A 55,655-nucleotide genomic window follows, 5' to 3' on the forward strand; every position below is an offset into this window, starting at 1 on the left:
GGCCTGCTCTGGCTGGCCCGCGAGTTGGACGGCCGGCCGATGTGCGGGGTGCTGGACGCGATCGGCGCCAGCCGCGACGGCCTGGTCGTGGGCTACCGCGAGGCGACCGCGCGCACCGCCAGCGTGGTCGCCGAGGCCGGGGCGGCCGTGGTCGGCTACAAGCAGCACAGCGCGGTGCTCACGCCCCGGGCCGGTGAGCGCCCGGCGTGGAGCTGGGAGGGCGGCGCTCCCGAGGGCTTCGTCTGGCGGGGCGTGCACGCCTCGCAGTTGGGCCTGCACTGGGCGGCCGACCCGGCCATCGCGACCCGACTGGTGTCGGCGGCCGGGATTGCCGAGGGCGTCGGAGCACCGGCGTGATCGGGCAGGTGGCCGTCCGCCGCTTCCCGGCGCTGACCGTCTCCACCCCGCGTACGGAGGTGCGCCAGCTGCGGGCGGCGGACGCCGGCGCGGTGGACGAGGTCTTCGCCGACCGGCAGACCCAGCGCTGGCTGCCGCTGGCCGACGCCAACGGGCAGATCGACGGGCCGGCCTGGTGCACGGATCTGGCCCGGCAGCGGCGCGACTGCGGCGACGGCGACCACTACGCGGTGGTGCGCCGGGAGGACGCCCGGGTGGTCGGCTGCCTGTGGACCCGGCGCACCGACTGGGGCGCCCGGCTCACCGAGGTGTCGTACGCCCTCGCCCCGCACGCCCGTGGGTTCGGGCTGGCCGCCGAGGCGGTGGACGCGCTGGCCATCGCGCTGATCCTGGAGCACGGCTTCCAGCGGGTCGAGCTGCGGGTGGCCCCGGGCAACGTGGCGTCGCGCCGGGTCGCGGAGAAGGCCGGCTTCAGCTACGAGGGCCTGCTGCGCAACGCCGGCTTCGTCCGGGGCGCCCGGGTCGACCTGGAACTCTGGTCCCTGGTCGACGCCGACCTGCACTGAACGCCCCGCGGACAGAAGCGCTGCGCCAGGAACCGCACCGTTCCTGACGCAGCGCTCCCGGTCATCCGGGCGGGCGGGCCGGTCTCACCCCACGATGCGGTCCGACGGTGGGGTGAACTGGCGGGGGGCCGTGCCCTTGAGGCCGTCGCGCAGCGTCTCGGCGACCGCGGCGACGGGGACCTGGGACTGGCCGTCACCCACCGCGTTGAACGGGTTGTCCGGGTCGGCGATGAAGCTCGCCGCCGCCAGTTCGGGCGTGTAGCCGACGAACCAGGCCGACCGGGTGCTGTCCGTGGTACCGGTCTTGCCGGCCACCGGGCGGCCCACCGTGCCCCGGACGCTGTCCGCCGTCGACCAGCCCCCGCAGCTGCCCTTCGCCGGGGTGTCCCCGGTCGGGCAGCGGGCGGCGTCGGTGGCGGCCCGGGCCGCGTCCGCGCTCACCACCTGGCGGCAGCGCGGCTTGGCCACCTCCCGCTGGATGCCGGACGCCGTCCGGTACGTCGCCGGCGTGCCGTCCCGGTTGGTGATCGACATGACCGGCATCGCCTCGCAGTACCGGCCGTCGGCGGCGATCGCGGCGTACGCGTTGGCCAGCTCCAGCGGGGTGGCGTCGGAGACGCCCAGGGTGAACGCGCCCCACTTCTTGGCCTTGGCCGGGGAGGCGTGGTCCCGGTCCACGTCGGTACGCCAGCGCAGCCCGAGCTGCTCGGCGAGCCGAACCCCCTTGTCCGCGCCGATCCGCTCCTCCAGCTGGACGAAGTAGGTGTTCACCGACTTGCCGAAGCCGGACCACATGGTCTGCCGGCCGGTCATCGCCCCACTGGCGTTGGACGGGGCCCAGCCGTCGTAGACCCTCGACTGGTACCGGTACGGCGAGTTGTACTCGGTGGACAGCGGCATCCCGGCGTCCAGCGCGGCGAGCATCGGGAACATCTTGAACGTCGAGCCGGCCTGGTAGCCGGGGAGGCTGCCGCCACCCAGCAGGGGCGCCACCGTGTTCGGGTAGTTCGCCTTGACGTTGGGGCCGGCCTCCGGGTTGGAGCTGGGCCCGTTCTCGCTGAGGTCCAGCGAGTACGTCCGGTTCACCGCCATCGCCTTCACCCGGCCGGTGCCGGGCTCGGCCACCACGATGCCGTTGGCGAAGGGGCTGCCGACGCCGTCCTTCGCGCCGACGTTCTTCTCCGCCGCCGACTGGATCTTCGGGTCGAGGCTGAGCACGATCCGGTAGCCGCCCCGGCGCAGCTTGTCCATCCGCTCCAGCCGGTTCTCGCCGAACGCGGACTGCGCGCTCCACCAGTTCTTGACGTAGTCGCAGGCGAAGCCCCAGGTCTGGTACTTGCTGGGCAGGGAGGTGCAGTCGTTGGCCGGGGTCGTCACCCGGGTCCGGATGGGCTCCGACCGGGCCGCGGCCGCGGCGTCGGGGGAGAGGTAGCCGAGCTGGGCCATCCGGTCGAGCACGTAGTTGCGCCGGCCGGTGGCGTCCTTCTGGTCCGAGGTGATCGGGTCGTACTCGGAGGGGGACTTGACCAGCCCGGCGAGGGTGGCCGCCTCGACCGGGGTGAGGGTGGCCGGGGTCTTGGAGAAGAAGATCTGCGCGGCGGCGTAGATGCCGTACGCCCGGTGGCCGAAGTACGCCGAGTTGAGGTAGCGCTCCAGGATCTCCTCCTTGGTCAGCTCCTTCTCGATGTCGAGGGCCATCCGCATCTCCTTGACCTTGCGCAGGCTGGTCTGCTGGGTGGCCTCCTGGACCTCCTTCGGCGTCTTGGCGCTGTCCCGCAGCGCCATCCGGACGTACTGCATGGTCAGGGTCGAGGCGCCCTGGGAGACGCCGCTGGAGCGGGCGTTGGCCACGAAGGCGCGGGCGACGCCCTTCGGGTCGACGCCGTGGTGCTGGTAGAAGCGGTTGTCCTCGGCGGCGACGATCGCCTGCTGGATGTTCGGCGACATGTCCGACAGCTTCGTGTACTGCCGGTACTCCTCGTAGAACATGGTCAGGATCGTCTTGCCGTCGGGGGCGTAGAGGTACGACGTCTCGGCCGGCAGCGCGGTGCGCAGGATGCCCGTCTTCTGCTCCACGGCGTGGGCGGTGGCCTTGGCGCCGAGGCCGGTGAACGCGGCCAGCGGGTAGGCCACGGCGGCAACGACGATGCCGGCGATGAGCCCGGCGCGGAGGAGCGGAACGGTACGACCAGCGGCAGCAAGGGGTCGGTTGCTCACAGGGTCAAGTTATGACATTTCCGATTCGGAAATGAGAAGAATTCATAAACGGGCGAGACTGCCGCCGGGCGGTGACGCGACCCACGTCGGGATCCGCTGTCCCGTAGGGCAGCTTCCCGGCAGTATCACGGACATGCATGGTCAGCTGATCGAGGTGCCGCCGGGCACCGGGCAAGAACCGGACCTGGGGCACCACGGGGACGCCGAGGCGACCCCGGGCCTGGTCGACCTGGCCGTCAACGTCCGCCGGGACACCATGCCGGACTGGCTGGCCGACCCCCTCACCGCCTCGCTGGCCGAGCTGGCCGCGTACCCGGACCCGGGGCCGGCCCGGGCGGCCGTCGCCGCCCGGCACGGGCGTCCCCCGGCGGAGGTACTGCTCACCGCCGGTGCCGCCGAGGGCTTCGTGCTGCTGGCCCGCGCGCTGGCCGGGGTGCACCGCCCGGTGGTGGTGCACCCGCAGTTCACCGAGCCGGAGGCCGCGCTGCGCGCCGCCGGGCACCAGGTGGAACGGGTGCTGCTCGACCCGGCCGACGGCTTCCGGCTCGACCCGGCGCGGGTGCCCGCCGACGCCGACCTGGTCATGATCGGCAACCCGACCAACCCCACCTCGGTGCTGCACCCCGCCGCCGACCTGGCCGCCCTGGCCCGGCCGGGCCGGGTGCTGGTCGTCGACGAGGCGTTCGCCGACACCACCGGAGCCCCCGGCGTGGCCGGCGAGCCCGAGTCGCTGGCCGGCCGTCGTGACCTGCCCGGCCTGGTCGTGGTGCGCAGCCTCACCAAGACGTGGGGGCTGGCCGGCCTGCGGATCGGCTACCTCCTCGGTGAGGCCGCGCTGCTGGACCGGCTGGCCGCCGTCCAGCCGCTCTGGGCCGTCTCCACCCCGGCGCTGGCCGCCGCCACCGCCTGCGCGTCGCCCACCGCCGTCGCGGCCGAGCACGAGATCGCCGCGCGGCTCGCCGCCGACCGCGACCACCTGGTCGCCCGCCTGTCGGCCCTGCCCGGGGTACGCGTCGCGGGCCGTCCGGCCAGCGCCTTCGTCCTGCTGCACCTGGCCGGCGCCGACCGGGTACGGGAGACCCTGCGCGAGCGCGGCTGGGCCGTGCGACGCGGGGACACCTTCCCCGGTCTGGGGCCGGACTGGCTGCGGGTGGCGGTACGCGACCCGGCGACCACCGACGCGTTCACCGAGGTACTCGCCGAGATCCTGGAGGCATGATGCTGGAGACCACCATCGCGGCGATCGGGCCGCTCGACGAGCCGGCGATGGCCGCCGCGCGCGACCTCCAGGCCCGGCTGACCAAGCCCGCCGGTTCCCTCGGCGCGCTGGAGGAACTCTCCGTACGCCTCGCCGGGCTGGCCGGCGCCTGCCCGCCGCCGCTGCCCGAGCCGGCGGCGGTGGCGATCTTCGCCGGTGACCACGGCGTGCACGCCCAGGGGGTGACCCCCTGGCCGCAGGAGGTCACCGCCCAGATGATCGCCAACTTCCTGGCCGGTGGGGCGGTGGTCAACGCCTTCGCCCGCCAGGCCGGCGCCTCGGTCACCGTGGTCGACGTCGGCGTGGCCACCCCGCTCCCGGTCGACCCGGACGCCACCGACGACCCGGCGGTCGGACCCCGCCTGGTCGCCGCGAACGTCCGGCGGGGCACCCGGGACATGACCGTCACCGCGGCGCTCACCCGCGACGAGGCACGCGCGGCGCTGGAGACCGGCATCCGGATCGCCGGCGAGCTGGTCGACGCCGGAGCGGGCATCCTGCTCACCGGCGACATGGGCATCGGCAACACCACCCCGTCCGCGGCGCTGGTCGCCGCGCTCACCGGCACCGACCCGGCCGAGGCCACCGGGCGCGGCACCGGGGTGGACGACGAGACGTACCGGCGCAAGATCGGCGTGGTGCGGACCGCGCTGGACCGGCACCGGCCCGACCCGGCCGACCCGCTCGGCGTGCTGGCCGCCGTCGGCGGCCTGGAGCACGCGGCGCTGGCCGGCCTGATCCTCGGCGCCGCCGCCCGCCGCGTCCCGGTGCTGCTGGACGGGGTGATCGCGGCGAGCGCCGCGCTGGTCGCCGCGGCCCTGGCCCCGGACGCGGTCGGCGCGATGGTCGCCGGGCACCGCTCCGCCGAGCCGGGGGCCACCGTGGCGCTGCGCCACCTCGGCCTGGACCCGCTGATCGACCTCGGCCTGCGCCTCGGCGAGGGCACCGGCGCGCTGCTGGCGCTGCCGGTGGTCACCGGCGCGGTCCGGGTGCTGCACGAGGTCGCCACCTTCGACTCGGCGGGGGTCTCCGAGAAATGATCGGGAACCCCTACCCCCTCGGCCTGCGGCTCGCCGGCCGGCGGGTGGTCGTGGTGGGCGGGGGAGCGGTGGCCACCCGGCGGGTGCCCGCGCTGCTGGACGCCGGGGCGGCCGTCTTCCTCGTCTCGCCGGAGCTGACCCCCGCGCTGCACGCCCACGTCGACGCCGGGCGGCTGCACTGGGCGCCGCGCCGGTTCCTCCCGGCCGACCTGGACGGCGCCTGGCTGGTCCAGGTCGCCGTCGACGACCCGCTCGCCGCCGCGTCGGTCAGCGCCGCCGCCGCCGAGCGCCGGATCTTCTGCGTACGCGCCGACGACCGCTCCGCCGCCACCGCGTGGACGCCGGCGGTGACCCGGCACGGCCCGGTCACCGTGGCGGTGTTCGGCGGTGGTGACCCGCGTCGCGCGATGAGCGTCCGGGACGCCGTGCGCGACCTGCTGAACGTGCGCACCGGTCTGGCCGCCGCCGGGCGGGGCACGACGCCGGGCGGGGCCGCACCCGGTCGGGTGGCGCTGGTGGGCGCCGGGCCGGGCGATCCGGAGCTGATCACGGTCAAGGGCTGGCGGCTGCTCACCGAGGCGGACGTGGTGGTCGCCGACCGGCTGGTGCCCGGGCTGCTCCTGGACGAGCTGCGCCCCGACGTCGAGCTGGTGGACGCCTCCAAGATCCCGTACGGCCCGTCCCGCGCCCAGGAGGAGATCAACCGGATCCTGGTGGACCGGGCCCTGGCCGGCAAGGTCGTCGTCCGGCTCAAGGGCGGCGACCCGTACGTCTTCGGCCGGGGCGGCGAGGAGCTGCTGGCCTGCGCCGAGGCGGGCGTACCGGTGACCGTGGTGCCGGGCGTGACCAGCGCGATCGCCGTGCCGGCGGTGGCCGGCGTCCCGGTCACCCACCGGGCGGTGGCGCACGAGTTCACCGTCGTCTCCGGGCACGTCGCGCCGGACTCGCCGGACTCGCTGGTGCGCTGGCCGGCCCTGGCCGGCCTGCGCGGCACCCTGGTCGTCCTGATGGGACTGAAGAACCTCGCCGCGATCACCGCGACGCTCACCGCGCACGGCCGAGACCCGGCCACCCCGGTCGCCGTGGTCCAGGAGGGCACCACCGGCGCCCAACGGACGCTGCGCTCGACGCTCGGCGCGGTGGCGGCGGACGTGGTGGCGGCGGGCCTGCGCCCGCCCGCCATCGTGGTGATCGGCGACGTGGTGGGCGCCCTCGACGGCTGACCGCTCCCGGGGCGGGCCCCGACGTGCGACGGCGGCCGGAGAGGTGTCTCTCCGGCCGCCGTCGTCGCTGGTCAGGTCACTGCTTGAGCATGTTGTCCAGCAGCAGGGCGCAGCGGATCAGGCCGAGGTGGCTGTAGGCCTGCGGGTGGTTGCCCAGGCCGCGCTCGGCGAGCGGGTCGTACTGCTCGGGGAGCAGCCCGGTCGGGCCCGCCGTGTCGATCATCTGCCTGAACAGCTCCTCGGCGTCGGTGCGGCGGCCGGTGCGCAGGTACGCCTCGATCAGCCACGCCGTGCAGATGTGGAAGCCGCCCTCCCGGCCGGGCAGGCCGTCGTCCCAGTGGTACCGGTAGACGACCGGCCCGCTGCGCAGGTCCGCCTCGATCCGGAGCACGGTGGAGAGGAAGCGCGGGTCGTCGCCCGGCAGCAGCCCGGACAGGCCGATCCAGAGCGAGGAGGCGTCCATCTCCTCGTCGCCGTACGCGACGCTGTACGCCTCGACCGCCTCGTGCCAGCCGTTCTCCAGCACGTTGGCGCCGATCCGGTCGCGCAGCTCCACCCACTCCGGCCGGTCCTCGCCGCCGTGCTGGCGCATGATGTGCAGCGCGCGGTCGACGGTCATCCAGCACATCACCTTGGAGAAGATGTGGTGCCGTGGGGGGAGGCGGGCCTCCCAGATGCCGTGGTCGGGCTCGTGCCAGCGGCGGCGGACCGCCTCGACCATGTTCTCCAGCACCCGCCACTCGTCCTCGCGGACCGAGCCCCGGGCGTCGGCCACGGCGGCGATCAGGTCCGCGATCGGGCCGAAGACGTCGAGCTGGAGCTGGTGGTTGGCGAGGTTGCCCACCCGGACCGGCCGGGAGCCGGCGTACCCGGGGAGGGTGTCGATGACCGCCTCGGCGCCCAGCTCGTAGCCGTCGATGGTGTAGAGCGGGTGCAGCCGCTCCGGGTGGCCGCCGGTGCGCTCGACGCAGCCGTCCACCCAGCGCAGCAGCGCCTCGGCCTCCTCGAGGGAACCCAGGTCGACCAGCGCGCGGGCGGTCAGTGCCGCGTCGCGCAGCCAGCAGTAGCGGTAGTCCCAGTTGCGGACCCCGCCCAGCTCCTCGGGCAGCGAGGTGGTCGCGGCGGCCAGGATCGAGCCGGTCGCCTCGTGGCAGAGGCCGCGCAGCGTGAGCGCGCTGCGGGCGACCAGATCGCGGGCGGTGGTGGGCAGCCGCAGCGAGGCCACCCAGTCCTTCCACGGCTGCTCAGCCTTGGCCTGCCGCTCGTGGATCGGGACGGCGTGGTGCTCCAGGCTGTGCGTGCCGAAGCGCAGCTCCAGCACGACCTGGCCGCCGGCGGCGGAGAGGTCGACCATCGCCTCCGCGCTCTCGTTCACTCCGTCGCTTCTGACTTCCCACGTCACGCCCGGGGCGTAGAGCGCGGCCGGCTCGTTGGAGCCGAGCACCAGCAGGCCGTCGTCGAGCGGTTGGAGTTGGACGGCGACCTGGCCGAACTCCGGGCGCGGGGCGAAGTCGATGCGGGCCTTGCCGGAGCCGGTCAGCACCCGGACCAGGGTGGAGTCGCCGGTGATGATCGCCGGGCCGTCCGGGGTGGTTTCCCGGGCCGGCAGGTCGAGCCAGTCCGTGACCGTCAGGCCCGACCAGCGGGTCTCCACGGTCATGGTGCCGCTGCGGTAACGCTGCCCCAGCGGGATGCCGCCGCGCTCCGGGACGATGCTGAAGTGACCGGCCGGGCTGCCGCCGACCAGGTCGGCGAAGATCGCCGCCGAGTCCGGCTTGGGGTGACAGAGCCAGCTGACCTTGGCCTCGGGCGTGAGCAGGGCGACCGTCCGGCCGTTGGAGAGCATCGAGTGCCGCTCGATCGGGACGGCCCGCTCGCCGAAGAGCCAGTGTCGGCGGGTCTCCAGCAGCAGGCCCAGGGCCCGGGCCGCCTCGATCGGCTCGGCCACCCGGTAGCCGGCCTGAGTGTCGCCGGGGCCGATCTTGATGCCGACGTCCGGGCCGTGCAGGTTGCCGAATGCGTTCTCGTCGGTGACGTCGTCACCGATGAAGAGCACGGCGCTGGCCGAGAGCTGGGTGCGCAGCTGGTCGACGGCGGTGCCCTTGTGGGTGGCGACCACCGACAGCTCGATGACCTCCTTGCCCTGGGTGACCGTGACGCCGTCCCACTTGGCGGGGCCGTTGCGGACCGCCTCGATGGTCGCCGCCGCGACCTGCGGGTCGACCCCGCGGGTGTGCACGGCGACGCTGGCCGGCTTGCGCTCCAGCCGTACGCCCGGGTGGGCCGCGGCGATCTCGCGCAGCGCGTCGCGCAGCCGGGTGCGGACGGCGATCAGCTCGGGGGAGAGCCGCTCGACGAAGCCGATGTCGAACTCGGAGCCGTGGCTGCCGACCAGGTGGACCTCGCTGGGCAGCCGGGAGAGCGCGGCCAGGTCGCGCAGCGCCCGACCGGAGACCACCGCGACGGTGGTCTGCGGCAGCGCGGCGAGCGCCCGGATCGCGGCGACCGACTCCGGCAGCGGCACGGCCTTGCTCGGGTCCTCGACGATCGGCGCGAGCGTGCCGTCGTAGTCGCAGGCGACCAGGAGCTGGGGGACCCGGGCGATCCGCCCGATGGCCGCGCGCAGCTCGGGGTCCATCGTCCCCGCGGGCGGGGTCACGATGTCGGTGGGGACGTTCACGCGGCCTCCACCCCGGACGTGCCGAGCTCGGTGAGGAACGATTTCGCCCAGTGCCCCACGTCGTGGGTGCGCAGATGACGTTGCATGATCCGCATGCGTCGACGGGCCTCCGGCTTCTCCACGTGTACGGCCCGCAGCAGGGCGTCCTTGACCGCGTCCGGGTCGTGCGGGTTGCACAGGAATGCCTGGCGCAGCTCCGTGGCCGCGCCGGCGAACTCGCTGAGCACGAGCGCGCCGCCCTGGTCGGCGCGCGATGCCACGTACTCCTTGGCCACCAGATTCATTCCGTCTCGCAGGGGGGTCACCATCATCACGTCGGCCGCGACGTACATCGCGGCCAGTTCGGAGCGACTGTACGACTGATGCAGATAATGCACCGCGGGCACACCCACCCGTCCGAATTCACCATTAATCCGACCAACCTCGCGCTCCACCTTGACGCGAAGTGCCTGGTAGTGCTCCACCCGCTCGCGGCTGGGCGTCGCGACCTGCACCATAACCGCGTCCGGCACTGTCAGCTTTCCGTCAGCGAGGAGTTCCCGGAAGGCTTTCAGTCGAAGTTCGATGCCCTTGGTGTAGTCGAGCCGGTCGACGCCCAGGATGATCGTCTTCGGGTTGCCCAGCTCCTCGCGGATCTGTTTGGCCCGGGCCTGGATCGCCGGGTCGGCGGCCATCCGCTCCATCTCGTGGGTGTCGATCGAGATGGGGAAGGCGCCGGCCTTCACCTGCCGGCCGTCCACCTGGATCATCTGGCCCTCGTAGCGCAGGCCGAGCAGGTGCCGGGCCAGCCGGACGAAGTTCTGCGCCGCCAGCCGCTGCTGGAACCCGACCAGGTCGGCGCCGAGCAGCCCGCGCAGGATCTCGGTGCGGAACGGCATCTGCATGAACAGCTCGATCGGCGGGAACGGGATGTGCAGGAAGAAGCCGATCTTCAGGTCCGGCCGCAGCTCGCGGAGCATCGCCGGGACCAGCTGGAGCTGGTAGTCCTGGATCCAGACCGTGGCGCCCTCGGCCGCCACGTCCGCCGCGGCCTCCGCGAACCGGGCGTTGACCAGGCGGTACGCCTCGCGCCACCGGCGCTTGTACGCCGGGGTCTCGACGGCGTCGTGGTAGAGCGGCCAGATGGTGGCGTTGGACTGGCCCTCGTAGTAGCGCTCCAACTCCTCGGCGCTCAGCGGCACCGGGTGCAGGCGGATGCCCTCCAGGTCGAACGGCTCCGGAGCGGCGCCGGTCCCGCCGGCCCAGCCGACCCAGGTGCCCTGGTGCTCGGCGAGGACGGGGTGCAGGGCGGTCACCAGCCCGCCCGGGCTGCGTCGCCACTGCCGTCCCTCGGGTGTGCTCACCTCGTCGACCGGCAATCGGTTCGCCACTACGACAAAGGAGCTACGGACGGTCACGATCGGCCACCTCCGGGTACTGACGGGTCCACCGCGATGAGAGTCTGAGCCTAGCTGCGGCGTCTGATGCCCCGTGCCGGAGTCACCTACCCGTCCCACGGTCGCTGAACCGTACCCGTGATCATGGTGACAGCCTCGGCCGGAGGTCGGCGATACCGCGGTCCGCCGGCTCGCCGAAGCCCGGGGGAGCGAGCCGCGGCGTGCTGCTCGGGCGGGGTGATGTGGGCGCGGCGCGCCGTACCTGTCAGGATTGACGACGGCGTGCGCGCGGCCGGCTCCCGGCCGGCGGCGGCGGGCGGCGGACGCAGCCCGTGCCGTGCCCGCCAATCGGCGACAGCAACCGACGGAGGTAGCCCGCACCGTGGCCCAGTTCATCTACGTCCTGGAAAAGGCGCGCAAGGCGCACGGCGACAAGGTCGTGCTCGACAACGTGACGCTGAACTTCCTGCCGGGGGCCAAGATCGGTGTGGTCGGCCCGAACGGCGCCGGTAAGTCCAGCCTCCTCAAGATCATGGCAGGCTGGGACCGGCCGAGCAACGGCGAGGCCCGGCTGATGCCCGGCTACACCGTCGGCATGCTCGCCCAGGAGCCCCCGCTCAACGACAGCAAGACGGTCCTCGGCAACGTCGAGGAGGCGGTGGCCGAGACCAAGGCCAAGCTGGAGCGGTTCAACTCCATCGCCGAGCAGATGGCCACGGACTACTCTGACCAGCTGATGGAGGAGATGGGCAAGCTCCAGGAGGAGCTGGACCACGCCGACGCCTGGGACATCGACTCCAAGCTCGAACTGGCCATGGACGCGCTGCGCTGCCCGCCGCCGGACGCCGACGTCACCCAGCTCTCCGGTGGTGAGCGCCGCCGGGTCGCGCTGTGCAAGCTGCTGCTGGAGGCCCCCGACCTGCTGCTGCTCGACGAGCCCACCAACCACCTGGACGCGGAGAGCGTGCAGTGGCTGGAGCAGCACCTGGCCAAGTACGCCGGCACCGTGATCGCCATCACCCACGACCGGTACTTCCTGGACAACGTGGCCAACTGGATCCTGGAGCTGGACCGCGGCCGGGCCTACCCGTACGAGGGCAACTACTCCACCTACCTGGAGAAGAAGGCCGCCCGGCTGGCCGTCGAGGGCCGCCGCGACGCCAAGATGAAGAAGCGCCTCTCCGATGAGCTGGAGTGGGTCCGCTCCAACGCCAAGGCGCGGCAGACCAAGTCCAAGGCCCGACTCGACCGGTACGACGAGATGGCCGCCGAGGCGGAGAAGACCCGGAAGCTGGACTTCGAGGAGATCCAGATCCCGCCGGGCCCGCGCCTGGGCAGCACGGTGATCGAGGCCGGCAGCCTCAGCAAGGGCTTCGGCGACCGGCTGCTGATCGACAACCTGTCGTTCTCGCTGCCGCGCAACGGCATCGTCGGCATCATCGGCCCGAACGGTGTCGGCAAAACCACCCTGTTCAAGACCATCGTCGGGCTGGAGCAGCCGACCGGTGGCGAGGTCAGGGTCGGCCCCACCGTCTCGCTGTCCTACGTCGACCAGGCCCGGCAGGGCCTCGACGGCGACAAGACCGTCTGGGAGGTCGTCTCCGACGGGCTGGACCACCTCATGGTGGGCAAGGTCGAGATGCCGTCGCGGGCGTACATCGCCGCGTTCGGCTTCAAGGGGCCGGACCAGCAGAAGCCGACCAAGGTGCTCTCCGGCGGCGAGCGCAACCGGCTCAACCTGGCGCTGACCCTGAAGATCGGCGGCAACGTCATCCTGCTCGACGAGCCGACGAACGACCTGGACGTGGAGACCCTCTCCAGCCTGGAGAACGCGCTGCTGGAGTTCCCCGGCTGCGCCGTGGTCATCTCCCACGACCGGATGTTCCTGGACCGGGTCGCCACGCACATCCTGGCCTGGGAGGGCGACGACGAGAACCCGTCCAAGTGGTTCTGGTTCGAGGGCAACTTCGATGCCTACGAGAAGAACAAGGTCGACCGGCTCGGCGCCGAGGCGGCCCGCCCGCACCGGGTGACCTACCGCAAGCTCACCCGCGACTGAGCATGGCGGACCGCTTCGTCTACGACTGCACGCTGCGCTGGTCCGACCTGGACGCGTACGGGCACGTCAACAACTCGCGCTTCCTCACCCTCTACGAGGAGGCGCGGGTGGCGTTGATGTTCGCCGGCGGCCGGGCGTGGGGGGTGGGCTCGTTCGCCGACGGAGTGGTCATCCGCCGGCACGAGGTCGACTACCTGCGCCCGGTCGACTACGCGCTGGGCCGGGCCACCGCGGAGGCCGCCCCGACCGTCCGGATCGAACTCTGGGTGGAGGAGATCCGGGCCTCCCGGTTCACCGTCGCCTACGAGCTGTACGACGGCGACGTGCTGGCCAGCACCGCCCGGTCGGTGCTGGTGCCGTTCGACCTGGTGGCCAAGCGGCCCCGCCGGATCACCGAGGACGAGCGCGCCTTCCTGCTGGCGTACGCGCCCTCGGGCGGGGCGGCGTGAGTGGCGCGCGCGTCGTGACGCCGGGGCACGGGCTGGACGGGGTCGCCGACGCGGGGGCCTTCCTGGCCCGGCTGGTCCGCTTCGACCCGGCGACCGTGGTCCGGCTCCGCCCGGTCGACGGGGCCGGGCGTACGGCGCTCTGGGCCCGGCTGCCCTGGGACGTGCTGGTGGTCCGCACGGTGGCCGGCGTCGGCCCGGGTGACGTCACGGTCGCCGCCGCCGACCTGCTGGCCGAGCTGGAGTCCGCCGGCGGGGCGCTGCCGCGCCGGCGGGACGACCAGTGGCGCTGGCCGCTGCCGCCGGCGGCGAGCCGCCGGGTGGAGGCGTTGCCCGCCGGGGAGCTGCGGCGGATTGCCGAGGCGGCGGCGGGCACCCTGCGGACCGCCGCCACCGAGGGCGTGGGCGGCCGGGCGGTGGGTCAGCGGGTGCTGCGCGACGCGCTGCTCGACCACGTGGCGGTGGTGGTGACCCCGGACGACCCGCCGGGCGAGCCGGTCGAGGTGACCCAGCGCTTGGTCCAGGGCGTGGTCCGGATGGGGTTCCTCGGGCCCGCCGACGCCCCGGGCGAGGTCCAGGTACGCGTCGCCGGCCGCTGGATCGGCCTGGTGGGACCGTACGGAGCGGCATGGTCGCGCAAGGTTTCGGAGCTGGCGATCCGGCCGGTGAAGGCTCATCCGAACGGATGACCCATGGTCATTCTTCTGGCCTGGGGCTGTCGTTGGGGGGGTGCTTCAACCCGGCTGTCCGGGTACCGTCCATCCTCGGATCCAACGCACCGTAGGCGTCCGGATCCGCTGGGGAGTGAGGTGCGCGAGCGATGCCGTGGTGGTCATGGCGCCCTGGTCCCGCTGCTGGCGGCGGCGACCCGGAAACTCGAACCGGGATCACAGTGGACAGCACCGTCCGGGTCGGACCACCGTCCCCCCGGCAGCCGGGGGACGACTGCACCGCCGCCGACCGGCCGGTGATCGCGGACATGCCGGTCAGTGTGGAGCCGGTCACCCTGCGCCGGGTCTGTGAGGCCCTCGACCTGCTCGACGTGCGGTACCTGGCCGACGGCGACGGGAACCTGCTGGCCATGTGGGAGCGGCACGCGGTGCTGGTCACCCTGGAGGGCCCCGAGGACGAGATCCTGGTGATGCGGGCCCGTCCACACGCGACGGTCCCGCCGGACTGGGCGGACCGGGCCTACCGGGTGGTCAACGAGTGGAACCACACCCGCCGGTTCTGCAAGGCGTACATCGGCGACCCCACCGAGCGGGGCCAACTGCCGATCTACGCCGAGTTGCAGGTGCCGCTGGGCGCGGGCACCCACGACGCGCTCCTGGTCGAGATGCTCGACTGCGGGGCGGCCGTGGCGACCACCTTCGTGGACTGGCTGCACGACGAGGGCGCCCTGCTCTGAGCCCGACGGCGGGGCCGGCTCCGGCCGGCCCCGGCCGGTCGCGGCCGCGGGGCCGTCAGGCGTCCCCGGCCGGCTCCTCCATCACGTTGACCATGAAGTACGCGGCGCGCTCCAGGTAGTCCCAGAGCGCCTTGGCGACCTCCGGCGGCAGGTCCAGCCGGTCGACCGCCCGCCGCATGTGGTGCAGCCAGGCGTCCCGCTCGGCCGCGCCGATCCGGAACGGCGCGTGCCGCATCCGCAGCCGCGGGTGCCCCCGCTGGGCGGAGTAGGTGTTGGGGCCACCCCAGTACTGCATGAGGAACAGCGCCATCCGGTCGGCGGCCGGCCCGAGGTCCTCCTCCGGGTACATCGGGCGCAGCAGCGGGTCGGTGGCGACGCCGACGTAGAACTCGTCGACCAGCTTGCGGAAGGTGGGCTCGCCGCCGACCGCTTCGAAGAGGGTCGTCGGCGCACCGGGCCGGTCGGACTCAGCTGCGGAATTCACCGTTCCATCCTGCCAGGTGCCCCGGCGCACCGGCCGCCGCGTACCGGCCGGGCGGGCTGCCGATCACGTCACAGCGTGGCTGCGCCGGCCCCCGGAGCGGCCGTCCGTCGCCCGGCCGGCGCGCGGCCGGCCACCGGGCCCGTGCGCGCTGTCCCGGGCCGCGGCGTCGTCCTGGTTGGCCCGGTCAGCCGCCGCGACGGCCGCGTCGATGGTCTCGCCGTCCGGCCAGCGCAGGGCCGTCACCAGCATCAGCACCACGCCGGCGGCGCTCCACAGGCCGACCACCAGCGGGATGGAGAAGCGGTCGGCCAGCAGCCCGGTGACCAGCACCGAGGCGCCCTGGATCACCTGCATGCCGGTGGCCATCACGCCGAAGGCGCGGGCCCGGTAGCCGTTGGGCAGGGCGCGGACGAAGAGCCCGTTGGCGGTCGGCAGCAGGCCGGCGGCGGCGAAGCCGCAGGCGGCCGCGAGCAGGGCCACCACCACCGGTGGCGGGTCGAGGAGCGTGGGCACCAGGACCAGCGGGGCGATCACCGCCAGCGGCCGCATCAGGGCGAGCCGGCGGGCCGGCGCGACCGCCCGCCCCACCACCAGCCCGCCCAGGATGAACCCGACCGGGTTGGCGGCCATGATGATGGCCTGCGCGACGCCGCTGTCCAACCCGTCGCCGGAGCGCTCGCCGGCCCAGGCGGCGGCCAGCCCCTCGGGGACGATCGAGAAGAGCATGGCGCTGAAGACCAGCACGGCGATGGCCCGCAGGACCGGGGTGCCGAAGACGATCTGGAAGCCCTGCCCCGTCTCGCGCAACAGGTGGCTGCGGTGCGCGGCGGTCATCGCCGGTTCCCGGTCGCGGACGCCGAAGCGGGTCAGCGCGGCGGACCCGGCGAAGGTGGCCGCGTTGATCAGCAGCGCGGCGGTCGGGTTCACCGCGGCCAACGCGGCACCGAGGAGGTAGCCGACCACCTGCGCGGCCTGGGCCGAGCTGGCGTTCAGCGACAGGCCGAGGACCAGCCGGTCCCCGGTGAGGATGGCCGGCATGAGCGCGGACCGGGCGGCCTGGCTGGGCGGGTTGGCGAGCGTGGTGGCGAAGAGCAGGGCCAGGATCACCCACACCGGCACGCCCGGCAGGGCGATCAGTGCCATCAGCGCCATCCGGATCAGGTCGCAGACGACCATGACCTGCCGGTAGCGGTAGCGCTCGGCGAGCGCGGCGAGCAGCGGCCCGCCGACCAGCCAGGGCAGGTAGCTGACCGCGAACGCCGCGGCGGAGAGGGCGATCGACTCGCTCTGCCGGTAGACCAGCACGGTGACCGCGGCCTTGGCCACGTAGTCGCCCACCCAGGAGAACACGGTGGCGATGAAGATCGCCCGGTACTCGGACTGGCCGAACACCTCCCGGAATGTGGCCGGCCCGTCCGGAGAGGGTCGCTCGTCGGACACCGTCGCCTCCATCGTGCCCCGCGAACGGCCACTCGTGACGGCCTGACGGGGACCCCGTCGTCAGATTTACGGATCAGCGAGGACATGATCACGCTCCGGCGGGAGCGCGTGCACCGGATTCTGCCCGATCGTCTGACAACTGGCTAGGGCGAACGGATTGGTCGTCGCATCTCCGACTGAACGAACGGACGATACCCGAGGGGCCGTGCGGTCCGCGACCCCCAGATTTCGGACTCCCCGATTCCGTCCTGCCCGGCAGGTCAGGTGGCCCCACCCTGACCGGTGCCCGGGGTGCCCACCGTCCCGGGCGCCCCGGCCGGGCCGATCCCGCCGGTCTGCGGCAGCCCCGGGTAGAGCCGGGCGGCCGCGATCTTCGCGGTGATGCCGGAGTTCTCCAGCGCCTCGGCCAGCCGGCGGCGCAGCTCCCGGCCCACCGCGAACTGCCCGTCCGCGGTCGTCTTGACCACCGTCCGGATCACCGCGCCGTCCACGGTCATCTGCTCGACGCCCAGCACCTCGGGCGCCTCGACGATCTCCGCGGCCAGTTCCGGGTCCATCGCCACCGAGGCCGCCGCCGTACGCAGCACGGCGCTCGCCTCCTCGGTGCCGGCGAAGCCGATCGGCAGGTCCACCACCACCAGGGCCCAGCCCTGGCTCTTGTTGCCCACCCGGACGATCTCGCCGTTGCGGATGTACCAGAGCACCCCGCGACCGTCGCGGACGGTGGTCACCCGCAACCCCACCGACTCCACCACGCCGGTCGCCTCACCCAGGTCCACCGTGTCACCCACGCCGTACTGGTCCTCGATGAGCATGAACAGACCCGCGATCAGGTCCTTGACCAGGCTCTGCGCGCCGAAGCCCAGCGCGACGCCGGCGATGCCCGCGCTGGCCAGCAGCGGAGCCAGGTCGAAGCTGAACTCCTTGAGCACCATCAGCAGCGCGATGCCGAACACGAACGCGGTGACCAGGCTGCGCAGCACCGAGCCGATCGCCTCGGCGCGCTGACGGCGCCGCTCGGGGATGAACTCGGTGGGATCGAGCGATGCCGACGGGATGCGCTCGCGCAGCGGCCGGAGCATGGTCGGCACCGCGCCGACGCTGGTGGTCCGGACCAGCCGATTGATCGTCCGGTGCAACGCCCAGCGGGCGGCGAACGCCAGCAGCAGGATCAGCGCGACCCGCAGCGGCTTGAGCAGGATCCAGTAGCTGCCCTCGGCGAACCACACCGAGTCGGTCACCTCGAACACCCCCTTGCACCAGGTGTCCTGGAGGCAGTCGGCCGAGGGTGCGGGGTCGGGGGTCGGGGCGGCGACGGGGAAGGTCAGGCTGCTGGCACTCACCCTGTCTTCGTACCGCAACACCGTCGGCGGCCCGCCGCCGACCCACCGTCGGGCGACCCCCCGCCCGCCGGACGGCGGCCCGCGAACCGGACATCTTCACACGCGCCGAGAAACCTTCACGAGGGAGCCCGGATTAGTACGTGCAATCCCCGATAGAGGGGGGTGGAGCGGCATTGACCTGCTAAAACGCCCGGATAAGATCATCCGGCACAAGCAGGGCACAACCTAGCGTGGATCTTGGTCGGGTGCGCTCCCCGGCTGGTCGGTGGCGGTGGGGCGGAGGATCTTGCCGACCAGGCCGCGCGGCCGGTCCCTCTTCGGCAGCCAGTGCACGTAGGTTTCGAGCGTGATCCGCAGGCTGGCGTGCCGCAGTGCCTTCTGGACCTCCTGGGGCTCGACGCCGTTGCTCATCAGCGTGGTGGCGAAGAAGTGACGGAGGGAGTGGAAGGTGCCCTCCTTGGGCCAGACCGGCCTCGGCGCGGCGATCGGGATCGTCGCACCAGGATTTCGGCAGGTAGAGAGCAGTGTCGAGCATCGCGTGAGCAGCCTGGGTGGCATAGACCAGGTGCACGGCGAGCTGGCAGTTCTCGATCTTCCCGGCCGTGCCCGAATACTGCCGCTGCACACCGACGGTGTGCCGGCCCTTCTTCAGATCACCCGTCTCGTCGATGACCAGCACGGCCTCGACATCACCGAGATGCTCACCGACGAACTCGCGGACATCGGCACGAACCTCGGCGTCGTCCCACATCACCCGGGTCAGCAAGTCCTGCATCCCGTCCGGGCCAGCGTCCCCGGCGTGCTCGGCGATGGTCCAGCAGTTCTTCCGCGGTAGCGGCGCCAACAGCCCACGAACGAAGTCACGCACCCGGCGACGCGGCTCGGGCCTGCGGAAACGCTGCCCCACCGTCAACATCAGGTCGTCGAACAACACCCGCCACCGCTGGGCGTCTACCCTGTATCCGGCAGCCACCGCTGCGTCATGGTCAGTCCACACAGCCGTCCATGATCGACGGTGGCTGCCCTCGTTCCCACACCACATCGAACCGCAGCTCGGCCAAGGTCAACATCCCCGGCTGGAGTACTAGTGCCTGCTCTAGATGGCCTGTAAGGGCACGCAGCGCGCCTCTGAGCCACTGTCTCCCGAGCTGTTCCGGGCTCCTCGGGCTGTCGGGCTCCTCGGGTGTTCTCGGATTGTCAGGTCTCAGGACGTTCGTGACAGAGGAGTTTCGGAACGTGGGTGACACTTCCGGCTAGCGGGGCGGTGACGGCGGTTCGGGTGGGCGTCCTCGGGCGCGGCCTGTATCGGATAGGGCGATCGCGGCCAGGACGAGAGCAGCGGCGATGGCGATCACCAGCCGCGGCGCCCGGATCATCGCCGGTGAGATGGCGGCGAGGACCAGGACACCGATCAGCCGGTTGCGGGACACGCGGGCGAAGACCGCGTACTCGAAGATGCCGCGCCCGGCCAGGAACAGCGCAGGCCCGCCGAGGATCATGGCGATCCAGATCGGCTCTGCGTGTCCGAACGGGTGGGCGAGGACGTGATCGACGCAGTTGGCGGTGATGACGATGCCGGCCACCATGATCGGGTGGGAGTAGGTTGCCGAGATGCTGAGGCGGAGCGGATCGGGGGCGGCCGCGATGGCTTCCGCCAGCAGCTGCCCAGCGCGGTAGATATAGATTCGCCACAACAGCACGGTGGTAGTGAAATACACCAAGGCTGCAAGGCTGTGCTCGGCCCCGAAGCCACTGGTGCCGAACGCCAGACCCGTGACCAGGATCAACTCGCCGAGCGCAATGATGAAGAACTGCCGGAAGCGCTCGGCCAAGTGCTCGCCCAGGATCGCAAGCTCCGATCGCGCAAGGCGACCCAACCCCGGTGTGGGCAAGCGGAGTGCGGTCGCCGTGTAGTCGACGGCCACCGCGAGCGTCCACAGCGCCAGACGCGCCGTATCGTGCGCGACGGCTCCCGCGATCCATGGCACGGCGGACACGCCGTACCAGAAGAATTGCCGCAGGAAGGCGCGCTGCGCCTGGTGGCCGCGCAGCAGGAGCACGAGGACGACGCTGGCGCCAATCCGAACGGCGACGTACGCGCCCGCGAAGAATAGGCCTCGCTTGCCGAACGCCTCCGGCGTCGCGGCGGCCATCACCATGATGCCAAACATGGACGCGATGGCCAGCAGCTGTATCGGCGGTCGTTGCGGATCGAACCTGTCGGTTGTCCCCGCAACGCGGGACCAGACCCACCACAGGGCCAGCAGCAACACCAGCGTCTGGAAGATGCCGATCCACGTCAGATTCTGGATCAGCCCCTGCGTGAGCCGGAAGAGCGCGAGGACGAACACCAGGTCGAAGAACAGTTCCAGGAACGTTGCCTGCTGCGGCTGCCCGGGTCTCCGCAGCAGCCCGCCCGTCCTACTGGTCGCCATAGGCTCGCCCGCTTCTGCCGTCATTGTCGCTTTGAAGCAGTACCACGCTGCGGGCTCTGGTGGATGCGGATGTGCTGCCATGGCCCGGGTCGAGTGGCGGCGTTCTACAGGGGGGGGGTGTCAGCCAGGTCCTGATACCGATCCATCACGTAGGTCCTGGGACCGGACACGGGTGTCCTCGGATGTATGTGAGGAATTTCTGTACGAGATCAAGGCGGCCCGCGCCGCGGGCCGCTCGCGCCGCCGAACCTGGGCCGGGCCGATGGCCCGCCGCCGCGCCTCTGGCCTACGGCCGCCAGCGCGTCGGTGTTAGCCCGCCGGCGGCGCGACATACGACGAAGCCCCGGGCCGCCATGGGTGTGGCAGATCCGGGGCTTTGGTGTTTATCGGGACAAGGGCAGTGCCTCCGGCGGGGTCCTCGGGCACTCCGGGATGGTTGGCGCCATCCCGACAGCCGTCGTCCGGGCAGAGCCGAATGGGTAGGGCCTGCCCGGTCAAGGTCGTTCAGCCGCTGGGTGCTCCACCTTGACCGGGCAGGCCCTACCCACTCCACGGTGTGCGGACGACGGCCGACGGGATGGCACAGGGCGTAGCGGGGGTTACAGCCGCAAGAGGCGAGGAGCCGAGTCCGGCCGACCAGAATTGAGGATGCGTACCAAGCCCTGTTTGACCATCTGTAGTTGGCTCTCGTCAAGATGGAGAGTGAAGTAGACCTCGGTTGGCAGACGAAGCCTCGCCGCAGCTGATTCTGTAAGAACGAGGCGCAGCTCAGTCAGGTCGTGCGGAGGCATCGCCGGCAAGGTCGGTTGCTTGTCGGTGCGGATCTCGCACTCCACGAGTCCGCCGTAGCAACTCCGCCCGCCAGCCTCAATCCAGTACGTGTCCCACCCGAGCGCTCGATCCTGCTCGTCAGGCTCGCCGCACTCCTGGAAGACCAACGACCAGGATTCGCGATCTGGGTCCTCGCGAAGTTCCAGAATGTATACGTAGTCCTGCACGGCAGCCGCGCCGCCCAACACGGTGGGCAGGTAGACGCTCGCGGGGTCGTTCATCCTCATCCTTGATCCAGGTTATGGCACGGTGTCCAGCCTTCGGACCCGCCGTAGCTTATGGCCGAGCGTGCTCGACCGGTGTCCAGGGCCGGTTCAAGATCATGCCGTTTCCAGGCCGTCGAAGGGGGGCCAGCAGTGACCATCGTCGGCCATCCACGCCAGGTGTAGCGGCATGTCGGGGCCGCAGTCGTCCGGTTTGATCAACTACGTCCGCGCCCTCGATCAATACCGCTGGAAGTGTTCCCCGTCCCCGAAGCGCTTGCCTCCGGCGGGGCACTCCGGCACTCCGGGATGGTGGCGCCATCCCGACAGCCTCCGTCCGGGCAGAGCCGAGTGGGTGGGGCCTGCCCGGTCAAGGTCGTTCAGCCGCTGGGTGCTCCACCCTGACCGGGCAGGCCCCACCCACTCCACGGTGCGGACGAAGGCCGACGGGATGGCTAGAGTGCGCAGCCGGGGAGGGGCGGGCGGAAGATCATCGGGCACAGATCCGGCACAACTGACACCGACAAGGGCCGTCAAACGTCGTCAGACGACGCAAGGTGCCACCCAGCTCCTGGCGCTGATCCGCCCCAGTGCGGGTGATCCGTCTGGCACAAGCGAGATTAGTACGTGCAATCGCGGGTCTTATCAGGGACGATGGGCGCAACGGACGTCGGTGATCCCGCCGACGTCGGTCGTGGTTCCCCGCTGCGCGGGGCGCGGCCGGCGTGGCCAGTGGTGGGCAGCTGGACCGGGAGGGTGAGCACGATGCCTGACATACGACCCACGGTGGGCTCCGGCGCGCTGGTTCTCAACGCCACCTACGAGCCGCTGTGTGTCGTGTCGGTGCGTCGCGCCGCCATCCTCGTGCTCTCCGCCAAGGCGGTCTGCGTCGCCGACGGCGACGGCGTCCTGCACAGCGCCCGCGACGCCCTCCCGGTGCCCTCCGTGGTCCGGCTGACCCGCTTCGTCCGGGTGCCGTACCGCACCCACGTCGGGCTGTCCCGGCGGGCGATCTTCGCCCGGGACGGCGGGCGCTGCGCCTACTGCCGGGGGCCCGCGGAGACCATCGACCACGTCTTCCCGCGCAGCCGGGGTGGCCGGCACGCCTGGGAGAACGTGGTCGCCGCCTGCGCCCGGTGCAACCACACCAAGGGCGACAAGACCCCGGCCGAGCTGGGCTGGCGGCTGCACTCCCTGCCCGCCGCCCCCAAGGGCACCGCCTGGCGGGTGCTGGGTCACCGGGCGCCCGACCCGCGCTGGGCGGACTGGCTCGACCTGCGCGAGCCCGAGGCCGCCTGAGCGGGGCGCCGGCGCCGCCGGGTCACCGGTCGCGCGCCTTCACCAGCGAGGCGTACACCACGACGTTGTCGGCGTAGCCGGTCTCGCCGCCCACCCACCGGCCGCCGCAGGTGATCAGTCGCAGGTTCGGGCGGCTGAAGTCGCCGAACACCTCGTCCACCGGCAGGTCCTCCTTGCCGTAGCGCTGCACCTGGTTCACCTCGAAGACCGCCACCTTCCGGTCCTCGCGGGTCACCTCGACCGTGTCGCCGTCGCGCAGGTCCCGCAGCCCGTGGAAGACCGCCGGGCCGGTGGAGGTATCGACGTGCCCGACGATCACCGCCGGGCCGTACTGGCCGGGGGTGGGGCTCTGGTCGTACCAGCCGGCCTCCTGGGCGCGGGCGGCGTCGGGCACCCCGATGCTGCCGTCCGGGGCGATCCCGACGTGGTGCACCGGGGCCTGCACGTCGATCCGGGAGATCGAGATCAGGGTCGGTGGGCTGCCCGGCAGCACCGGGAACTTCTTCGGCGCCGGGCGCAGGCCGGCGATGAACCGGTCCGGCAGGACGCTGAGGCCGGTCACCTGCTCGACGCCGAGCATCGCGACGATCAGCGCCATCAGGGTGGCGATCACCATGAACGCGGCGCCCGGTCCCCGGCTCCGGTAGCCGCCGTACCGGGCCGGCCCCGCCGCCGGCCGTACCGGACGGGCGTGGGCGACCGGGTCGGTCGTGGTCACGCTGGCGGTGAAGGCCTGGCCGGCCACCCGGCGGAAGCGGCCGGCCGCACGGGCCGCCAGCCGGGCCGCGGCGCGGACCCGGTCCCGACCCGACCGCGGGGTGCGTCTGCGTGTGCGGGTCATGGCGACGTGGGGTCAGGACTTCGTCCCGGCCCGCCGGCGACTCCCGCCGAACATCCCGAGCCCGGCCACCACGGTCACCACGGCCAGGCCGCCGACCAGGAGCAGCGAGCCAGCGCCCCGGCCGTCGGCGGTGCCGCCGGCCCCGGTCGCCGGGCCCTTGGTCGGCTGGGCCATGTTCAGCACGGTCAGGGTGGTCGACGCGGTGTTTCCGTTGGCGCACCGCAGGTCGACCGGGTAGTCGCCCGGCTGCTTGTTGCCCGGGATGGTCACCGCCCCGGTCAGGAAGCCGTTGTCCGGCCGCAGTACCACCCGGCCGAAGGCGTCCGACTGCACGGTGGCCTGCTGGTTGTTGGCGTTGTCGCAACTGGCCCGGATGCTGACCCGGGTGCCGGCCTGCGCGGTGTTCGGCGTGACCTCGACGAAGGTGTTCTCCCCGGCCCGGGCCGGTGTGGCCGTTGCCAGGACGAACGCCGCGACCAGGGCGAACATCGCCAGGACGGTGGAAAAGGCACGATGGTACGCGCTGAGCCCCCGCATGATTCTCCCCTCCCGGCCAGGTGCGCCGGAATCCTGCGACGGGTGTCCGGGCCTGCATTCCCGCTCGCCGTGGGGCAAACCCGCCCGGTCAGCGGCGGCGGGTGCCCGGCGCCCCGGCCGGCGGGTTCGGCAGCGGGGTGACCGGGTGCCAGTCCAGCGGGGTGGAGAGCACCATCGTGCTGGACGGCTGGCCGTACGGGGCGAGCCGGTCGATGACCGCCTCGAACTCGGTGATCGAGCCGGCGGCGACCTTGAGCATGCTGCACGCGTCGCCGGTGATCCGGTGGATCTCCCGGATCTCCGGCCAGCCGGCGACGTCCGGGTCGTGCAGGATGCAGCGCGAGCCGTAGCAGGACATTCGGATCAGCGCGACCACGCCGCGACCGGCCCGGGTCAGGTCCACGTGGGCGTGGTAGCCGGTGATCACGCCGGACTCCTCCAGCCGGCGGACCCGCTCGGCCACCGCCGGCGGGGACAGGTGCACCCGCCGGGACAGCTCGCTGTACGACAGTCGCGCGTCGGTCTGCAGCTCACGCAGCAGGGCCCAGTCCATCTCGTCCACGCGTGGACCTTACCTTCCGCAGGTCGAACGGCAGAAGAGCCTTCCGCACCAAAGGTGAAACTGCGGATCGCCGTCGAATCGGCATTCCGTACGCCGTTGTGACCAGGGCATCATGTCGTCACCCGGCTCACGGAGGAGACGACAAGGTGGATCAGACGGATCTGCGCGCGCCCACCCGCACCGCCGCGGTGCGCCCGGTCACGCCGCAGCAGCGCACCGCGCGGGCGGCCCGCAACGGCGGCGAACCCACGCTGGAGTTCGCCGACCGGGTGCCGTACGACGCGTACGTGCACGCCAGCACCCTGCACACCCTGCAGCAGCCGCTCAGCACGGACCCCGGCGAGATGTCCTTCCTGATGGTCAGCCAGATCATGGAGCTGTACTTCGGGTTGACCTGCCACGAGCTGCGCCAGGCCCAGCAGGACCTGCGCGCCGACCGGGTGTGGGAGGCGCTGGCGCCGCTGCGCCGGGCCGCGCTGCACCTGGAGGGGCTCAACGCCGCCTGGCACGGGCTGCGCTGGATGACCCCGGCGGACTTCAACCGGTTCCGCAACCTGCTCGGCGAGGGCTCCGGCTTCCAGTCCGCCATGTACCGGCACCTGGAGTTCCTGCTCGGCCTGCGCGACCCGGCGCTGATCCGGCCGTTCCGCCGCCAGGAGGAGGTCTACGACGAGCTGCGCGCCGCGCTCGACGTGCCGAGCCTCTGGGACGACGTGATCGCCCTGCTCGCCCGACACGGCCACGGCCTCCCCGCCGACCTGCTGGAGCGGGACGTCACCGTCGAGCACCTGCCCCACCCGTCGGTCGAGGCGGCCTGGGTCGAGATCTACGACGACGGCGGGCCGCAGAACCACCTCCGCCTGCTCGGCGAGGCGCTGACCGAGGTGGCCGAGCAGTTCGGCGACTGGCGGTGGAACCACGTCAAGGCCGTGCAGCGCACGATGGGCGCGAAGGTCGGCAGCGGCGGCTCGGCCGGACTGGCCTGGCTGCAACGCAGCATGGCCCGGGTGGTCTTCCCGGAGCTGTGGTCGGCCCGGACGGCGATGTGAGCGGGGAGCGGGACATGACCTCGGAGCAGGAGGCGCACCGCCTCGACGCCGCCGACCCCGGGCACCGGCACCTCTTCCACGTGCCGCCCGCGGACGGCGGACGCTACCCGCAGACCGCCTACCTGGCCGGCAACTCCCTCGGGCTGCAACCGCGGGCCACCCGCGCGGAACTCCTCGCCGACCTGGACGCCTGGAGCCGGCTCGGTGTCGAGGGGCACCTGGAGGCGGAGCGGCCGTGGCTGCCGTACCACGAGCTGCTGACGGCGCCCGCCGCGCGACTGGTCGGCGCCCGGCCCGCGGAGACCGTGGTGATGAACTCCCTCACCGTCAACCTGCACCTGCTGATGGTGAGCTTCTACCGGCCCGCCGGGGAGCGGACCCGGATCGTCATCGAGGACAGCGCCTTCCCCTCGGACAGCTACGCGGTGCGCAGCCAGGCCCGCTTCCACGGCCTGGACCCGGACGACACCGTGGTCCGGCTGACGCCGCGCGCCGGCGAGGACACCCTGCGCACCGAGGACGTGACCGACTATCTGGCCGCCGAGGGCGACCGGGTGGCGCTGGTGCTGCTCGGTGGGGTCAACTACCTCACCGGCGAGCTGATGGACATCCCGGCGATCACCGCCGCCGGCCGGGCGGCCGGCGCGATCGTCGGCTGGGACCTGGCCCACGCCGCCGGCAACGTGCCGCTGGCGCTGCACGACTGGGACGTCGACTTCGCCGCCTGGTGCTCCTACAAGTACCTCAACTCCGGGCCCGGCGCGCTGGGCGGGGTCTTCGTCCACGAGCGGCACCTGGGCGACTCCCGGCTGCCCCGCTTCGAGGGCTGGTGGAGCACCGAGGCGACCACCCGGTTCGAGATGACCCCGGTCTCCCGGCCGCCGGCCACCGTGGAGGCCTGGCAGATCTCCAACCCGCCGATCTTCGCGATGGGCCCGGTGCGTACCTCGCTGGAGCTCTTCGACAGCGTCGGCATGCCGGCCCTGCGGGAGCGCAGCGTCCGGCTCACCGGCTACCTGGAACGGCTGCTCGACGAGGTGATCCCCGGCCGGCCGCTGACCGTGGTCACCCCGCGCGATCCCGCCCGGCGGGGCTGCCAGCTCTCGGTGCGCATCGGCGCCGGCAGCGCGGCCGAGCTGACCAAGCGGCTGCGGCACGAGCACGGCGTGGTCGCCGACGCCCGGGAGCCGGACATCGTCCGGTTCGCCCCGGTGCCGCTCTACTCCACGTACCACGACTGCTGGCGGGTCGCCGACGCGCTGGCGGCGACCGTTGCCGAGGGGCGCCCATGAGCATGGAACGTGACGAGGTGGCGGTGGTCGGCGCTGGGCTCGCCGGTTGCCTGCTGGCCTGCTACCTGGCCCGACGCGGCTACCCGGTGGCCCTCTACGAGCGGCGGCCGGACCCGAGGACCGGGCGGGTCGAGCGCGGCCGGTCGATCAACCTGGCGCTCTCCGAGCGCGGCCTGGACGCGCTGCGCCGCATCGGCCTGGCCGAGCAGGTGATGGCGGACGCCCTGCCGATGCGCGGCCGGATGATCCACCCGGTCGCCGGCGAGCCGCAGTTCCAGTCGTACAGCGGCTCCGGGGACCGGGCGATCAACTCGATCAGCCGGGGCGCGCTGAACAACGCCCTGCTCAACGCCGCCGCCGCGCTGCCCGGGGTGCGGATCGCCTTCGACCACCGGCTGGTCGGCCTCGACCCGACCAGCGGCGAGATGACCTTCGAGACCCCGCAGGGCAAGGTCGCCGCCACCGCGTCGGTCGTCCTCGGCGCCGACGGCGCCGGCTCCGCCGTGCGCGGGCAACTGCTCGGGTACGGCGTGCTGACCGAAAGCCTGGACTTCCTCGACTACGGCTACAAGGAACTCACCATCCCGCCGCTCGGCGGGGACTTCGCCCTCGATCCGTCGGCGCTGCACATCTGGCCGCGCGGCACCTCCATGATGATCGCGCTGCCCAACCCGGACCGCTCGTTCACCTGCACGCTCTTCTGGCCCACCCACGGCACCGCCAGCTTCGCCTCGCTGGGCAGCCCGGCGGCGATCGAGCGGCACTTCGCCACCCACTACCCGGACCTGATCCCGCTCGCGCCCAACCTGGTCGACGACTACCAGCACAACCCGGTCGGGGTGCTGGGCACGGTCCGCTGCGCGCCCTGGCAGGTCGACGGGAAGGTGGCGCTGCTCGGCGACGCGGCGCACGCCATCGTGCCGTTCTACGGCCAGGGCGCCAACTGCGCCATGGAGGACGTCGTCGAACTGGACCGCTGCCTGGACGAGTGCGACGACGACTGGTCCGCCGCGCTGCCGCTCTACCAGCGGCGCCGGCAGGACAACGCCGAGGCGATCGCCCGGATGGCGCTGGCCAACTTCGTGGAGATGCGGGACAAGGTCGCCTCGCCGGTGTTCCAGACCCGCAAGCGGGTCGAGCACGCCCTGGAACGGGCGCTGCCCGGCCGGTACGTTTCGCAGTACGAACTGGTCTCCTTCTCCACCACCCCGTACGCGCAGGTGCGCCGCCGGGTGCGCCGCCAGTACGCGGTGGTGGGGGCGGTGGCCGCGGGCGGGCTGGCGTTGCTGGTCGGCGCGGTGGGTGCGGCGATCGGCCGGGGGAGGCGCGGATGACGCTCTGGGACGCGCGGCTGATGGCCGGGAGCGCGCCGGACGGGCCGGGGTTGCTGCGCCACTTCGTCGGCGGCGAGTTCGTCGACGCGGGGCCACGCTTCACCAAGCGCAGCCCGGTGACCGGCGAGCCGGTCTTCGAGGTGGTCGAGGCGTCGAAGTCCACCGTGGACGACGCGGTGGCCGCCGCCCGGGCGGCGCTGCGCGGGCCGTGGGGCCGGATGGGGGAGCGGGAGCGCGCCGAGGTGCTGCGCCGGGTCGCCGACGAGCTGGAACGTCGCTTCGACGACCTGGTCACCGCCGAGGTCGCCGACACCGGCAAGGCCATCTCGCAGGCCCGCACCCTGGACATTCCGCGCGGCGCGGCGAACTTCCGGGCCTTCGCCGAGATCGTGGCGACCGCGCCGACCGAGTCGTTCACCACGGTCACCCCGGCCGGCGGCCGGGCGCTGAACTACGCCGTCCGCAAGCCGGTCGGTGTGGTCGCCGTGATCGTGCCGTGGAACCTGCCGCTGCTGCTGCTCACCTGGAAGGTGGCCCCGGCGCTGGCCTGCGGCAACGCCGTGGTGGTCAAGCCCAGCGAGGAGACGCCCGCCTCGGCGACGCTGCTGGCCGAGGTGATGGCCGCCGCCGGCGTGCCGGACGGGGTGTTCAACCTGGTGCACGGCTTCGGCCCGGACTCGGCCGGTGAGTTCCTCACCCGGCACCCGGGGGTCGACGCGATCACCTTCACCGGCGAGTCGGCCACCGGCGGCGCCATCATGCGGGCCGCCGCGGACGGGGTGAAGGCCGTCTCGTTCGAGCTGGGCGGCAAGAACGCCGGGCTGGTCTTCGCCGACGCCGACCTGGACGCGGCGGTGGCCGGCTCGGTGCGCTCCAGCTTCACCAACGGCGGGCAGGTCTGCCTCTGCACGGAGCGGATCTACGTGCAGCGCCCGGTCTTCGAGGAGTTCACCGCCCGACTGGCCAAGCGGGCCGGGGAGCTGGCGTACGGGTGGCCGGCCGACGAGGCCACCGCGAACATGCCGCTGATCTCGCACGGCCACCGGGACAAGGTGCTGGGCCACTACGCGCTGGCCCGGACCGAGGGCGCCGAGGTGCTCACCGGGGGTGGCGTGCCGCGCTTCGGCGACGGCCGCGACGGTGGGGCGTACGTGCAGCCGACCGTGCTGACCGGGCTCGGCGCGCGGGCGCGGACCAACACCGAGGAGATCTTCGGCCCGGTCGTGCACGTGGCCCCGTTCGACGACGAGGACGAGGCGTACGCGCTGGCCAACGGCACCGAGTACGGCCTGGCGGCGACGGTCTGGACCCGGGACGTGGGCCGGGCGCACCGGGCCGGCGCCCGGCTGGACGCCGGCATCGTCTGGGTGAACACCTGGTTCCTGCGCGACCTGCGCACCCCGTTCGGCGGCGTGAAGGCCTCCGGCATCGGCCGGGAGGGTGGCGTGCACTCGCTGGACTTCTACTCGGAACTGACCAACGTCTGCGTGGACCTGTCGTGAGCGGGGTAGGAGCCGGCGTGAGAGCTGACATCGAAGCGGCGAACCGGGAGCTGGCCGAGGCCCGCACCAGCGGGAAGCCCTGCCCACCGCTGCGCGGGCGGCTGCTGCCGGAGGGCGACGTCGAGTCGGCGTACCGGGTGCAGCAGTTGCAGGCGCGGGCGTGGCAGGGCCGGGGCGAGCGCCGGGTGGGCGCGAAGATCGGGCTGACCTCCCGGGCGGTGCAGGAGAGTTTCGGCGTCTTCCAGCCGGACTTCGGGGTGCTGACCGACGCGATGGCGGTCGGCGACGGCGTCGAGGTGCCGATCGAGCGCCTGCTCCAGCCCCGGGTGGAGGCGGAGATCGCCTTCGTGCTCGGCGCGGACCTGACCGACGAGCGGGTCACCACCGTGGACCTGCTCCGGGCGGTCGACCACGTGCTCCCGGCCATCGAGATCGTCGACTCGCGGATCGCCGGTTGGGACATCTCCATCGTGGACACCGTCGCCGACAACGCCTCCAGCGGGATGTTCGTGCTCGGCACCACGCCGCGCCGGCTCGCCGACGTGGACCTGCGGTTGTGCGGGATGGTGCTGGAGCACGCCGGCGAGCCGGTCTCGGTCGGCGCCGGGGCGGCCTGCCTCGGCAATCCGTTGCACGCGCTGGAGTGGCTGGTGCGGACGATGGCCCGGGCCGGCGACCCGCTGCGCGCGGGCGACGTGGTGCTCTCCGGGGCGCTCGGCCCGATGGTGCCGGTCACCCCGGGCGCCGCGTACGAGGCCCGGATCTCCGGGCTCGGTTCGGTGCGGACCTGTTTTGCGAAGGAGGCCCGGGCATGACCACGGGTGTGGCGGTGATCGGGTCCGGCAACATCGGCACCGATCTGATGATCAAGGTGTTGCGGCTCAGCGACAGCCTCCGGATGGTGGCGATGGCCGGCATCGACCCGGAGTCCGACGGCCTGGCCCGGGCCCGGCGGCTCGGCGTGGCCACCACCGCCGACGGCGTGGACGGGCTCGTCGCCATGCCCGAGTTCGCCGACGTGGAGCTGGTCTTCGACGCCACCTCGGCCGGCGCGCACCGGCACAACGACGCCGTGCTGCGGGCGCACGGCCGCACGGTGGTCGACCTGACCCCGGCGGCCATCGGCCCGTACGTGGTGCCGCCGGTGAACCTGGACGAGCACCTGCACGAGAGCAACGTCAACATGGTCACCTGCGGCGGGCAGGCCACCGTGCCGATCGTCGCCGCCGTCGGCCGGGTCACGCCGGTCGCGTACGCGGAGATCGTCGCCTCGATCGCCTCGAAGTCGGCCGGTCCGGGCACCCGGGCCAACATCGACGAGTTCACCGAGACCACCGCCCGGGCGATCGAGGTGGTCGGCGGCGCGGAGCGCGGCAAGGCGATCATCGTGCTCAACCCGGCCGACCCGCCGCTGCTGATGCGCGACACCGTCTACTGCCTCTGCCCGGACACCGACGCCGACCGGGCGGCCATCGCCGCCTCGGTGGCCGACATGGTGGCCACGGTCCAGGAGTACGTCCCCGGCTACCGGCTCAAGCAGGACGTGCAGTTCGACCGGGTCGACACCTACGTGCCGTCGCTCGGCCGGCACCTGACCGGCTGGCAGGTCTCGGTCTTCCTGGAGGTCTCCGGGGCCGGGCACTACCTGCCGGCGTACGCCGGGAACCTGGACATCATGACCTCCGCCGCGCTGCGCACCGCCGAGCGACTGGTGGCCCGCCGCGCGAGCAGCGCGGAGGTGGCGGCATGACCGACCTGTACATCCAGGACGTGACGCTGCGCGACGGCATGCACGCCATCGCCCACCGCTACACCGTCGACCAGGTGCGCACCATCGCCGCCGCGCTGGACGCCGCCGGGGTGGCCGCCATCGAGGTGGCGCACGGCGACGGGCTGGCCGGCTCCAGCGTCAACTACGGCCACGGCGCCGCGAGCGACGCCGACTGGATCTCCGCCGCCGCCGAGGTGCTGACCACCGCGAAGCTGACCACCCTGCTGCTGCCCGGGATCGGCACCATCGCCGACCTGAAGGCGGCGAAGGCGCTCGGGGTGACCAGCGTGCGGATCGCCACCCACTGCACCGAGGCGGACATCTCCGCCCAGCACATCTCCTGGGCCCGGGAGAACGGCATGGACGTCTCCGGGTTCCTGATGATGTCGCACATGAACGACCCGGCCGGGCTGGCCGCCCAGGCCAAGCTGATGGAGTCGTACGGGGCGCACTGCGTCTACGTCACCGACTCCGGCGGCCGGCTGCTGATGTCCGACGTGGCCCAGCGGGTCGACGCGTACCGGCAGGTGCTCCGGCCGGAGACGCAGATCGGCATCCACGCCCACCACAACCTGTCGCTCGGGGTGGCCAACAGCGTGCTCGCCGTCGAGCACGGCCGGATCGCCGGCGACGGGCTGGCCGGGCCGGACGCCCCGCACGGCCGTACCGTCCGGGTGGACGCGTCGCTGGCCGGGATGGGCGCCGGGGCCGGCAACGCCCCGCTGGAGGTCTTCGTGGCCGTCGCCGAGCTGCACGGCTGGAAGCACGGCTGCGACGTGTTCGCGCTGATGGACGCGGCCGACGACATCGTCCGGCCGCTGCAGGACCGCCCGGTCCAGGTCGACCGGGAGACGCTCTCCCTCGGGTACGCCGGGGTCTACTCCAGCTTCCTGCGGCACGCCGAGCGCGCCTCGGCGAAGTACGGCGTGGACGTCCGCTCGATCCTGGTCGAGCTGGGCCGGCGGCGGATGGTCGGCGGCCAGGAGGACATGATCGTGGACGTGGCGCTGGACCTGGCCGGCCGCGAGGAGCGGTTGACCGGCCGCGACGAGCAGGGGGAGGCCGCATGATCGGGGTGGATGTCGCGGGTATCGCCGAGCGGCTGGGCGTGGCGGCGGACTCGGCCACCGCGATCCCGCAGCTGGCCGCCGAGACCGGCCTGGACGTCGACGGCGCGTACGCGGTGCAGACCGCGCTGCTGCAGCGCCGGCTGGAGCGGGGCGAGCGGCTGGTCGGGCTCAAGATGGGGCTGACCAGCAAGGCGAAGATGGCCCAGATGGGGGTAAACGAGGTGATCTGGGGCCGGCTAACCGACGTGATGCGGGTCCCCGACGGCGGCACGGTCGACGTGGCCGACTTCATCCACCCACGGGTCGAGCCGGAGGTCGCGTTCCTGCTGGACCGCCTTCCCGATCCGGGCGAGCCGGTCGGCGCCTTCGCCGACGCGGTCCGCGCGGTCGCCCCGGCGATCGAGCTGATCGACTCCCGCTACGCGAACTTCTCCTTCTCCCTGCCCGACGTGGTCGCCGACAACACCTCGGCGGCGGCGTTCGTGGTCGGGCCGTGGTCGCCGGTGCCCGACGGGCTGGACAACCTGGGCGTGCTGCTGGAGATCGACGGGCGGGTGGCGCAGGTCGGCTCGACGGCGGCGATCCTCGGCGACCCGCGCCGGGCGCTGGACGAGGGCATCCGGCTGGCCGGTCGGCACGGGGTGCGGATGCGCTCCGGGTGGGTCTTCCTCGCCGGCGCCGCCACCGCTGCGGTGCCGCTGCGTCCCGGTGCCCATGTGCGTGCCGTCGTGGAGAAGCTCGGCACCGCTTCTCTTCGGGCTGCGTCGTGACCGCCCGGGTAGTTGCCGGCAAGGCGGTGCCGCGGGGGGCGTTTCCGCATGTCAAGGTGGCGGGCGGGTTCGTCTTCGTCTCGGGCACGTCGTCGCGGCGGCCGGACAACACCTTCGCGGGTGTGTCGGTGGACGAGTTCGGCACCACGGACCTCGACATCCGGGCGCAGACCCGGGCGGTCATCGAGAACATCCGTGATCTGCTGCGGTCGGTCGGTGCGGACCTCTCCGACCTCGTCCAGGTGACCTCCTACCTGGTCAACATGAACGACTTCGGTGGTTACAACGAGGTGTGGGCGGAGTTCTTCGACGCGTCCGGGCCGACCCGGACGACGGTTGCCGTGCACCAGTTGCCGCACCCGCACCTGCTGATCGAGATTCAGGCCGTCGCCCTGCTTCCCCAAGGAGGTCAGTCGTGAGTGAGATCGCCGAGCCGTTCAGCTTCCCGGGCTGGATCGCGGAGAACCAGCACCTGCTGAAGCCGCCGGTGGGCAACAAGGAGATGTTCCCGGGTGGGGACGACTTCATCGTGATGGTGGTGGGCGGGCCCAACCAGCGCACCGACTTCCACGTCGACCCGTACGAGGAGTTCTTCTACCAGGTCAAGGGCAACATGCACATCAACCTGATGACGCCCGAGGGGCCGCGTACGGTGCACGTGCGCGAGGGTCAGATGTGGATGTTGCCGCGCGACACCCCGCACTCGCCGCAGCGTCCCGAGCCCGGCTCGATCGGCGTGGTGGTGGAGCGGGTCCGCGAGGAGGGCACGCTGGAGAAGTTCCAGTGGTACTGCCCGGAGTGCGGGCACAAGGTGCACGAGGTGGAGCTGCAGGTGCGCGACATCGCCGCCGACCTGCCCCCGGTCTTCCAGGCGTTCTACGCCGACGAGTCCGCGCGCACCTGCGACAAGTGCGGCACGCTGCACCCGGGCAAGGGCTGATGCGCCCACCGGTCGTCGACGTGCACACGCACGTCGTACCCAGGGGGTGGCCGGACCTCGCCGCGGCGTGCGGCGGGTCCGGCTGGCCCTGGTTGCGGGTGGACTCCGAGCGCGCCGCCATGATCATGGTGGGCGAGATGGAGTTCCGCCCGGTCGGCGCGGAGTGCTGGGACGCCCCGACCCGGCTGGCCGACATGGCCGCCGACGGCGTCGACGTGCAGGTGGTCTCCCCGACGCCGGTCTTCTTCTCCTACGACCGCCCCGCCGACCAGGCGGTGAAGATCGCCCGGATCTTCAACGACCTCACCCTGGAGGTCACCGCCGCCGGTGGGGACCGGCTGGTGCCCTTCTGCCAGGTGCCGTTGCAGGACCCGGACGCGGCCTGCGCCGAGCTGGACCGCTGCCTGGCGGCCGGGCACGTCGGCGTGGAGATCGGCAACCACGTCGGCGACCGCGACCTCGACGACGCCGGCATCGTGCAGTTCCTGACCCACTGCGCGGCGGTGGGCGCGCCGGTCTTCGTGCACCCGTGGGACATGCCGGGCGGGCCCCGGCTGGACCGGTGGATGGCCCGCTGGCTCACCGGCATGCCCGCCGAGACGCACCTGTCGGTGCTGGCGCTCATCCTCGGCGGGGTCTTCGACCGGGTGCCGGAGACGCTGCGGATCTGCTTCGCGCACGGCGGCGGCAGCTTCCCGTTCTGGCTGGGCCGCGCCGACAACGCCTGGCACCGCCGTGGCGACCTGGTACGCGGCGCCTCGACCGCGCCGCCCAGCTCCTACACCGACCGGTTCAGCGTCGACTCGGTGGTCTTCGCCCCGGCCGCGCTGCGGCTGCTGGTCGACACCATGGGCGCGGACCGGGTGCTGCTGGGCAGCGACTACCCGTACCCACTGGGGGAGCGGCCGGTCGGGCGGGTGGTCCACGAGGCGGACTTCCTCACCGGCGAGCAGCGCGACCAGCTGCTCGGCGGCAACGCGCTGCGCTTCCTCGGCCGGCCGGGTATATAAACATTGCGTGGCGTTATATAGTCTTCTCGTGAAGACTGTTATCGACCTCGATGATGAACTACTCGAACGCGCGCGGCGTGAGCTGGGCACCAAGAGTAAGAAGGACACGATCCACGCGGCGCTGCGGCTGGTGGCGGAACGCAGTGAGCGGCTGGAGGCCGTACGCGAACTGCTGTCCGTCGACCGGGACTGGACCGGGATCCTGGACGACGACAAGACACCGCGCGGCCAGCAGGATGCCGCGTGACTCCGGGCGGCCTCTATCTGATCGACACGTCGGCCTGGGCCCGGATGCGTCTGCCGGTGGTCCAGAAGCGACTCGCGGCGATCCTCGAGGAGGGCCTCGCGGCAACATGCCTTCCGCTGGATCTCGAGGACGGCCGCAGCGCGCGGGACTTCCGGGACGCCACGACCATCCGGGCCCGGCGCGCGCAACTCATGGTGGACCTGCCGGTCACCGCGGCGGTCTGCACGCGCGCCCGTGACCTGCAGTTGGCGCTGACCGCCCGAATTCAGCACCGCGCCGCCAGCCCGGTTGACGTGACCGTCGCCGCCACGGCCGCCGAATACTCGGCGACCGTTCTGCACTATGACCGTGACTTCGACCTCCTGACCGAGGTCGGTGGCCCACGGTCCGAGTGGGTCGCCCCGGCGGGCACCCTCTCCTGACGCCACGTCGGCGCGGATCTGGGTCCCGGTCGTGTCGGCGGGCCAACCGGCCGCCGAGCGGGCAGGATGGCGGCATGGCCGAGCCGCACGACCTGACCGCGCTGGAGCAGGCCGCCGCCGTCGCCCGGGGCGAGTTCTCCAGCGTCGATCTGGTCAGGCACCACCTCGACCGGGTGGACGCGCTCGGCGACACCGTCGGCGCGTTCGTCACCGTCACGCCCGAACGCGCCCTCGCCGCCGCCCGGGCCGCCGACGCGGTGCCGGCCACGGAGCGTGGGCCGCTGCACGGCGTACCGACCGCGATCAAGGACCTGACCCTCACCGCCGGGGTGCGCACCACCTTCGGCTCGGCAGCCTTCGCCGACTTCGTCCCGCCGGTGGACGCCGACGTGGTCCGGCTGATGGCCGCCGCCGGGCTGGTCAGCCTCGGCAAGACCACCACCTCCGAGCTGGGCTGCTCGCTCTACTCCGAGGGGCTGGTCGCGCCGCCGGCCCGCAACCCGTGGGACCTGGCGTACACCGCCGGCGGCTCCAGCGGTGGCGCGGCGGCCGCGGTGGCCACCGGCCTGGTCCCGGTCGCCCAGGGCTCCGACGGCGGCGGGTCGCTGCGCATCCCGGCCGCCCTCTGCGGCCTGGTCGGCTACAAGCCGAGCCGCGGCCTGGTCTCCAGCGGCCCGCTCGGCTTCGGCGCGTTCGGCCTGCCCACCAACGGCCCGCTCGGGCGTACGGTCGCCGACGTCGCCGCGCTGCTCGACGCGATGGCGGTGCCGGTGCCCGGCGAGCCGTACCTGCCGCCGCCGCGACCCGACGGCGGCTACCTCGGCGTCGCCCGCCGGGCCGCCCCGGGCCGCCTGCGGATCGGCCGGTTCGACGCCCCGATGCTCGCCGAAGAGCCGGTCCACCCCGACTGCGTCGCCGCGGTGGACCGGGCCGCCGCGCTGCTCACCGCGGCCGGCCACGAGGTGGTCGAGGTCGACCGGCCGCTCGGCCCCGCGGTGTGGCCGCTCTTCGAGACCCTCTGGTACGTGCTGGCGCTGGCCCCGGTGCCGCCGGAGCGGGAGTCCGAACTGCTGCCGCTGACCCGGTTCCTCCGCGCCCGGGGCGCGGTCGTCGGCGCCGGCGCGCTGATGGCCACCCTCGGCGAGATCCAGGCCCAGGTACGCCTCGGCGCTCGCCGCACCGCCGACTGTGACCTGCTGCTCTGCCCCACCCTGGCCGCACCCCAGGCGCCGGTCGGCTGGTTCACCGCCGACGCCGACCCGGCGGCCGATTTCGACCGCCAGCGTCGGTTCTCGCCGTACTGCGCGGTGTTCAACGTGACGGGAGATCCGTCCGTCTCGCTACCGCTCGGGCGCACCGCGACCGATCTGCCCGTCGGGGCGCTGCTGACCGGTCGCTACGGCGACGACGCCCGACTGATCGCCACCGCAGCGCAACTGGAACACTGCAGTGACGGATGGGATCGGCACCCCGCAATCTGGCGGGGCGTCGACTCCGCTAACGTGAATGGCAGCGGAGTCGGGAGGTCGGCGCCATGATCGTCACCCGACCCGGATGCTCTGGTCGCTATCTTCCGCCTGGGGGCGTTGGGATTGTCTGTCACTGAGACGTTGCTGATCTTCGTCGGCATCCCGGCGGCGGTGATGCTGGTGATCGTCGGTCTGGTGTTCGCCAGCAACCGCCGTGGTGGGGGCCCCAAGCGCTACCGGCCGGGCCGCCGCTTCGACTTCACCCCGGTCTGGTTCCTGGGCCGCCCGGAGCAGTTGGCCGACTCGGCCGGCACCGCCCTGTCCGCGGGCGCGCAGGCGCCGGCGCTGACCAGCCACAAGCTCGAGCAGGCCGGCATCGAGGCGCCGGCCGGTGGAACCGGAGGCGCAAGTGACCGTTGGTGAGATGCAGAGCGGGACGGGTAGTCCGCCCGACGTGCTGGACGGGCCGTTCTCGACCCGCCAGCTGCTGCGCATCGACGAGGCGCTCCGCCTGGCCGACCAGGGCACCGGCCTGGTCTTCTCGGTCTACGTGGGCGGCCTCGACGAGCCGGTCCGGGAGCATGCCGAGCGCCTGCACCGCCAGCTCGCCGACCCCGACCGGTCCGTCCTGATCGCGGTGTCGCCCAACCAGCGCCAGCTGGAGGTGGTCACCGGCCGGCACGCGCGCAAGCGCATCCCCGACACGTACGCCCGGCTCGCCGCGCTGTCGATGGTGGCGGCGTTCGGCGGCGGCGACCTGGCCGGCGGCATCATCAACGGCCTCGACCAGCTCGCCAGCCACGCCGGCAGGGCCTGAGCCCCCGCACGTACGACGACGCCCGGCCCGCGTGACGCGGGCCGGGCTTTCTCATGGGTTTCAGCGCGGCCAGACGCTGGGATCGAGCCGCATCGGCCACGGCTCGGCCACCTCGACGGCGTCGTCCGGCCCCACCGTGCCGAGGAGGTCGTAGTGGACGCCCTTCACCAGCTCGTACCGGTACACCACCGGCCCGAAATCGCCCCGCTCCACCCGCCAGTAGGCGGGAATCCCCGCCTCGGCGTAGAGGGCGGGCTTTGTGAACCGGTCGTGCCGGCGGCTGTTGGGTGACTCCACCTCGACGACGAGGGCGACGTCGCCCGGCTCGGTCCAGAGGCGGTCGCGAGGTGCCGTCGGCCGCAACACGGTGATGTCCGGAATCAGGTTGCCGTCCGGTATCCGTATCCCGATCTCCCGGATCACCCGCCAATCCGCTTGAGCGGCCAGCCGCAGGGCCATCCGGATGTCGTCCGCCAGCTCGTGGTGGTCCGGCCCGGCAGGTGGGGTCACGTGCAGGCTCCCGTCGATGAGCTCGTAGCGGTTCCCGTTCTCGGGCAGGTCGAGCAGATCCTGCTCGCGCCAGCGTCGCTCGGGTGGGCGCCACTCGTAGCCAGGTTGTGCCATCACGCTCACCTCCATCCGCCACGATAACGGCCCCGGACCGACGCGGGCTCCTGCCCGCGCCGGCCCGGGGCCGTGTACTCCTCGGTCAGGCGCTCTGGGCGTCCTTGGCGCGGGCCTTCAGCGAGCGGACCACCCCGTCGCGGCCCTCGGCGACCAGCCGGCGCAGCGGCGCCGGGTGCCCGTCCTGCGCCAGCCAGGCGTCGGTGGCCGCCACCGTCTCCTCCTCGACCAGGTACGCCGGGTAGGCGAGCTGGACGAACTCCTGCGCCGGCTCGCTGTCCCGCTGCGCCCAGACCTGCGCCACGCTGGCGAAGTACCTCTCCCGGTACGGCGCGGTGAGCTCCACCTGCGCCGGGTGGGTGAAGCCCTGCAGCAGCGCCCGGTTGCGCCAGTTCGGCAGTGACTGCGGGCCGGTCAGCTCGGCCCAGACCGCAGCCTTGTTCTCGGCTGTCGGCACCAGCGCGTGCGCGTAGGCGGCCTCCCGCTCGCCGCTGGCCGTCCGGTCGGCGGCCAGCTCGGCCTCGACCTCGGCGGCGCCGGCCGCCCCGTTGGCCACCAGCGACTGGAGGATCGTCCAGCGCAACTCGGTGTCGATGGTCAGCCCGGCCGGTACGCCGTTGCCGTCCAGCCAGCCGCGCAGGGTCGCCAGGTCCTCGGCGGAGCGGGCCGCCGAGGCGTACGCGCGGGCCCAGGCGAGCTGGAAGCCGCTGCCCTGCTCGGCTGCGGCCAGCGTCGTCTTCGCGGTCCGGGCCAGCTCCGCCCAGCCGGTCGGCGCCCAGGCCGGGTCGGCGTAGACGGTGAGCGTGGTGCTCGCCTGCCGCACGGTGGCGGTGACCAGGTTGATGTCTGTCTCGGCGGGCAGCCCGGCCAGCACCAGCGCCACGTAGTCGCGGGCGGCGAGCTCCGCGTCGCGGGTCATGTCCCAGGCGGCCGTCCAGCACAGGGCCCGGGCCAGCGAGGACTCCAGCCCGGCGATGTGCTGCACCACGGTGGCCATCGACCGCTCGTCCAGCCGCAGCTTGGTGTACGTCAGGTCGTCGTCGTTGAGCAGCAGCACGTCGGCGGCCCGCTTGCCGTGCAGCGCGTCCAGCTCGCTCTGCTCGCCGGTCACGTCGACCTCGATCCGCTCCCGGCGGACCAGCCGGCCGTCGGTGAGGTCGTAGAGGCCCACGCCGATGCGGTGGGTACGCAGCGTCGGGTACCCCGCCGGTGCCTCCTGGCGGACCAGCACCCGCTGGTACGTCCCGTCGTCGCCGATGGTCACCTCGGGGCGCAGCGTGTTGACCTGGGCGGTCTCCAGCCACTGCGCGGCGAACTTGCGCAGCTCCCGGCCGGAGGCGGTCTCCAGCTCGGAGAGCAGGTCGTCGAAGGTGGCGTTGCCCCAGGCGTGTTTGCCGAAGTACGCCCGCAGGCCGGCCACGAACGGCTCCTCGCCGACGTACGCGACGAGCTGCTTGAGCACGCTGGCGCCCTTGGCGTAGGTGATGCCGTCGAAGTTGACCTCGACCGCCTCCAGGTCCGGCATCTCGCAGTACACCGGGTGGGTGGAGGAGAGCTGGTCCTGCCGGTATCCCCAGTTCTTCCGGATCGACAGGAAGGTCGTCCAGGCCTCGGAGAACCGGGTGGCGTGGGTGTTGCACCAGTGGCTGGCCCACTCGGCGAACGACTCGTTGAGCCACAGGTCGTTCCACCAGCGCATGGTGACCAGGTCACCGAACCACATGTGCGCCAGCTCGTGCAGGATCGTGTTGGCCCGCTGCTCGTACTCGAAGTCGGTGACCTGGGAGCGGAACAGGTAGTGCGACTCGGCGTGCGTGACGCAGCCGAAGTTCTCCATCGCGCCGGCGTTGAAGTCCGGCACCCAGAGCTGGTCGTACTTGGGCAGCGGGTAGCGCACCCCGAACTGCTCGTGGAAGAAGTCGAAGCCCTGCTTGGTGATCAGGAACAGGTCGTCGGAGTCCAGGTGCGGCGCCATCGAGGCCCGGCAGAAGACCCCCAGGTCGATGCCGTCGTGGCTGTCCCGCACCTCGTGGTACGGCCCGGCGCAGAGCGCGGTGATGTAGGTGCTCATCCGGGCCGACTCCACGAAGTGGACGGTCTTGAGCGCCTCGCCGGCCGGCTCCTCGCGCTCCACCGGCATGTTGGACACCACGCGCCAGTGGTCGGGGACGGTGGCGTGCCAGGTGTAGACGCTCTTCAGGTCGGGCTGGTCGAAGCAGGCGAAGACCCGCTGCGCGTCGGCCGTCTCGAACTGGCTGTAGAGGTAGGTCTCGCCGTCGACCGGGTCCACCGTGCGGTGCAGGCCCTGCCCGCTGTTGGAGTACGCGAAGTCGGCGTCCACCACGAGCGTGTTCTCCGCGGCCAGCCCGGACAGCGCCAGGCCCTTCTCGGCCGACCAGCCGGAGAGGTCGACCGGCGCGCCGTTGAGCGTCGCCGACCGCACCGACTCGGCGGCGGTCTCGATGAAGGTGCCGGCACCCGGCTCGGCGCAGCGGAACCGGACCTCGGTCACCGACCGGAACGTACGGCCCTCGGCCTGCACGGCCGTCGACAGGTCCAGGCTGATGTCGTACCCGGTCACCTCCAGCAGGCGGGCCCGCTCGGTGGCCTCCACCTGGGTCAGGTTGCGCACTCCCGGCACTGTTCGTCTCCATCCCACTCTCGCCGCCTCGCGGCTGCGCCAGCCCAGTCGGCCGCTCGTGACGGCCGGCCCGAGTCGAGTCTTCCATGCACCGACGCCCCGCGGTGGTCGAGGTCACGCTCTCATTCCGCTACCAGCCGCTGCCCTGCGGGGTGAGGATCGAGGCAGCGGCGCCGGGGCTGCCCGGCGCGTCACCCGTCGCGAAGGGACCTCACCGTGACCGATCGTGTCACCGTCGACATGTGGTTCGATCCCCTGTGCCCCTGGGCGTGGATCACCTCCCGCTGGCTGCTGGAGGTCGAGAAGGTCCGGGACGTGGACATCCGCTTCCACGTGATGAGCCTCTCGGTGCTCAACGAGGGTCGGGACCTGCCCGAGGATTACCAGGAGCTGATGAGGAAGGGCTGGGGCCCGGTACGCGTCTGCGTGGCCGTCGAGCAGCAGCACGGGCAGGAGGCGGTGGCGAAGCTGTACACCGCCATGGGCACCCGGATCCACCTGGGTAAGGAGCAGCTCGGCCCGGAGCTGTTCAAGGCCGCGCTCACCGACGTCGGCCTGGACCCGACGCTGGCCGGCGTCGCCGACACCACCGAGTACGACGAGGCGCTGCGGGCCAGCCACGAGGCCGGGATGCGCCCCGTCGGCACCGACGTCGGCACCCCGGTCGTCCACGCCCCGGGCCCGGACGGCCGCCAGGTGGCCTTCTTCGGCCCGGTGATCACGCCGGCTCCGAAGGGCGAGGCCGCCGGACGGCTCTGGGACGGCGTCCTGCTGGTCGCCGGCACCCCGGGCTTCTACGAGCTCAAGCGCTCGCGCGAGCTCGGCCCGATCTTCGACTGAACCGCGGCCGTCACCCCGGGCCCGCGCGTCCGGTCCCCGGCGACGACTCGGCCCGGGGGCGAGGACGGTGTGGCGCTCCTGTCGAGCTGATGACGTGAACGAATCACCGCGTCGCTGGTCGGTGATTCGTTCACGACATCAGCTCCACAGCGTCCGCGTACCGGGTTCGCCCCTCGAGGGACCCGCTGACCGCGCCGGGCCGCGTCCGACTCCGAAGCTCGTCGCCGTGCCGGCCCCGGGCCGCCGCCGACGTCGCGTCACCCTCCCGGGCACGGTGTCGTTTTTCCGGTTGTCCAGCGCAGCGGCCGCAGCGGCCGCACCCGGCCGACCCGGAGGCTTTCCCGATGGCCAAGCACCGCCGTCCGTCCGCTGACGACCTGTCGACGGGGCAGGAGGTGGCGGACCCCACCACGTACTGGTCGATCGACGACTGCCACTGGCCGACGGTCAGCCCCGAACTCCCCGTCGAGATGGTCGACCTGCTCGCCCCGCCGATCGTGGTCGGCGTCGCCCGGGTCCCGGTCACCTGCCGGGCCACCCCGCCCGGCGCCCCGGGTGGCTCCGCGCCCGCGGGCCGCGGCGCGCCCGTCCCCAACCAGACCGGACGGCACCGCCGCGTCAAGGAGCCGGCCGAGCGGGGATGACCGGTTCATCTGGTGGACCGGCGTGGGGTCCGCGTCGTCCGGGCGGCCGACGCCGGTAGCGTCAACGGGCATGACGGTCGTGCATCCGATCGCCCGGGCCTGGATCACCACTGGCGGCACCGGCGCGCAGAACTACGACGAGTTCGCCGACGACGCGGAGATCACCGCGATCATCGAGGCGAACCCGCACAGTGCCCTCGGCATCGAGATGCCCCACCGGGCGCCGGAGAGCCTCGGCAAGTCCTTCCTCGACGCGCTCGGCGACGCGGTGGCCCGCCTCGCCGAGGCCAAGGCCGACGGCAGCTACACCCCGGCCGAGCAGGTCGTGGTGCTCTACCGGATCAGCGCGCCGGGTGAGGAGTCGGCGTACGGGCTCTTCGCCATGGTGGACACCGACCAGATCTCCACCAGCGCCGACGAGCCCGGCCTGGTCATCCGCAACGAGGACGTCTTCATCGCCAAGGTGCGCGAGCGGGTGGCCCTCGCCGAGGCGCTGGGGCACCTGCTCTCACCCGTACTCCTGCTCCAGACCGGGCGGGGCGACGAGCTGCACGCCGCGCTCGCGGCGGCGACCGAGTCCGCCGGCGCGCCCGCCGCGACCGACACCGACCAGGCCGGCCGGACGCACGCCATCTGGCTGCTCGGCCCCGGCCCGCAGCAGGACGAGCTGACCGCGCTGGCCGGCGGCGGCGAGCTGGTGGTCGCCGACGGCAACCACCGCAGCCTGGCCGCGCAGACCGGCGGCCTGCCCCGCTTCCTGTCGGTGGTCACCACCCCGGCGTCGGTCGCCATCCAGCCCTACAACCGGCTGGTCAGCGAGCTGACCACCACCGGAGACGAGCTGCTCGACCGGCTGCGCGCCGCCGGCGCGACGATCACCCCGATCGACGGGCCGGTCGAGGTCCCGCCGGCCGGCGGCACCGTCCACCTCCGGCTGTCCGGCCAGGGGTACGCGGTCACGCTGCCGCACGACGAGGGCGCCGCCCGGCTGGAGAACCTGGACCACGCGCTGGTCGAGCGGCTGCTGCTGCGCGACGCGCTCGGCCTCGACCCCGGCGACAAGCGGATCACCTACGTCGGCGGCGACTACCCGGCGAGCTGGCTCACCGGCGAGGTCGACGCCGGCCGGGCCGAGCTGGCGATCCTCATCGCCCCGGTGACCGTGGACGACTTCGTCGCGGTGAACCTGGCCCGGGAGAAGATGCCCCGCAAGAGCACCTGGTTCACCCCGAAGGCGCGCGGCGGCCTGGTCGTCGCCGAGCTGCCCCGGTGACGCTGTGACGAATCCGCCCCGGTTCGCCGCCCGCGCGACGTGCCGGGGCGGGGCCTGACAGACTGCGCGGTATGCGCGTCTATCTGGGATCCGACCACGCCGGTTTCGAGTTGAAGGTGCACCTGGCCAACCACCTGGCCAAGCAGGGCTACGAGCTGGTCGACGTCGGGCCGCACGCCTTCGACCCGGACGACGACTACCCGGCCTTCTGCCTGCACACCGGCGACCGGGTGGTCAACGACCCGGGCAGCCTCGGGGTGGTCATCGGCGGCTCCGGCAACGGCGAGCAGATCGCCGCCAACAAGATCGCCGGCGTCCGGGCGGCGCTGGCCTGGAACGTCGAGACCGCCCAGCTCGGCCGGGAGCACAACGACGCCAACGTGGTGGCCGTCGGCGCCCGCCAGCACACCCTGGACGAGGCGACCGCCATCGTCGAGGCGTTCCTCACCACGCCCTTCTCGGGCAACCCGCGGCACTCGCGCCGGATCGCCCAGATGGCCGAGTACGAGCGCACCCGCCAGCTCCCCGAGCTGCCCTGACCGTCGGTTGACCCCGGCCCGCATCGGGCCGGTCCCCGTTCGAGGCCGGCCCGTGCGGGCCGGCCTCAGCCGTCACCGGCCGGAGCGGGGCAGGTCCTCGCGGGGCACCCAGTTGCGGCGGATGATCACCAGCCGGGCCTCCGCCTCGGCCAGGTCCTCGTCGGTCGGCCGGGCGGCGTCCCGGGCCCGCAGTGCCGCGCCGACCCCCACCTGCGAGGAACCGGAACCGACCAGCCCCCGCAGGCCCCGCTCGCTCTCCTCGGCCCCGCCGCCGCGCCCCGCCCGGGGCGCGGGCGTGCCGTCGGGTACCTCGGCCGTGGCCGCCGCGGGGCCGTCGCCGTCCCCGGCCACCCCGTCCGGCTGGTGCCGCAGCCGGCGTCGCCGTCGCTCCGCATCCGCCATCAGCCGACCGTACCGCCCGCACCGGCCCCGGTGGCCCCGCCGGCGCTCAGAAGACCTCCATCGCCCCCGGGGCGGTGCCAGCCGAAGGCCGGGCCGACGGCGGCGAGCGCGCCGGGGCGCAGCACGCGGAGCCGGCCCGTGGCGGCCAGCGCGGCCGGTGCCACGCCGCCGAGGTACAGCTCGCCGAGGCCGCGTACGTCGCAGGCCAGTTCCGCCGGGTCGTCGGTGCGGACGCACGCCGCGCCGGTGGGACCGCCGGTGAGCCGCCAGCGCCCGGTGTTCTCCGGCAGCAGTTCGTCGGTGACGTCGATCACCACGTCGACGGCGGTCGGGTACCGGCGGGCGGCCAGCGCCGCCGGGACGTCCACCACCCGCACCCAGGGCGCGTCGACCAGCTGGGCGCCGAGCCGGCGGGGCTCGTCCACCAGGCGCAGCAGCGGCTCGTCCACGGCGACCCGGCCGCAGGAGAGCTGCCGGGTCAGGTCGACCGAGAAGAGCGTCCGCCACAGCGCCAGGTACGCCTCGGGGTCGGTGGCGACCACCTCGTCCACCCGTACCTGGCCGCGCGGCCCGCGCTGGTCCCACTCCTCCCGGGTCCGCCAGAGCGCGTACCCGTCCACGCCGTCCGGCCCCTCGTGCAGCAACGCCCGGCGTGGGGTCGCCCCGCCCCGCCAGGCGGTCGGGTCGGCCAGCACGTACCGCCACCAGCGCTCGTCCCGGTCCGACCAGCCGGGGCGGTCCGGGCGCACCCGGTCGTACACCCGGGCCAGCTCGGGTTGCGACGCGACCGGGTCGGCCAGGCGGAGGGTGCCCGCCCCGGACGCCGGCTCCGGCAGCCGCAGCTCGGCGGTGGCCGGGCACTCGACGACGAGGCGCTGCGCGGCCAGGCCGTAGCCGAACCGGGGGTAGATCCGTCCCTCGCTGGCCCACAGCACCGCGACCGGCTCCCGGCCGGTGTCGTAGATCTCCCGAAGCTGGCGACCCATCAGCGTGCTGAGCAGGCCCCGGCGGCGGTGGGTGACGGCCACCGCGACCATGGTGACGTGCGCCGCCGCCACCGTCGCCCCGGGGACGGTGAGCGTCCGGGTGAAGGCGGAGGCGTGCGCCACCGGTCGACCCCCGTCACGGACCAGCAGCGACCGGTCCGGCTCGAAGATGCCCCGCTCGGCCTCCCGGGCGTCGGTGTCGAACGCGTTGTGGAACGCGTCACCCATCAGGTCGGCGATCTCGTTGAAGTCGGACGCGACGGGAACCTGCACGTCGGGGACGGGGTGGGTCATCGGCTCTGTCTAGCCCATCGTCGGCGGGGCGGCGACCGATTTGCCGGCTGGCTACCCTCGAAGACGGCGGGCCGGCCGCAGGCCGGCACCGGTCAGGGGAGGACACGAGATGGCAGACCAGACACAACCGTGGGCGGAGCGGACAGTCGAGGTGCCGCCGCAGCCCGGTGTCGGGGTGCCGCCGCAGCGGGACGCGTTCCGCCCCGGCGTCGCCTCCGTCGGGCGGCCGCGCACCCCACGCACCGAGCAGTTCCCCACCGTGGGTGCCGACGAGCACAGCTGGAACGAGCCGGCCGCGCCGCGCCGGCCGATGAGCTGGCACCTGGCGCAGCTGCGCCAGGGCCGCGAGTGGAGCATGGCGGGGGCGCTCTTCGCCTTCGTCTGCTGGGGGATCTGGGCCATCTCCGGGCGGGGCGACCTGGGCGCGCCGCTGCTCACCTTCGTGCTGAGCCTGCTGGTCGCGGTCGGCCTGTTCGCGCTCTCCCGCCTGATCGGGCGGGTGATCTGGGAGCGTCAGCTGGGCCGGATCCGGCGCGGCGCGCGCGGCGCGCACCTGGTGACCGCGATCTTCCTGGTCGGCGTCGGGGTCGCCTACCTTCAGCAGACCGAGTGGGTCGTGTCGGTCTGGAACTTCGTCACCGGCAACTGACGCGTACGTCGCGGGCGGATCGGCCGGGGCCGACCCGCCCGCGCGTCCGGTCGCGGGAGGCCGCGACAACGGGTCGTTCTCCACCAGGCCGGCGCTGCTTACCCCGCCGGCCGCGGTTCATCCGCGCCCGGGTCGCGCCGTCACGCCGTGCCGTGCCCCTCCGCGTCCGCCTTGGGGGAGGCGACCCGGGCCGCCGGGTCCTCGACGCCGGGCTGCCCGCCGTTCGGCGCGACCATGCCGTCGTAGTTGTAGACCGTGCCGTCCTCGCCGTGCTGCTTCGTGGTGCGCACGTAGCGGTGGATCATGCCGTCCAGCTCGATCTCCAGCAGGGCGCTCGCCGCCTGCTGGGTGCTGCCGTCACGGGGCCACCGACCAGGTACGCGTTCGTGTTCGTCTCCATGCCGACTGCCCTACCCAGGGCGAACCGGGGGAAAACGACCCGTCCGCCGGCCGTCCGCCGCAGTGGACCCCGGCCGTGGGGCTCAGTCGTCCCCGGCGAAGCGGTACAGCACGAAGTCCTTCGCCCGGCCGCAGGCGATCACCGAGGCGGTCCACGAGCAGGATTCGCTGCGGACGTCCTTGAGCTCACCCATCTCGAACGGCGACTTTCCGCCCACCGCCATGCCGGCGAGGCTGCGGTCGTCCTCGGCGGTGCTCGGCGGCTCCGCGAAGACCAGCACGTTGCCCGCGTCCAACCGGACCGCCACGCCGTCCCGGTCGGGCAGCACCGCCCTGCCGTCGGCGTCGAAGAGGGTGACGGCGGACTGCGGGGAGTCCCGCCGGGCCACCAGGTGCTCACCGACCGGCACCAGCCCGTCGGCCTCCGGGGCCGCCCAGTGCCGGCTGCCCTTGCCCTCGGTCGCCGCCACCACCTCGGTGCGCGCGGTCTCGCCGTCCGGCACCTCCAGCAGGCAGGCCCGGTGCTCGCCGCAGGCGACCAGCGACTGCGGCCGTCGCCCGTCGTCGGGGGCGGTGTAGAGCACGTCCGGCTCGCCGAGGCTGGCCAGGTCGTACCCGAGAAGGCGGTAACCGCGGTCGTCCTCGGTGACGTACAGCCGGTCGGCGTGCGCTACCACCAGGTCCTCGACGTCGGCCACGTTGGGCCGGCTGCGCAGCACGTCACCGCTGTCCATGTCGATCAGCCGCACCGACCGGTCGGCGCCCACCTGCACCAGCCGGCCGCCGGTACCGAGCCAGGGCGCCGTCGGCGCGCCGGTGACGAACCCGGCACCGCCCAACGCCTCCGGGGTGCTGACCCGCGCCACCCGGGTCCGGTTGCTGCCGTACTCGTCGCGCGGGCTGCCCCGGCGCCACGTCTCGTGGCCGTCGCGCATCCGCAGGCCCACCAGGCGGTCGCCGGTCCGGTCGACCCAGACCACCGTGTCCCGGGTGTAGTGCAGGTCGTCGTCGCCGTGCACGGCGAGCCGCCAGCGTTGGTCGCCGGAGCCGGCGTCGAGCACCAGCAGGTCGCGCGGCGTGCTGTCGCCGGACGCGTCCGCGAGGACCGCGACCCCGCCGGGCAGCGCGCGGATCCCGGCCCACCGCTGGGCGCCCACCGGGGTGGCCTTGCGCCACAGTTCGCCCCCGCTGCCGGTGTCGACCGCCACCACCTCCAGCCGGTCGTCGGCCAGCTGGTGGGCGAGATAGGCGCGGTCGCCGAGGACCGAGGTGAACACGGCGGTCGAGCGCTCCGCGCCGGCCGTCGGCGTGGCCACCACCTCCAGGGTCCGGAACTCCAGCGCCGGGTAGCGGTCCCGGGTCGGCCAGAGCACGGTCGCGGCCAACACCCCGACCACCGCGAGGCCCGCGCCGAGCGCGATCCACAGCCCCCGCCGGGACCGTCCCGGCCCGGTCGGACCGCCGCCGGGCGCCGGCGACACCGGCGGAGCCGAGTGGGGTACGCCCGACCAGCCCGCCACCGTCCCGGCTGCCGGCGACACCGCCCGCCCGGGCAGGTACGGGTCGGGCCGGGTCGGCGCCGGCCGGGGCAGCGTCGCCGCCGTCGCCGTCTTCGCCGCCGGGTCGGCCACCCCCGCCGGGTCGCCGGCGGACCCGTGCGCCGTCGGCGCGTGCCCCGGCGTCCGGTGTGGCGTCGCCGGTGCCTGCCCTGGTGTCTGATGCGGCGTCGCCGGTCGGCCCGGCGTTCCGTGCGCCGCCGCGTCGCCGGGTGACCCGTGCGCCCCTGGCGCGTGCCCTGGTGTCTGATGCGGCGTCGCCGCTCGGCCCGGCGTCCCATGCGGCGCCGCGTGCCCGGGTGCTCCGGGTGCCGCTGCCGGGGCGTGGCCGGGTGCTGCGGCGGCGACCGGTGCCGGCCGGGACTGTGGGCGGGGCATCGGCAGGTCGGTGAGAGCCCCCTCGGCGACCGGCAGCTCGGGCTGTTCCAGCACCGTCGGCGCGATGCCCAGCTCGGCGTGCAGCATCCGGGCCACCAGCGGTATCCGGGACGATCCGCCGACCAGGAAGAGCCCGGCCAGCCGCTCCGGGGTGAGCCCCGCGGCGGCGATCACCTCGCGGGTCTCCGCCACCGCCCGGGCCAGCAGGGGAGCGGCGAGCCGTTCCAGGTCGGCCCGGTCCAGCCGCGCCGCCGTCTCCACCCCCGGTACGGCGACCGGGGCGACGGTGGCCCGCGACAGCATCTCCTTCGCCCCGCGCACGTTGTCCCAGAGCTGCTGCCGGTCCCGCCACTGGGTGGCCGTCTCCGGCGTGGTCAGCCGGGCCCACCGTGCCGGGTCGGCGTCGGCCACCAGCTCCCCGAGCCGGCCCACCAGGGCGGCGTCCAGGTCCAGGCCGCCCAGGTCGGCCACCCCGCCGGTGGAGATCACGGTGAAGCCGGAGTCCCCCCACGGGTCGGCGCCCTCGTTGCGGACCACGGCGACGTCCAACGTGCCGCCGCCGAAGTCGAAGACCGCGACCGCGCCGCCGACCGGCACCGGCCGGCGCAGCACGTCGGTGTAGTAGCGGGCGGCGGCCACCGGCTCCCGCAGCAGGCGGGTCCCGGGCGGGATCGGCCCGGACATGGTGTGCTCGGCGGCCGTGGGCCAGCCGGCGAGCGCCAGGGCCTCGTGCAGCACCTGCCGTCGGGGCGCCTCCCAGGCCGCCGGGTAGGTGACCACCGCCGGGGGCAGGAAGCCGGCCGCCGCGACCGCCGACTCCGCCACCGCGCGCAGGGTCGCCGCCAGCAGCTCCGCCGGGGGGTACGCCCGCCCGCCCAGCGACACGCTCGGCTCGTCCACCCGCCGCTTCGGGTTCGGCTCGTACCCGGCCGGGTCGGCCTGCGCCAGCCGCTGCGCGTCCCGGCCGACGTGCAGCCGCCCGTCGGTGTCGGCGTACACGCCGGAGGGGAGGATCGGCTGGCCGTCGACGAGCAGCGGCCGGGTCCGGCCGTCCGGCCAGCGCAGCACGGCCACGGTGTTGGAGGTGCCGAGGTCGACGCCGAGGGCGAACCCGTCCTGCTGGCCAGCCATCGGTCGATACCTCCACGCCCACGAGTTGCCCGGCCCCGCATCGTACGCAGCCGATGCAGCAGAGCCGATCGACCGCCCGGCCCCGTTTCCCGGTCCGAAACGGAAGTGCGCGACCGAGCGGTGGCGACCACGATGGCCGGACGATCGTGTGCCGGCGCACAGGCTGGGGCTAGTCGAGGAGCCAGTTGTACAGAGTGGTCGACTGCGGGCTCAACCATGCGGCGACCACGGCGGCGGCGAGAATCGTGCTCACCAGCAGGCTGCGCCACCGGGCGGAAGCGGTACGCATCCGGGGCGTGGCCAGCCGGGTGACGGCGACCAGCGCCGTGGCCGCCGCGGCCAGGGGCACCATGCCGATCACGACGACCAGCACCAGCCACACCCCGCTCCACAGTCCCGGCCAGAGGTCGGCGTTGCCGGTGGCCTCGTCACCCTGGCGGGGCAGGTAGAGGTGCCCGGAGAAGGCAGCGGCCCGGCCCAGGGCGACGCCGACGGCGACGACGTACGCGCCGACCAGCAGGAACTGCGTACGGGCCAGGGTGCGCCCCGCTGGGCGCGGTGCGGCGGTCAACCCGAGACCGGGGCTCGTCATGGACGGGATGGTAGGCGGCGAACGCCGCCTCCGTCGTCCCACCGCACCCGGGTGGGGGTCCGGCGCTGCGGTGGGAGCGACCGTGTCCGGGTCGCCGGCTGCCGGCTGGTTCGTCCTCGGGGCAGGGGTTCACGGGACGGTTCGTCGATGGGCAGTCGGTGCGTGGATGCGGTTCAATGACGCAGGGCTTCAGGTGACCAGAGCGTGGCGGAGTGTGATCCACTGTGGCGGTACCGGGTCGACGGCGGTGGTCGGCGTCCTTCGCCGCGGTGGTGTCGGCGGCCGTGCTGACGCTCGGTGTCGTCGTCACCCAGGTGGTCGCCCTGGCGGTGAACGCGGCCAGCGACCAGCAGGCGTGGTGGTGGGGCCTCGACGTCATCCGGCGGTACCCGTTCCCCTCGCTGCTCGTCGGGGCGGTGCTGCTGGTCGTGCTGAGCGCCGTGGCGCTGTCGGTGCAGCGCAGTCGGGCCGCCCGGACCGACCCGTCCCAGGCCGATGCCGGTGCCGACCCAGGTGCGGCGGTGCGGATCGAACAGCCGCGTCGTACCGGGGTGGTCGACGCGCCCATCGGCGAGCTGCCGACGGTGGTCCGTGGTCGCGACGACGTGGTCGTGGACCTGCTGGCGCCGTCCGCCGCGGGACCGTCCCCGGTACGGGTGGTGGCGGGGTTGGGCGGCTGCGGCAAGACGACGGTGGCGTTGGCGGCGGCGCGGGCCGCGCGGGCCGACGGCTGGCGGGTGTGGTGGGTGTCGGCGGTCGACGGCACGGCCCTGGTGGCCGGCATGTCGGCGGTGGCCCGCGAAGCGGGGGCGCCTGCGGAGGAGGTGGCCGCCGCCGGTTCGGACGTGGCCCTGGCGGGGCTGGTGTGGCGGTGGCTGGAGCGGGTGCCGGGCCGGTGGCTGCTGGTGATCGACAACGCGGACGATCCGGCCGTGCTCGCCCCTGCGGGTGCGAGCGTGGCGGGCGGCACCGGCTGGGTGCGTCCGGCCGGCAGCGGGACCGTGGTCGTGACCAGCCGGGTGACCGACGCCCGGGTCTGGGGACACCGGGCCGGCCTCGTCCCCTTAGGCGAGCTGGACGAGCGGTCGGCGGCGCTGATGCTGCTGGACCGGATGGGCCGGGCCGGAGAGGCGGAGTTGATGCCGGCCGCGGTGGCGGTGGCCGACCGGCTGGGACGCCTGCCGCTGGCGGTGCACCTGGCCGGGTCGTACCTCGGCTCCGGGGTCGCCGAAGTGGGGCTGGCCGCCTACCTCGACCTGTTGGCGGCGCGGTCCGTCGGCCTGGTGGACGAGGGCGCGCCGGGTTGGGGGACGCGGGATCCCCGACGCCAGGTGCTCTCGACCTGGGAGATCTCGCTGGACGCGCTGGCGCCAGGGCCGGGTCCGCGCCCGGACGGTGTTGCGGGTGCTGTCCTTCCTGGTGGCGGGTTCGGTGGTGCCGGTGTCGATGCTCGACCTGCGGGTGCTCGGTAGCGCCGGCCTGCTGTCCGGCGGCGACGAGGGGCGCGTCGAGCTGGCGGCGGCGCTGGCGGGGCTGCGGGCCGTGGGCCTGGTGGAGAGCGCGCCGGCCGGCACGACGGGTGGGGACGGGGTGCTGATGCACCCACTGGTGGCCGAGGTGTCCCGGGTGCACGCCGACCGGGAGGGCCGGCGCCGCGCGTTCCTGGCGGCAGCGGCTCGCCTCGTCGTGGCTGGGGACCGGCGACTGCACCCGGCCGATCCGGGCGACCGGGAGGCGTGGCGGTTGCTCGCCCCCACGCGGTGGCGTTGCGGGACGTCGCGGTGCAGCTCGACGCCGACCTGTGCGCGGAGGTGGTGGGGGTCAACAACGGCCTGACCTACCACCTGGTCGCGCGCGGCTCGTACCCGGCCGCCATCGACCACGGGGAGCACGTCGCCGCCACCGCCGCACAGCTGCTCGGGGACGAGCATCCGGACACCCTGAAGGCGCGGAACAACCTGGCCACCGCCTACCAGGCGGCGGGTCGGCTGACCGATGCGATCGCGCTGTCCGAGGCGACGCTCGCCGCCCGGGAGCGGGTGCTGGGGGAGGATCATCCGGCCTGGGTGCGGATCACCCCGACACCCTGACGTCACGGAGCAACCTGGCCTGCGCCTACCAGGCCGAGGGTCGGCTGGGTGAGGCGATCTCGCTGCACGAGGCGACGCTCGCCTCCCGGGCGCGGGTGCTGGGCGAGGATCACCCGGACACCCAGGCGTCCCGGTACAAGCTGGCCCTCGCCTACCGGGCCAGGGAAGAGCACCCGCATCCCGAGGGATCGCCGCGCGGCGACTGACCGGCGGCTCCCGCCGAGTCGTCCGCCCACCCTGAGTACGGCTGGCACGCAAGATTCAGAATGGGGGAGAAGTGAAAGGGTCAGGCACCGCGATCATGCGGCCTGCCTGGGCCTTCGTGGTGGAGCGGGCGACGGGAATCGAACCCGCACCGTCAGTTTGGAAGACTGAAGCTCTGCCATTGAGCTACGCCCGCAGTCGCCCCGCCACGACGGGACGCGCCGACAGCCTACCCGGTCCCCCCACCCACCGCGCACAGGCATATCCACGCGTCCCCTCCCGTGCCCCGCCGCACTTTCCGAGAAAGAGTGGCCTCGCAGCGCCCGGAGGCCACTCTTTCTCGGAAAGTGCGGCCAGGGCGGCCGCCGCCGGCTTTCTCCGAAAGGCGGCCAGGGCGGCCGGCGCCGGGCGGGGCCCGTCGGGGGACAGGGGAGTCCGGTTGGTGGGGGTTCGGCGGGTTGGGGGCCTCCCCGGCACCTCCGCCGGGTACCGACGGCATACACTTCTCGTCGCCACGGGGTGTGGCGCAGCTTGGTAGCGCACTCGCTTTGGGAGCGAGGGGCCGTGGGTTCAAATCCCGCCACCCCGACTGTCGTCCGCCGGCCGGGTCGCCCGGGCCGTCGCCGATTTTTGTCGCGCGGTACCCGGGCGCTGCCGGAGCAGCAGCCCGGCTCGCCTACACTCGATGCGCGCAAACACGCCCAGACTCAAACTGAGATCCGTCAAGGAGTACGCCTGTGAAGAGCACCGTCGAGACTCTGAGCCCGACGCGCGTGCGGCTCGCCATCGAGGTGCCGTTCGTCGAGCTCGAGCCGAGCCTCAGGAAGGCGTACCGGGAGATCGGTTCGCAGGTGCAGGTTCCCGGCTTCCGCCGGGGCAAGGTGCCGACCGCCGTCATCGACCAGCGGGTGGGCCGGGGCACCGTCCTCAACGAGGCGGTGCAGGAGGCCATTCCGCAGAACATCCTCGCGGCGGTCCGTGAGCACGACCTGAAGACCCTCGGCCGCCCGGAGGTCGAGATCACCGAGTTCAACGACGGTGACTCGCTCAACTTCACCGCCGAGGTCGACGTCCGCCCGGAGATCACCCTGCCGGACCCGGCCACCGTCGAGGTGACCGTGGACGAGCTGCAGATCGACGACAGCGAGATCGACGAGCAGGTCAAGAGCCTGCGCGAGCGGTTCGCCACCCTCAAGACGGTCGAGCGGGCCGCCCAGGAGGGCGACTACGTCCAGATCGACCTGAACGCCACCGTCGACGGCGAGGAGGTGCCGGGCGGCTCGGCCAGCAACATCTCGCACGAGGTCGGCAGCAAGCAGCTCCTGCCGGGGTTGGACGAGGCCGTGGTCGGCCTCGCCGCCGGCGAGAGCACCACCTTCACCACCCAGCTCGTGGGCGGCGACTTCGCCGGCCGGGACGCCGAGGTGGCGGTGACCGTCCGCACGGTCAAGGAGAAGGAGCTGCCGGAGCTGGACGACGACTTCGCCCAGATGGCCAGCGAGTTCGACACCATCGCCGAGCTCCGTGACGACCTGAGCGAGCGGGTCACCCGGGGCAAGCGGGTCGAGCAGATCTATGCCGCCCGGGACAAGGCCCTGGAGCAGCTCGTCGCGGCCGCCGAGGTGCCGGCGCCGGAGGGTGTCGTCCGCGAGGAGGTCGAGAGCCGCAAGGCGGCGATGATCGACCAGCTGGAGCGGATCGGCGCCTCGCTGGAGGAGTACCTCGCCGCCGAGGAGAAGACCGAGGAGCAGATCGACGCCGAGCTGAACGAGGCGGCGACCGAGGGCGTCAAGATCCAGCTCCTGCTGGACACGCTGGCCGACGCCGAGGACGTCCAGGTCTCCGACGACGAATTCGGCCACGAGATCGTCCACCGCGCGCAGCGGGCCGGCATGGCGCCGCAGCAGTACTACGACCAGCTGGTGCGCTCCGGCGCGGCCGCCGCCGTCTTCGGTGACGTGCGTCGCGGCAAGGCCCTCGCGGCGGTCATGGAGAAGATCAAGATCAAGGACACCGCCGGCAACGAGGTCACCCTCGAGGCGCTGCGGGCCGAGAGCGAGCAGGCGCACGAGCACGACCACGAGCACTGATCTTCCCCGGTAGGCCGCCGTCCGC

Annotated in this window: 53 protein-coding genes, 2 tRNA genes and 4 pseudogenes; 37 read left to right on the forward strand and 22 right to left on the reverse strand. The window is 73.2% G+C overall.

Annotated elements, in window-relative coordinates; translation table 11 throughout:
• A pseudogene (locus KBX37_RS11975) lies at nt 1-357 on the forward strand (cobyrinic acid a,c-diamide synthase); the annotation flags it as partial.
• Complete coding sequence (locus KBX37_RS11980) at nt 354-923, forward strand: GNAT family N-acetyltransferase (RefSeq protein ID WP_210775981.1); 570 nt, start codon at nt 354-356, stop codon at nt 921-923. The pseudogene KBX37_RS11975 and the gene KBX37_RS11980, both read left to right, overlap by 4 nt.
• A gap of 84 nt (nt 924-1,007) precedes the next feature.
• Here KBX37_RS11980 and KBX37_RS11985 read toward each other — a convergent pair whose 3' ends face one another.
• Nucleotides 1,008-3,140 (reverse strand): transglycosylase domain-containing protein, encoded by a 2,133-nt coding sequence (locus KBX37_RS11985; protein ID WP_210775982.1) that lies wholly within the window; start codon nt 3,138-3,140, stop codon nt 1,008-1,010.
• Nucleotides 3,141-3,273: 133 nt separating this feature from the next.
• Between KBX37_RS11985 and cobC the strand changes: the two genes are divergently transcribed.
• From cobC to cobA, 3 genes are read left to right on the forward strand one after another with little or no spacing between them, the layout of a single operon-like run.
• Nucleotides 3,274-4,359, forward strand: coding sequence for an Rv2231c family pyridoxal phosphate-dependent protein CobC (cobC, locus tag KBX37_RS11990; RefSeq protein WP_210775983.1), 1,086 nt, complete (start codon nt 3,274-3,276; stop codon nt 4,357-4,359).
• A complete protein-coding gene (cobT, locus tag KBX37_RS11995) occupies nt 4,359-5,438 on the forward strand; it encodes a nicotinate-nucleotide--dimethylbenzimidazole phosphoribosyltransferase (protein ID WP_210776031.1) in 1,080 nt (359 codons plus the stop codon). Before cobC ends, cobT begins: the two co-directional genes overlap by 1 nt.
• The gene (gene cobA / locus KBX37_RS12000) at nt 5,435-6,661 is read left to right on the forward strand and encodes a uroporphyrinogen-III C-methyltransferase (protein ID WP_210775984.1); all 1,227 of its coding nucleotides are present in this window, start codon (nt 5,435-5,437) and stop codon (nt 6,659-6,661) included. The genes cobT and cobA overlap by 4 nt, the downstream gene beginning before the upstream one ends.
• 76 nt (nt 6,662-6,737) lie before the next feature.
• On the opposite strand, the gene otsB is transcribed toward cobA, so the two are convergent.
• The gene (gene otsB / locus KBX37_RS12005) at nt 6,738-9,299 is read right to left on the reverse strand and encodes a trehalose-phosphatase (protein WP_247657782.1); all 2,562 of its coding nucleotides are present in this window, start codon (nt 9,297-9,299) and stop codon (nt 6,738-6,740) included.
• Nucleotides 9,300-9,337: 38 nt separating this feature from the next.
• A complete protein-coding gene (locus tag KBX37_RS12010; RefSeq protein ID WP_210775986.1) occupies nt 9,338-10,738 on the reverse strand; it encodes a trehalose-6-phosphate synthase in 1,401 nt (466 codons plus the stop codon).
• A 361-nt stretch (nt 10,739-11,099) separates the two neighbouring features.
• Here KBX37_RS12010 and ettA point away from each other — a divergent pair, with 361 nt between their 5' ends.
• From ettA to KBX37_RS12030, 4 genes are all read left to right on the forward strand, one after another.
• Entirely contained in the window at nt 11,100-12,776 is a 1,677-nt protein-coding gene (gene ettA / locus KBX37_RS12015; protein WP_210775987.1) for an energy-dependent translational throttle protein EttA, read from the forward strand.
• A gap of 2 nt (nt 12,777-12,778) precedes the next feature.
• Nucleotides 12,779-13,225: a thioesterase family protein gene (locus KBX37_RS12020; protein ID WP_210775988.1), complete on the forward strand. Its 447-nt coding sequence runs from the start codon at nt 12,779-12,781 to the stop codon at nt 13,223-13,225.
• Nucleotides 13,222-13,911, forward strand: coding sequence for a hypothetical protein (locus KBX37_RS12025; RefSeq protein ID WP_210775989.1), 690 nt, complete (start codon nt 13,222-13,224; stop codon nt 13,909-13,911). The genes KBX37_RS12020 and KBX37_RS12025 overlap by 4 nt, the downstream gene beginning before the upstream one ends.
• Before the next feature lie 131 nt (nt 13,912-14,042).
• The gene (locus tag KBX37_RS12030; protein ID WP_210775990.1) at nt 14,043-14,630 is read left to right on the forward strand and encodes a YbjN domain-containing protein; all 588 of its coding nucleotides are present in this window, start codon (nt 14,043-14,045) and stop codon (nt 14,628-14,630) included.
• Between the two features lie 55 nt (nt 14,631-14,685).
• On the opposite strand, the gene KBX37_RS12035 is transcribed toward KBX37_RS12030, so the two are convergent.
• From KBX37_RS12035 to KBX37_RS12065, 7 genes and pseudogenes are all read right to left on the reverse strand, one after another.
• On the reverse strand, nt 14,686-15,114 hold the full coding sequence (locus KBX37_RS12035) for a globin (protein WP_210775991.1): 429 nt from the start codon (nt 15,112-15,114) through the stop codon (nt 14,686-14,688).
• Between the two features lie 63 nt (nt 15,115-15,177).
• Nucleotides 15,178-16,566: an MFS transporter gene (locus KBX37_RS12040; protein ID WP_210775992.1), complete on the reverse strand. Its 1,389-nt coding sequence runs from the start codon at nt 16,564-16,566 to the stop codon at nt 15,178-15,180.
• Nucleotides 16,567-16,814: 248 nt separating this feature from the next.
• Nucleotides 16,815-17,897 (reverse strand): mechanosensitive ion channel family protein, encoded by a 1,083-nt coding sequence (locus KBX37_RS12045; RefSeq protein WP_210775993.1) that lies wholly within the window; start codon nt 17,895-17,897, stop codon nt 16,815-16,817.
• Nucleotides 17,898-18,122: 225 nt separating this feature from the next.
• Nucleotides 18,123-18,308 (reverse strand): hypothetical protein, encoded by a 186-nt coding sequence (locus KBX37_RS12050; RefSeq protein ID WP_247657765.1) that lies wholly within the window; start codon nt 18,306-18,308, stop codon nt 18,123-18,125.
• Nucleotides 18,259-18,813: pseudogene (locus tag KBX37_RS12055) on the reverse strand (IS701 family transposase); the annotation flags it as partial. The gene KBX37_RS12050 and the pseudogene KBX37_RS12055, both read right to left, overlap by 50 nt.
• 337 nt (nt 18,814-19,150) lie before the next feature.
• The gene (locus KBX37_RS12060) at nt 19,151-20,356 is read right to left on the reverse strand and encodes a low temperature requirement protein A (RefSeq protein ID WP_247657767.1); all 1,206 of its coding nucleotides are present in this window, start codon (nt 20,354-20,356) and stop codon (nt 19,151-19,153) included.
• Nucleotides 20,357-20,931: 575 nt separating this feature from the next.
• Complete coding sequence (locus KBX37_RS12065) at nt 20,932-21,384, reverse strand: Imm10 family immunity protein (RefSeq protein WP_210775994.1); 453 nt, start codon at nt 21,382-21,384, stop codon at nt 20,932-20,934.
• 747 nt (nt 21,385-22,131) lie between these two features.
• Here KBX37_RS12065 and KBX37_RS12070 point away from each other — a divergent pair.
• A complete protein-coding gene (locus KBX37_RS12070; RefSeq protein ID WP_210775995.1) occupies nt 22,132-22,665 on the forward strand; it encodes an HNH endonuclease in 534 nt (177 codons plus the stop codon).
• A 22-nt stretch (nt 22,666-22,687) separates the two neighbouring features.
• Here the strand turns inward: KBX37_RS12070 and KBX37_RS12075 are convergent, their stop codons facing one another.
• The 3 genes from KBX37_RS12075 to KBX37_RS12085 form a co-directional block, all read right to left on the reverse strand.
• Nucleotides 22,688-23,506: a class F sortase gene (locus KBX37_RS12075; protein ID WP_210775996.1), complete on the reverse strand. Its 819-nt coding sequence runs from the start codon at nt 23,504-23,506 to the stop codon at nt 22,688-22,690.
• 12 nt (nt 23,507-23,518) lie between these two features.
• Nucleotides 23,519-23,995 (reverse strand): hypothetical protein, encoded by a 477-nt coding sequence (locus KBX37_RS12080; protein WP_210775997.1) that lies wholly within the window; start codon nt 23,993-23,995, stop codon nt 23,519-23,521.
• A 136-nt stretch (nt 23,996-24,131) separates the two neighbouring features.
• Nucleotides 24,132-24,605 (reverse strand): Lrp/AsnC family transcriptional regulator, encoded by a 474-nt coding sequence (locus tag KBX37_RS12085; RefSeq protein ID WP_210775998.1) that lies wholly within the window; start codon nt 24,603-24,605, stop codon nt 24,132-24,134.
• A gap of 146 nt (nt 24,606-24,751) precedes the next feature.
• On the opposite strand from KBX37_RS12085, the gene KBX37_RS12090 reads away from it, so the two are divergent.
• From KBX37_RS12090 to KBX37_RS12165, 16 genes are all read left to right on the forward strand, one after another.
• Entirely contained in the window at nt 24,752-25,654 is a 903-nt protein-coding gene (locus KBX37_RS12090) for a tryptophan 2,3-dioxygenase (RefSeq protein ID WP_210775999.1), read from the forward strand.
• A gap of 14 nt (nt 25,655-25,668) precedes the next feature.
• A complete protein-coding gene (gene kynU, locus KBX37_RS12095; RefSeq protein WP_210776000.1) occupies nt 25,669-26,946 on the forward strand; it encodes a kynureninase in 1,278 nt (425 codons plus the stop codon).
• Nucleotides 26,943-28,280, forward strand: a complete 1,338-nt coding sequence (locus tag KBX37_RS12100) for an NAD(P)/FAD-dependent oxidoreductase (RefSeq protein ID WP_210776001.1) — start codon at nt 26,943-26,945, stop codon at nt 28,278-28,280. The genes kynU and KBX37_RS12100 overlap by 4 nt, the downstream gene beginning before the upstream one ends.
• Before the next feature lie 20 nt (nt 28,281-28,300).
• Complete coding sequence (locus KBX37_RS12105; protein WP_210776033.1) at nt 28,301-29,782, forward strand: 2-hydroxymuconic semialdehyde dehydrogenase; 1,482 nt, start codon at nt 28,301-28,303, stop codon at nt 29,780-29,782.
• A gap of 17 nt (nt 29,783-29,799) precedes the next feature.
• Complete coding sequence (locus KBX37_RS12110; RefSeq protein WP_210776002.1) at nt 29,800-30,597, forward strand: 2-keto-4-pentenoate hydratase; 798 nt, start codon at nt 29,800-29,802, stop codon at nt 30,595-30,597.
• Nucleotides 30,594-31,532, forward strand: a complete 939-nt coding sequence (locus tag KBX37_RS12115; protein ID WP_210776003.1) for an acetaldehyde dehydrogenase (acetylating) — start codon at nt 30,594-30,596, stop codon at nt 31,530-31,532. Before KBX37_RS12110 ends, KBX37_RS12115 begins: the two co-directional genes overlap by 4 nt.
• The gene (gene dmpG / locus KBX37_RS12120; RefSeq protein ID WP_210776004.1) at nt 31,529-32,623 is read left to right on the forward strand and encodes a 4-hydroxy-2-oxovalerate aldolase; all 1,095 of its coding nucleotides are present in this window, start codon (nt 31,529-31,531) and stop codon (nt 32,621-32,623) included. Before KBX37_RS12115 ends, dmpG begins: the two co-directional genes overlap by 4 nt.
• Complete coding sequence (locus KBX37_RS12125) at nt 32,620-33,393, forward strand: 2-keto-4-pentenoate hydratase (RefSeq protein WP_210776005.1); 774 nt, start codon at nt 32,620-32,622, stop codon at nt 33,391-33,393. Before dmpG ends, KBX37_RS12125 begins: the two co-directional genes overlap by 4 nt.
• Nucleotides 33,390-33,812, forward strand: coding sequence for a RidA family protein (locus tag KBX37_RS12130; protein WP_210776006.1), 423 nt, complete (start codon nt 33,390-33,392; stop codon nt 33,810-33,812). Before KBX37_RS12125 ends, KBX37_RS12130 begins: the two co-directional genes overlap by 4 nt.
• A complete protein-coding gene (locus tag KBX37_RS12135; RefSeq protein ID WP_210776007.1) occupies nt 33,809-34,333 on the forward strand; it encodes a 3-hydroxyanthranilate 3,4-dioxygenase in 525 nt (174 codons plus the stop codon). The genes KBX37_RS12130 and KBX37_RS12135 overlap by 4 nt, the downstream gene beginning before the upstream one ends.
• Nucleotides 34,333-35,343, forward strand: a complete 1,011-nt coding sequence (locus KBX37_RS12140) for an amidohydrolase family protein (protein ID WP_210776008.1) — start codon at nt 34,333-34,335, stop codon at nt 35,341-35,343. Before KBX37_RS12135 ends, KBX37_RS12140 begins: the two co-directional genes overlap by 1 nt.
• A 28-nt stretch (nt 35,344-35,371) precedes the next feature.
• On the forward strand, nt 35,372-35,590 hold the full coding sequence (locus tag KBX37_RS12145; RefSeq protein ID WP_307849045.1) for a type II toxin-antitoxin system VapB family antitoxin: 219 nt from the start codon (nt 35,372-35,374) through the stop codon (nt 35,588-35,590).
• Nucleotides 35,587-36,012, forward strand: coding sequence for a PIN domain-containing protein (locus tag KBX37_RS12150; RefSeq protein ID WP_210776010.1), 426 nt, complete (start codon nt 35,587-35,589; stop codon nt 36,010-36,012). Before KBX37_RS12145 ends, KBX37_RS12150 begins: the two co-directional genes overlap by 4 nt.
• Before the next feature lie 74 nt (nt 36,013-36,086).
• On the forward strand, nt 36,087-37,550 hold the full coding sequence (locus KBX37_RS12155; RefSeq protein WP_210776011.1) for an amidase: 1,464 nt from the start codon (nt 36,087-36,089) through the stop codon (nt 37,548-37,550).
• Between the two features lie 72 nt (nt 37,551-37,622).
• Nucleotides 37,623-37,904, forward strand: coding sequence for a hypothetical protein (locus KBX37_RS12160; RefSeq protein ID WP_210776034.1), 282 nt, complete (start codon nt 37,623-37,625; stop codon nt 37,902-37,904).
• Nucleotides 37,891-38,298 (forward strand): DUF5130 family protein, encoded by a 408-nt coding sequence (locus KBX37_RS12165; RefSeq protein WP_210776012.1) that lies wholly within the window; start codon nt 37,891-37,893, stop codon nt 38,296-38,298. The genes KBX37_RS12160 and KBX37_RS12165 overlap by 14 nt, the downstream gene beginning before the upstream one ends.
• Before the next feature lie 60 nt (nt 38,299-38,358).
• On the opposite strand, the gene KBX37_RS12170 is transcribed toward KBX37_RS12165, so the two are convergent.
• Both KBX37_RS12170 and pepN read right to left on the reverse strand, forming a co-directional pair.
• Nucleotides 38,359-38,922, reverse strand: coding sequence for a Uma2 family endonuclease (locus KBX37_RS12170; protein WP_210776013.1), 564 nt, complete (start codon nt 38,920-38,922; stop codon nt 38,359-38,361).
• 85 nt (nt 38,923-39,007) lie between these two features.
• The gene (pepN, locus tag KBX37_RS12175) at nt 39,008-41,554 is read right to left on the reverse strand and encodes an aminopeptidase N (protein WP_210776014.1); all 2,547 of its coding nucleotides are present in this window, start codon (nt 41,552-41,554) and stop codon (nt 39,008-39,010) included.
• A 249-nt stretch (nt 41,555-41,803) separates the two neighbouring features.
• On the opposite strand from pepN, the gene KBX37_RS12180 reads away from it, so the two are divergent.
• The 4 genes from KBX37_RS12180 (at nt 41,804) to KBX37_RS12195 (ending at nt 44,859) form a co-directional block, all read left to right on the forward strand.
• Entirely contained in the window at nt 41,804-42,403 is a 600-nt protein-coding gene (locus KBX37_RS12180; RefSeq protein WP_247657802.1) for a disulfide bond formation protein DsbA, read from the forward strand.
• A gap of 344 nt (nt 42,404-42,747) precedes the next feature.
• Nucleotides 42,748-43,047 carry a hypothetical protein gene (locus tag KBX37_RS12185; protein ID WP_210776016.1) on the forward strand — a complete coding sequence of 100 codons (300 nt, stop codon included), beginning with the start codon at nt 42,748-42,750 and terminating at the stop codon, nt 43,045-43,047.
• A 70-nt stretch (nt 43,048-43,117) separates the two neighbouring features.
• Nucleotides 43,118-44,320, forward strand: a complete 1,203-nt coding sequence (locus KBX37_RS12190) for a DUF1015 family protein (protein ID WP_154942420.1) — start codon at nt 43,118-43,120, stop codon at nt 44,318-44,320.
• Between the two features lie 71 nt (nt 44,321-44,391).
• On the forward strand, nt 44,392-44,859 hold the full coding sequence (locus KBX37_RS12195) for a ribose-5-phosphate isomerase (protein ID WP_154942421.1): 468 nt from the start codon (nt 44,392-44,394) through the stop codon (nt 44,857-44,859).
• Between the two features lie 72 nt (nt 44,860-44,931).
• On the opposite strand, the gene KBX37_RS12200 is transcribed toward KBX37_RS12195, so the two are convergent.
• Together KBX37_RS12200 and KBX37_RS12205 are read right to left on the reverse strand one after the other, a co-directional pair.
• The gene (locus KBX37_RS12200) at nt 44,932-45,261 is read right to left on the reverse strand and encodes a hypothetical protein (protein ID WP_210776017.1); all 330 of its coding nucleotides are present in this window, start codon (nt 45,259-45,261) and stop codon (nt 44,932-44,934) included.
• Between the two features lie 46 nt (nt 45,262-45,307).
• A pseudogene (locus tag KBX37_RS12205) lies at nt 45,308-46,541 on the reverse strand (GNAT family N-acetyltransferase).
• Between the two features lie 109 nt (nt 46,542-46,650).
• Here KBX37_RS12205 and KBX37_RS12210 point away from each other — a divergent pair.
• The gene (locus KBX37_RS12210) at nt 46,651-47,190 is read left to right on the forward strand and encodes a hypothetical protein (RefSeq protein WP_210776018.1); all 540 of its coding nucleotides are present in this window, start codon (nt 46,651-46,653) and stop codon (nt 47,188-47,190) included.
• 140 nt (nt 47,191-47,330) lie between these two features.
• Here the strand turns inward: KBX37_RS12210 and KBX37_RS12215 are convergent, their stop codons facing one another.
• The 4 genes and pseudogenes from KBX37_RS12215 to KBX37_RS12225 all read right to left on the reverse strand — a co-directional run bounded on the left by KBX37_RS12215 (nt 47,331) and on the right by KBX37_RS12225 (nt 51,246).
• Complete coding sequence (locus tag KBX37_RS12215) at nt 47,331-47,495, reverse strand: hypothetical protein (protein ID WP_210776019.1); 165 nt, start codon at nt 47,493-47,495, stop codon at nt 47,331-47,333.
• A gap of 177 nt (nt 47,496-47,672) precedes the next feature.
• Nucleotides 47,673-49,523: a PQQ-binding-like beta-propeller repeat protein gene (locus tag KBX37_RS35960; protein WP_374103731.1), complete on the reverse strand. Its 1,851-nt coding sequence runs from the start codon at nt 49,521-49,523 to the stop codon at nt 47,673-47,675.
• Between the two features lie 27 nt (nt 49,524-49,550).
• A pseudogene (locus KBX37_RS35965) lies at nt 49,551-50,396 on the reverse strand (Hsp70 family protein); the annotation flags it as partial.
• A 427-nt stretch (nt 50,397-50,823) separates the two neighbouring features.
• Nucleotides 50,824-51,246 (reverse strand): hypothetical protein, encoded by a 423-nt coding sequence (locus tag KBX37_RS12225; protein WP_210776021.1) that lies wholly within the window; start codon nt 51,244-51,246, stop codon nt 50,824-50,826.
• Nucleotides 51,247-51,470: 224 nt separating this feature from the next.
• Between KBX37_RS12225 and KBX37_RS12230 the strand changes: the two genes are divergently transcribed.
• From KBX37_RS12230 to KBX37_RS35970, 4 genes are read left to right on the forward strand one after another with little or no spacing between them, the layout of a single operon-like run.
• Nucleotides 51,471-52,718 (forward strand): hypothetical protein, encoded by a 1,248-nt coding sequence (locus KBX37_RS12230; RefSeq protein ID WP_210776022.1) that lies wholly within the window; start codon nt 51,471-51,473, stop codon nt 52,716-52,718.
• Nucleotides 52,651-53,082, forward strand: coding sequence for a hypothetical protein (locus KBX37_RS12235; RefSeq protein WP_210776023.1), 432 nt, complete (start codon nt 52,651-52,653; stop codon nt 53,080-53,082). The genes KBX37_RS12230 and KBX37_RS12235 overlap by 68 nt, the downstream gene beginning before the upstream one ends.
• Nucleotides 53,028-53,336, forward strand: coding sequence for a tetratricopeptide repeat protein (locus KBX37_RS12240; protein ID WP_210776024.1), 309 nt, complete (start codon nt 53,028-53,030; stop codon nt 53,334-53,336). The genes KBX37_RS12235 and KBX37_RS12240 overlap by 55 nt, the downstream gene beginning before the upstream one ends.
• A gap of 44 nt (nt 53,337-53,380) precedes the next feature.
• A complete protein-coding gene (locus KBX37_RS35970) occupies nt 53,381-53,542 on the forward strand; it encodes a tetratricopeptide repeat protein (protein WP_374103732.1) in 162 nt (53 codons plus the stop codon).
• Between the two features lie 120 nt (nt 53,543-53,662).
• Here the strand turns inward: KBX37_RS35970 and KBX37_RS12250 are convergent.
• Nucleotides 53,663-53,736: transfer RNA gene (locus KBX37_RS12250), tRNA-Gly, on the reverse strand.
• Nucleotides 53,737-54,055: 319 nt separating this feature from the next.
• On the opposite strand from KBX37_RS12250, the gene KBX37_RS12255 reads away from it, so the two are divergent.
• Together KBX37_RS12255 and tig are read left to right on the forward strand one after the other, a co-directional pair.
• Nucleotides 54,056-54,129 (forward strand) — tRNA-Pro (locus KBX37_RS12255).
• 148 nt (nt 54,130-54,277) lie between these two features.
• Entirely contained in the window at nt 54,278-55,630 is a 1,353-nt protein-coding gene (gene tig / locus KBX37_RS12260) for a trigger factor (RefSeq protein WP_210776025.1), read from the forward strand.
• Nucleotides 55,631-55,655: the final 25 nt, after the last annotated feature.

The organism is Micromonospora sp. U56 (assembly GCF_018070095.1).
GTDB lineage: Bacteria > Actinomycetota > Actinomycetes > Mycobacteriales > Micromonosporaceae > Micromonospora > Micromonospora purpureochromogenes.

Excerpts from the sequence above, each read along its gene's own strand:
- KBX37_RS12060 (WP_247657767.1), bottom strand. The coding sequence starts at position 20,356 with ATGACGGCAGAAGCGGGCGAGCCTATGGCGACCAGTAGGACGGGCGGG.
- cobA (WP_210775984.1), top strand. The coding sequence starts at position 5,435 with ATGATCGGGAACCCCTACCCCCTCGGCCTGCGGCTCGCCGGCCGGCGG.
- kynU (WP_210776000.1), top strand. The coding sequence starts at position 25,669 with ATGACCTCGGAGCAGGAGGCGCACCGCCTCGACGCCGCCGACCCCGGG.
- KBX37_RS12065 (WP_210775994.1), bottom strand. The coding sequence starts at position 21,384 with ATGAACGACCCCGCGAGCGTCTACCTGCCCACCGTGTTGGGCGGCGCG.
- KBX37_RS12155 (WP_210776011.1), top strand. The coding sequence starts at position 36,087 with ATGGCCGAGCCGCACGACCTGACCGCGCTGGAGCAGGCCGCCGCCGTC.
- dmpG (WP_210776004.1), top strand. The coding sequence starts at position 31,529 with ATGACCGACCTGTACATCCAGGACGTGACGCTGCGCGACGGCATGCAC.
- KBX37_RS12180 (WP_247657802.1), top strand. The coding sequence starts at position 41,804 with ATGTGGTTCGATCCCCTGTGCCCCTGGGCGTGGATCACCTCCCGCTGG.
- KBX37_RS12070 (WP_210775995.1), top strand. The coding sequence starts at position 22,132 with ATGCCTGACATACGACCCACGGTGGGCTCCGGCGCGCTGGTTCTCAAC.
- KBX37_RS12080 (WP_210775997.1), bottom strand. The coding sequence starts at position 23,995 with ATGTTCGCCCTGGTCGCGGCGTTCGTCCTGGCAACGGCCACACCGGCC.
- KBX37_RS12225 (WP_210776021.1), bottom strand. The coding sequence starts at position 51,246 with ATGACGAGCCCCGGTCTCGGGTTGACCGCCGCACCGCGCCCAGCGGGG.
- KBX37_RS12040 (WP_210775992.1), bottom strand. The coding sequence starts at position 16,566 with ATGGAGGCGACGGTGTCCGACGAGCGACCCTCTCCGGACGGGCCGGCC.
- cobC (WP_210775983.1), top strand. The coding sequence starts at position 3,274 with ATGCATGGTCAGCTGATCGAGGTGCCGCCGGGCACCGGGCAAGAACCG.
- KBX37_RS12185 (WP_210776016.1), top strand. The coding sequence starts at position 42,748 with ATGGCCAAGCACCGCCGTCCGTCCGCTGACGACCTGTCGACGGGGCAG.
- otsB (WP_247657782.1), bottom strand. The coding sequence starts at position 9,299 with ATGGACCCCGAGCTGCGCGCGGCCATCGGGCGGATCGCCCGGGTCCCC.
- cobT (WP_210776031.1), top strand. The coding sequence starts at position 4,359 with ATGCTGGAGACCACCATCGCGGCGATCGGGCCGCTCGACGAGCCGGCG.
- KBX37_RS12115 (WP_210776003.1), top strand. The coding sequence starts at position 30,594 with ATGACCACGGGTGTGGCGGTGATCGGGTCCGGCAACATCGGCACCGAT.
- KBX37_RS12030 (WP_210775990.1), top strand. The coding sequence starts at position 14,043 with ATGCCGTGGTGGTCATGGCGCCCTGGTCCCGCTGCTGGCGGCGGCGAC.
- KBX37_RS12190 (WP_154942420.1), top strand. The coding sequence starts at position 43,118 with ATGACGGTCGTGCATCCGATCGCCCGGGCCTGGATCACCACTGGCGGC.
- KBX37_RS12050 (WP_247657765.1), bottom strand. The coding sequence starts at position 18,308 with ATGAGCAACGGCGTCGAGCCCCAGGAGGTCCAGAAGGCACTGCGGCAC.
- KBX37_RS12195 (WP_154942421.1), top strand. The coding sequence starts at position 44,392 with ATGCGCGTCTATCTGGGATCCGACCACGCCGGTTTCGAGTTGAAGGTG.
- KBX37_RS12140 (WP_210776008.1), top strand. The coding sequence starts at position 34,333 with ATGCGCCCACCGGTCGTCGACGTGCACACGCACGTCGTACCCAGGGGG.
- KBX37_RS12125 (WP_210776005.1), top strand. The coding sequence starts at position 32,620 with ATGATCGGGGTGGATGTCGCGGGTATCGCCGAGCGGCTGGGCGTGGCG.
- KBX37_RS12200 (WP_210776017.1), bottom strand. The coding sequence starts at position 45,261 with ATGGCGGATGCGGAGCGACGGCGACGCCGGCTGCGGCACCAGCCGGAC.
- KBX37_RS12215 (WP_210776019.1), bottom strand. The coding sequence starts at position 47,495 with ATGATCCACCGCTACGTGCGCACCACGAAGCAGCACGGCGAGGACGGC.
- KBX37_RS12210 (WP_210776018.1), top strand. The coding sequence starts at position 46,651 with ATGGCAGACCAGACACAACCGTGGGCGGAGCGGACAGTCGAGGTGCCG.
- KBX37_RS12020 (WP_210775988.1), top strand. The coding sequence starts at position 12,779 with ATGGCGGACCGCTTCGTCTACGACTGCACGCTGCGCTGGTCCGACCTG.
- KBX37_RS12170 (WP_210776013.1), bottom strand. The coding sequence starts at position 38,922 with ATGGCACAACCTGGCTACGAGTGGCGCCCACCCGAGCGACGCTGGCGC.
- KBX37_RS12075 (WP_210775996.1), bottom strand. The coding sequence starts at position 23,506 with ATGACCCGCACACGCAGACGCACCCCGCGGTCGGGTCGGGACCGGGTC.
- KBX37_RS12105 (WP_210776033.1), top strand. The coding sequence starts at position 28,301 with ATGGCCGGGAGCGCGCCGGACGGGCCGGGGTTGCTGCGCCACTTCGTC.
- KBX37_RS12100 (WP_210776001.1), top strand. The coding sequence starts at position 26,943 with ATGAGCATGGAACGTGACGAGGTGGCGGTGGTCGGCGCTGGGCTCGCC.
- KBX37_RS35960 (WP_374103731.1), bottom strand. The coding sequence starts at position 49,523 with ATGCCCCGCCCACAGTCCCGGCCGGCACCGGTCGCCGCCGCAGCACCC.